At 45.8% G+C, this 57,671-nt stretch carries 36 protein-coding genes (2 of these 36 cut by a window edge); 20 read left to right on the top strand and 16 right to left on the bottom strand.

Features of this window, described 5'->3' with window-relative positions; genetic code table 11:
* The 6 genes from EXU57_RS19630 to EXU57_RS19655 form a co-directional block, all read left to right on the top strand.
* Nucleotides 1-2,583 carry the 3' portion of a SusC/RagA family TonB-linked outer membrane protein gene (locus EXU57_RS19630; RefSeq protein ID WP_133269959.1) on the top strand. 759 nt of this gene lie to the left of the window's left edge, so only the last 2,583 of its 3,342 coding nucleotides appear in the window; its start codon lies off the left edge, out of view; the stop codon is at nucleotides 2,581-2,583.
* A 30-nt stretch (nucleotides 2,584-2,613) separates the two neighbouring features.
* A complete protein-coding gene (locus tag EXU57_RS19635; protein ID WP_133269960.1) occupies nucleotides 2,614-3,993 on the top strand; it encodes a RagB/SusD family nutrient uptake outer membrane protein in 1,380 nt (459 codons plus the stop codon).
* Between the two features lie 128 nt (nucleotides 3,994-4,121).
* A complete protein-coding gene (locus tag EXU57_RS19640) occupies nucleotides 4,122-6,032 on the top strand; it encodes a TlpA disulfide reductase family protein (protein ID WP_133269961.1) in 1,911 nt (636 codons plus the stop codon).
* A gap of 873 nt (nucleotides 6,033-6,905) precedes the next feature.
* Nucleotides 6,906-8,234 carry a DEAD/DEAH box helicase gene (locus tag EXU57_RS19645; protein WP_133269962.1) on the top strand — a complete coding sequence of 443 codons (1,329 nt, stop codon included), beginning with the start codon at nucleotides 6,906-6,908 and terminating at the stop codon, nucleotides 8,232-8,234.
* A gap of 724 nt (nucleotides 8,235-8,958) precedes the next feature.
* The gene (locus EXU57_RS19650; protein WP_133269963.1) at nucleotides 8,959-9,180 is read left to right on the top strand and encodes a hypothetical protein; all 222 of its coding nucleotides are present in this window, start codon (nucleotides 8,959-8,961) and stop codon (nucleotides 9,178-9,180) included.
* A gap of 136 nt (nucleotides 9,181-9,316) precedes the next feature.
* The gene (locus EXU57_RS19655; protein ID WP_133269964.1) at nucleotides 9,317-10,120 is read left to right on the top strand and encodes an NIPSNAP family protein; all 804 of its coding nucleotides are present in this window, start codon (nucleotides 9,317-9,319) and stop codon (nucleotides 10,118-10,120) included.
* 236 nt (nucleotides 10,121-10,356) lie between these two features.
* On the opposite strand, the gene EXU57_RS19660 is transcribed toward EXU57_RS19655, so the two are convergent.
* The 4 genes from EXU57_RS19660 to EXU57_RS19675 form a co-directional block, all read right to left on the bottom strand.
* The gene (locus EXU57_RS19660) at nucleotides 10,357-12,000 is read right to left on the bottom strand and encodes a flavin monoamine oxidase family protein (RefSeq protein WP_133269965.1); all 1,644 of its coding nucleotides are present in this window, start codon (nucleotides 11,998-12,000) and stop codon (nucleotides 10,357-10,359) included.
* Between the two features lie 404 nt (nucleotides 12,001-12,404).
* Entirely contained in the window at nucleotides 12,405-15,302 is a 2,898-nt protein-coding gene (locus tag EXU57_RS19665; protein WP_133269966.1) for a DEAD/DEAH box helicase, read from the bottom strand.
* Between the two features lie 290 nt (nucleotides 15,303-15,592).
* The gene (locus EXU57_RS19670; RefSeq protein WP_133269967.1) at nucleotides 15,593-16,426 is read right to left on the bottom strand and encodes a DUF2911 domain-containing protein; all 834 of its coding nucleotides are present in this window, start codon (nucleotides 16,424-16,426) and stop codon (nucleotides 15,593-15,595) included.
* Between the two features lie 891 nt (nucleotides 16,427-17,317).
* A complete protein-coding gene (locus tag EXU57_RS19675) occupies nucleotides 17,318-18,850 on the bottom strand; it encodes a S8 family peptidase (protein WP_133269968.1) in 1,533 nt (510 codons plus the stop codon).
* Between the two features lie 395 nt (nucleotides 18,851-19,245).
* Here EXU57_RS19675 and EXU57_RS19680 point away from each other — a divergent pair, with 395 nt between their 5' ends.
* From EXU57_RS19680 to EXU57_RS19705, 6 genes are all read left to right on the top strand, one after another.
* Nucleotides 19,246-20,037 (top strand): hypothetical protein, encoded by a 792-nt coding sequence (locus EXU57_RS19680; RefSeq protein WP_133269969.1) that lies wholly within the window; start codon nucleotides 19,246-19,248, stop codon nucleotides 20,035-20,037.
* A 650-nt stretch (nucleotides 20,038-20,687) separates the two neighbouring features.
* Nucleotides 20,688-23,942, top strand: coding sequence for a SusC/RagA family TonB-linked outer membrane protein (locus EXU57_RS19685; RefSeq protein WP_207955543.1), 3,255 nt, complete (start codon nucleotides 20,688-20,690; stop codon nucleotides 23,940-23,942).
* Between the two features lie 76 nt (nucleotides 23,943-24,018).
* Nucleotides 24,019-25,572, top strand: coding sequence for a SusD/RagB family nutrient-binding outer membrane lipoprotein (locus EXU57_RS19690; RefSeq protein ID WP_243745665.1), 1,554 nt, complete (start codon nucleotides 24,019-24,021; stop codon nucleotides 25,570-25,572).
* A 146-nt stretch (nucleotides 25,573-25,718) separates the two neighbouring features.
* A complete protein-coding gene (locus tag EXU57_RS19695) occupies nucleotides 25,719-26,267 on the top strand; it encodes a hypothetical protein (protein ID WP_207955544.1) in 549 nt (182 codons plus the stop codon).
* A gap of 116 nt (nucleotides 26,268-26,383) precedes the next feature.
* Complete coding sequence (locus tag EXU57_RS19700) at nucleotides 26,384-29,626, top strand: WD40/YVTN/BNR-like repeat-containing protein (protein WP_207955545.1); 3,243 nt, start codon at nucleotides 26,384-26,386, stop codon at nucleotides 29,624-29,626.
* Between the two features lie 399 nt (nucleotides 29,627-30,025).
* A complete protein-coding gene (locus EXU57_RS19705) occupies nucleotides 30,026-32,791 on the top strand; it encodes a M14 metallopeptidase family protein (RefSeq protein ID WP_133269971.1) in 2,766 nt (921 codons plus the stop codon).
* A 515-nt stretch (nucleotides 32,792-33,306) separates the two neighbouring features.
* Here EXU57_RS19705 and EXU57_RS19710 read toward each other — a convergent pair.
* Nucleotides 33,307-34,677, bottom strand: a complete 1,371-nt coding sequence (locus EXU57_RS19710; protein ID WP_133269972.1) for a hypothetical protein — start codon at nucleotides 34,675-34,677, stop codon at nucleotides 33,307-33,309.
* Between the two features lie 298 nt (nucleotides 34,678-34,975).
* Between EXU57_RS19710 and EXU57_RS19715 the strand changes: the two genes are divergently transcribed.
* Nucleotides 34,976-36,136 (top strand): glycosyltransferase family 4 protein, encoded by a 1,161-nt coding sequence (locus EXU57_RS19715; RefSeq protein ID WP_165958210.1) that lies wholly within the window; start codon nucleotides 34,976-34,978, stop codon nucleotides 36,134-36,136.
* A gap of 5 nt (nucleotides 36,137-36,141) precedes the next feature.
* On the opposite strand, the gene EXU57_RS19720 is transcribed toward EXU57_RS19715, so the two are convergent.
* The 7 genes from EXU57_RS19720 to EXU57_RS19750 form a co-directional block, all read right to left on the bottom strand.
* Complete coding sequence (locus tag EXU57_RS19720) at nucleotides 36,142-37,149, bottom strand: glycosyltransferase family 4 protein (RefSeq protein ID WP_133269974.1); 1,008 nt, start codon at nucleotides 37,147-37,149, stop codon at nucleotides 36,142-36,144.
* Between the two features lie 105 nt (nucleotides 37,150-37,254).
* A complete protein-coding gene (locus tag EXU57_RS19725; protein WP_133269975.1) occupies nucleotides 37,255-38,190 on the bottom strand; it encodes a glycosyltransferase family 9 protein in 936 nt (311 codons plus the stop codon).
* A 119-nt stretch (nucleotides 38,191-38,309) separates the two neighbouring features.
* Nucleotides 38,310-39,305, bottom strand: a complete 996-nt coding sequence (locus tag EXU57_RS19730; protein ID WP_133269976.1) for an NAD-dependent epimerase/dehydratase family protein — start codon at nucleotides 39,303-39,305, stop codon at nucleotides 38,310-38,312.
* A gap of 471 nt (nucleotides 39,306-39,776) precedes the next feature.
* Nucleotides 39,777-40,796, bottom strand: a complete 1,020-nt coding sequence (locus EXU57_RS19735) for an MlaD family protein (protein WP_133269977.1) — start codon at nucleotides 40,794-40,796, stop codon at nucleotides 39,777-39,779.
* Nucleotides 40,797-41,573: an ABC transporter ATP-binding protein gene (locus tag EXU57_RS19740; protein WP_133270036.1), complete on the bottom strand. Its 777-nt coding sequence runs from the start codon at nucleotides 41,571-41,573 to the stop codon at nucleotides 40,797-40,799.
* Nucleotides 41,574-41,577: 4 nt separating this feature from the next.
* Nucleotides 41,578-42,369: an MlaE family ABC transporter permease gene (locus EXU57_RS19745; RefSeq protein ID WP_133269978.1), complete on the bottom strand. Its 792-nt coding sequence runs from the start codon at nucleotides 42,367-42,369 to the stop codon at nucleotides 41,578-41,580.
* A 335-nt stretch (nucleotides 42,370-42,704) separates the two neighbouring features.
* Entirely contained in the window at nucleotides 42,705-43,538 is an 834-nt protein-coding gene (locus EXU57_RS19750; RefSeq protein WP_133269979.1) for a CD225/dispanin family protein, read from the bottom strand.
* Between the two features lie 299 nt (nucleotides 43,539-43,837).
* Here EXU57_RS19750 and EXU57_RS19755 point away from each other — a divergent pair, with 299 nt between their 5' ends.
* The 3 genes from EXU57_RS19755 to EXU57_RS19765 all read left to right on the top strand — a co-directional run bounded on the left by EXU57_RS19755 (nucleotide 43,838) and on the right by EXU57_RS19765 (nucleotide 46,273).
* The gene (locus EXU57_RS19755) at nucleotides 43,838-44,404 is read left to right on the top strand and encodes an alpha-ketoglutarate-dependent dioxygenase AlkB (RefSeq protein WP_165958211.1); all 567 of its coding nucleotides are present in this window, start codon (nucleotides 43,838-43,840) and stop codon (nucleotides 44,402-44,404) included.
* Between the two features lie 293 nt (nucleotides 44,405-44,697).
* Entirely contained in the window at nucleotides 44,698-45,126 is a 429-nt protein-coding gene (locus EXU57_RS19760; protein ID WP_133269981.1) for a YsnF/AvaK domain-containing protein, read from the top strand.
* A 46-nt stretch (nucleotides 45,127-45,172) separates the two neighbouring features.
* Nucleotides 45,173-46,273: a YsnF/AvaK domain-containing protein gene (locus EXU57_RS19765; RefSeq protein WP_133269982.1), complete on the top strand. Its 1,101-nt coding sequence runs from the start codon at nucleotides 45,173-45,175 to the stop codon at nucleotides 46,271-46,273.
* A 690-nt stretch (nucleotides 46,274-46,963) separates the two neighbouring features.
* On the opposite strand, the gene EXU57_RS19770 is transcribed toward EXU57_RS19765, so the two are convergent.
* Complete coding sequence (locus EXU57_RS19770) at nucleotides 46,964-47,485, bottom strand: DUF4142 domain-containing protein (RefSeq protein ID WP_133269983.1); 522 nt, start codon at nucleotides 47,483-47,485, stop codon at nucleotides 46,964-46,966.
* A 908-nt stretch (nucleotides 47,486-48,393) separates the two neighbouring features.
* Here EXU57_RS19770 and EXU57_RS19775 point away from each other — a divergent pair.
* The 3 genes from EXU57_RS19775 to EXU57_RS19785 all read left to right on the top strand — a co-directional run bounded on the left by EXU57_RS19775 (nucleotide 48,394) and on the right by EXU57_RS19785 (nucleotide 51,706).
* Nucleotides 48,394-50,148, top strand: a complete 1,755-nt coding sequence (locus EXU57_RS19775) for a DUF4142 domain-containing protein (protein WP_133269984.1) — start codon at nucleotides 48,394-48,396, stop codon at nucleotides 50,146-50,148.
* A 163-nt stretch (nucleotides 50,149-50,311) separates the two neighbouring features.
* Nucleotides 50,312-51,247, top strand: coding sequence for an isoaspartyl peptidase/L-asparaginase family protein (locus tag EXU57_RS19780; protein ID WP_133269985.1), 936 nt, complete (start codon nucleotides 50,312-50,314; stop codon nucleotides 51,245-51,247).
* 69 nt (nucleotides 51,248-51,316) lie between these two features.
* Nucleotides 51,317-51,706 carry a hypothetical protein gene (locus tag EXU57_RS19785; protein WP_133269986.1) on the top strand — a complete coding sequence of 130 codons (390 nt, stop codon included), beginning with the start codon at nucleotides 51,317-51,319 and terminating at the stop codon, nucleotides 51,704-51,706.
* Nucleotides 51,707-52,121: 415 nt separating this feature from the next.
* Here the strand turns inward: EXU57_RS19785 and EXU57_RS19790 are convergent, their stop codons facing one another.
* The 3 genes from EXU57_RS19790 to EXU57_RS19800 all read right to left on the bottom strand — a co-directional run bounded on the left by EXU57_RS19790 (nucleotide 52,122) and on the right by EXU57_RS19800 (nucleotide 56,870).
* Nucleotides 52,122-54,302, bottom strand: a complete 2,181-nt coding sequence (locus EXU57_RS19790; protein WP_133269987.1) for an SDR family oxidoreductase — start codon at nucleotides 54,300-54,302, stop codon at nucleotides 52,122-52,124.
* A 692-nt stretch (nucleotides 54,303-54,994) separates the two neighbouring features.
* Entirely contained in the window at nucleotides 54,995-56,476 is a 1,482-nt protein-coding gene (locus EXU57_RS19795) for a hypothetical protein (RefSeq protein WP_133269988.1), read from the bottom strand.
* 160 nt (nucleotides 56,477-56,636) lie between these two features.
* Nucleotides 56,637-56,870, bottom strand: coding sequence for a hypothetical protein (locus EXU57_RS19800; RefSeq protein WP_133269989.1), 234 nt, complete (start codon nucleotides 56,868-56,870; stop codon nucleotides 56,637-56,639).
* A 436-nt stretch (nucleotides 56,871-57,306) separates the two neighbouring features.
* Here EXU57_RS19800 and EXU57_RS19805 point away from each other — a divergent pair, with 436 nt between their 5' ends.
* Nucleotides 57,307-57,671: the 5' portion of a GNAT family N-acetyltransferase gene (locus tag EXU57_RS19805; protein WP_133269990.1), read on the top strand. It continues 181 nt past the right edge of the window; only the first 365 of its 546 coding nucleotides appear in the window; it begins with the start codon at nucleotides 57,307-57,309; its stop codon lies off the right edge, out of view.

Below are 57,671 nucleotides of genomic sequence, written 5' to 3' on the forward strand. Positions count from 1 at the left end.
TTGCAGGGCCGGGCGTCGGGGCTTATGATTACTTCGTCGAACGGACTTCCGGGATCGAGTTTCCAGGTGCGGATACGTGGCGAAAACTCGATGAAGCAGGGCAACGATCCGTTGTACATTATTGATGGTGTCCCGTTTTTTTCCACACCCATAAACATGTTTTCCGGAGCAAATGGTACACAGAGCCCCTTAAATAGTTTGAACCCGAACGACATTGAAAGAATAGACATTCTAAAAGATGCAGATGCAACGGCGATCTACGGATCACGGGGTGCAAACGGAGTGATCATCATTACTACCAAAAAAGGTAAGTCGGGCGAGAGCCAGGTAAACGTAAATGTATACACCGGGGTAAGCCGTGTTTCCAATAAGCTTGACCTGCTTAACACAGCACAATACCTGCAAATCCGGAAAGATGCCTTTCAGAACGATGGGGTTGCACCTACAGCCACAACGGCTCCCGACCTGCTGGTTTGGGATCAAAATGCATATACCGACTGGCAGGACCTCTTAATTGGAAATACGGCTAATGTAACCGAAGCACAGGTATCGTTTTCGGGTGGAACCTCCCAGACCCGTTTTGTATTTAGCGGAACCTACCGCAGGGAGACAACCGTGTTGTTAGGTGATTTCTCGTACAAAAAAGGTGGGGTGCATTTAAACGTTGACCATAGTTCGAAAGATGGAAGGTTTGGTGTTTCCGGATCGATGAATTATACGACAGACGACAATAACTCGGTGCCTACTGATGTATCGCAGTACATCTATCTTCCACCGAACTATCCGCTCAACAATCCGGATGGAAGCCTGTACTGGTTTGGGTCGGTTCAAAACCCGGTAGCTTACCTCAACAGAACTTATGAGACCAATAACAACAACCTGATCGGTAACAGTGTAATCCGGTACAACCTGTTGAAGGGCTTATCGATCCGGGCAAATCTTGGCTTTACGCAAACCAATATGAAACAGGTGCAAACCCTGCCGGCATCGGGTTTTAACCCTGTTACCTTTACCGGCAGCTCGAGCCAGTATGCAAACTCATCGGTTAAGTCGTACATCGTTGAGCCGCAGGCAGAATATAATACCAAAGCCGGCCCCGGAAGGTTAAACATACTGGCTGGTTTAAGCTGGCAGCAAAATGTTTCAGATGGTCAATATGTGCAGGGTACGGGGTATTCAAGTGATGCCCTGCTCAAGGATATGCTTTCCGCAGCAACGTTGTCGGTTCGGGGGTTCGACTACCGGCAGTACAATTACCAGTCAGCGTTTGGCCGGGTAAACTATAACCTGAACCAAACGTATATTGTTAACCTGACTTTCCGGAGGGATGGATCTTCCCGGTTTGGGCCAGGCAAGCAATTTGGAAATTTTGGTGCTGTAGGCGGAGCCTGGTTGTTCTCCAACGAAAAGTTTGCAGTTGCGAACCTTGGTTTTTTAAGTTATGGAAAACTCAGGGCCAGCTATGGGACAACGGGCAACGACCAGATCGGGGACTACCAATACCTTGATACCTGGGGCTCGACAAGTTTCCCCTATGGTGGCTTAAGCGGTCTTAGTCCGACAAGGGTTTATAATCCCGATTACAGTTGGGAAATCAACAAAAAACTCGAAGGGGCACTTGAGCTCGGATTTTTGAAGGACCGTATCCTGTTCACTGCCGGTTATTACCGCAACCGCTCTTCAAATCAACTGATCGGTTATACCCTGTCGCCACAGTCGGGGTTCAGTTCGTACACGGCAAACCTTCCGGCAACGGTGGAAAACTCAGGTTGGGAATTTGACCTGAACACCACAAATATCAAGAACAAAAATTTTAGCTGGAACACCAGCCTGAACCTGACACTGCCATCAAACAAGTTATTGGAATATCCCGGGCTGGCAGGTTCTGCAGATGCGGCGAGTTACGAAGTTGGTCAGTCGACAAGGATGATAAAAGGCTTTAAGTTTACCGTGGTAAACCCCACGACCGGGGTGCCGGAGTTTCTTGATGTAAACAAAGACGGTGTAGTAAGTAGTCCCGGCGATTATGTGGTGCTCGGCAAAACTATGCCACAACTATTTGGTGGCTTGTCGAACCAGTTGACTTATAAAAACCTGAGGCTCGACATCTTTTTTCAGTTCGTTAAGCAGGAGTCCATTACTGTAGATTGGGGCCCATTGGTAGGTGTACCCGGATCGATGAATAACAAGGACCTTTCGGTATTGCGGCGCTGGGCCAAACCTGGTGATGTTACCGACATACCAAGGGCTTCAGCCACTACGGCTAACGTAGCCAATACGGCTTATCGCAATTTTTACCGGACTTCTGATGCGGCCTGGGGCGATGCCTCTTACATCAGGTTGAAAAATGTTGCACTTGTTTACGATTTGTCGGCATTAACGGGCAAATGGAAAATGAGGGGAAGCAGCATTTATATACAAGGTCAGAACCTGATAACGATCACCAACTACAAAGGGCTCGATCCGGAAATCAATGGTTTCGACAGGAGATTTGTTTTCCCCATCAATCCATTTGGTTCGGTTCGCGCGCAGGCGATACCCGTACTAAAGACCGTTACCATTGGCCTGAAACTAACGTTGTAATCAACATTCCGCAACAACAAAAACAAAGATATGAAGCGTTTCATCATTTATATTTTCATATTAACGGCGGTCACCCAACCTGGATGCAAAACATATGTAGAGGTTCCACCACCACAAAATCAACTGGTTTCACAACTCGTTTTTTCCGACGATAAAACGGCTACCGCCACGGTGACAGGATTGTACAGCACCCTGAATGGCTTCAATTCTTCCTTTGCCAATTTCATTGGGAATATCCTGCCCGCCGCTGCGGCAGACGAATTCTTTTATAGCCTGAGTTCCGCCGACCTCGACGAATTCCGGGACAATAACATCATCTCCGGTAATTCCTATATCAATAATGCATGGACCTCGGCTTACAGCTATATTTATCATGCAAATGCCATATTGGAGGGACTTGAGTCTGCAACCGGGGTAAGCGCACCGGTAAAGCAACAATTAAGAAGTGAAGCGAAGTTTATTCGCGCATTTTGTTATTTCTATCTGGTTAACTACTTCGGCGATGTTCCGCTCATTGTAGATACCGACTATAAGAAGAATACCGCATTAGCCCGCAACAAGGTGGACGAGGTATATGCGATGATTGTTTCAAGCCTGCTTGAGGCGCAGGCAGAGATCAGCGATGCCTACCCGGGTGCCGAACGTACCCGGGCAAACAAGGCTGTTGTTACCGCATTGCTTGCACGGGTGTACCTGTACACACAGCAATGGAGCAAAGCCGAGGCTGAAGCAACAAAGGTGATCAACGATAGCCGGTACCAGCTGTTAACCGATCTGAGCAGGATCTTTTTAAAGAACAGCAATGAAGCATTGTGGCAATTGCAGACCGTTAATACCTCTACGGCCGGTGTAAACACCTGGGAGGGCTTTAGCATTGTGCCGGCGGCAGCTGGTGGTGCATCGCTTTATCATGTTCATCCATCATTCTTAACCGCCTTTGAGCCAAATGACAAACGAAGAACAAACTGGATCACCTCTTATACAAATGCATCGGGAACTTTCTTCTATCCATTCAAATACAAGGTGCGCACAAAAACCCCGGTAGAAGAGTATTCAATGGTGTTGCGATTTGCCGAAATGTACCTGGTTCGGGCCGAAGCGAGGGCACAGCAGGATAACCTGGGAGGTGCAAAAGGCGATGTGGATGTGATACGTGCAAGGGCCGGAATACCGCTGCTGCCGGGCAACCTCTCCAAATCCGCAATGTTGCTCCAGATCGAGCAGGAACGCAGGGTAGAACTTTTTGCAGAGTGGGGTCACCGCTGGCATGACCTTAGAAGAACGGGTCGGGCGTTTGCGGTTTTAAGCCCGCTAAAGCCCTCGCTGCAACAAACCGATTTGTTGTACCCCATTCCTTTGAATGCCATTATCACCAATCCAAACCTAACCCAAAATCCGGGGTACAATTAACTGCAATAAGCAGTTATGTCGTACTAATATGATGACTTGGGATGCGTCTCCGGATCTGACATCGGCCTTCTAAACACCGTTATTGATCTCCTTTGGGGATAGTATAATACATTTTGCAAGCACTTATTATGAATTTACATAAACGCCTATCCGTATTGCTGTTTGCGCTCGTTTGCTACACGGCAAGCAGCCAGGAAAAATTGGTGATCGAACCTGCGTTACCGGAACGGGGGCAACAGGTAACCATCACCTACAATCCCAAAGCACCCGGCGCCACGATACCCGATACGGTTACCAGCTTAACCCTTGTATTTACGTATTCTAACCTCTATGAGCAGCCATGGAAATATGGGCTTCGGCGGGTTGATGATCGCTGGCAGGTATCCTTTATGGTTCCGCCATATGGCACCTATGCTACGTTTTACCTGCAAAGCGGAGACTACAAAGATCAGCCAGGTCCAAAAAAGCATTATGAACTTGCGGTTTATGAAAAAGGAAGGCGCGTTAAAAACGGCTACCTCTACGAAGGCTACAGCCTTTCTGCGCAAACGGGAAGGATACCTGATCTTGAAGCAAGAAAAGCTGCGCTATTTGCAAAAGAACTCGAGCAGTTCCCCGACAACTATGAGGCAAAATTGCGATTGCTCACCTACAAGATTGCTATAGCTCCCACCAATGAAAAAGAGCAATTGAGAAAACAGGCGAGGGAAATCATCGCCAAAAAGTTTATGGAGAACCCAGGCAATATGGGGCTCTTAAACAGCACAACTATGGGCTACCTCATCATTGGTGAAAACTCCCGTCTCGACTCCATTCGCAATGTGGTGGTGCAGAAGTTTCCGGAAACCCAGGCCGGCTATGAACTCCGAATCGCAGATATCAAAAAGGATGCGGATACCAATGTTATGGTGAGCAAGCTGCTTGCCATGCTTAAAAAGGAGAACCCTTCCAACGCCAATTTCCTCAAAGAGGCCCACGAAACACTTTTTGAATATTATGCTTCCAAGAAGCGGGCAGACAAAGCACTGTTTCACCTCGCCAAACTGGGCGAAGATAATACGCCCTATCGACCAAGGACGCTAAAGCAGCGGGCCGAAGTATTGGTAAATGCCGGGCTTGCGCCCGATACCGCCTGGCAACTGTTGCAAAGGGCGTATGCGCTTGCAGATACGTTTCCTGCAGGGCTGATCCGTTACTTCCCGGAGACCGGTCATTTACCTGCGTATGTTGACCCGGAAACACGTGCCCGCACAACAGCGACTGCCAGAGGAAACCTGCTTTCCCTAATGGCGCTTGTTAAGCTGTTGCAGAACAATACCAATGCGGCCGACAGCCTGGTGATTGCTGCCGCCAGGGCTTCATCCGACGTTGAAACAATGTTTAATACTGCCCGTTTTTACGAACAACGCGGGGTGCCCGAAAAGGCTTTCGCGGCATATAAAACCATCATGTACCAAAAGCCGGAGGATACCATTGCTTTAAGTAAAATGAAGCAGCGCTACCTGGATTCGAATACAGACGCGGCAGGCCTTCAAAAACACCTGGATGAGCTGAACGCCCACTGGAAAAAAGAAATGACTGCACAATTAAACAAGGAAATCATCAAGTTAAAAGCACCATCCTTCCTCGACGGCATTGTCGACCTGAAGGGCCAGCGGGTACCGGCTGAACTCATCAAAAATAAAATTGTCGTAATCGACTTTTGGGCAACCTGGTGTGTCCCCTGTATGCATGAAATGCCCTATGTACAAAATGCTTATGAGAAGTATAAAGATGACAAAAATGTCTTGTTTATGATCCTGAACAGTGGCTCTAATAACACCCTGGAAGATGCTGTCGGCTGGTGGGGAAATAAGAAATATACGTTCCCGGTATTCTATAATAAGGATCGTACGATAGGGGATAAGTTTGGCTTTAATGTTATCCCTGCCACTTACATTCTTGATACGGCGGGCGACATCCGGTTTAAGACGATCGGTTTCGAAGGGCCGGTTATACAGCGCAAGATTGAAGCCGCCATTGAATTGCTGAAGAAGTGAATTGGCGAATTAGGGGATTGCGGATTGGCGGATTGTTTTCTCACCGTGGAGCGTGTTGGGTGCGAGTTGATCAGTTGTGTAATGAGGTATTAAGGTATTGGGTATTGAGGTATTGGGGAAGTTAGTTGATATGTTGATAAGTTGATTAGTTGATAAGTTGATCAGGTGATAGGGGCATTTCAGAGCTTGCATTGTTTATGCAGTATACATCAACTTGTCGTGAGCGTTCTTTTTCATTTTACATTTTTCATTTTTCATTCTTTAGCCGCAGAGAACGGGAGAAGCAGAGATTTGCGCAGAGGGTGCGAGTTGATAGATTAGGTATTAAGGGATTGGGTATTGAGGAAGTCAGTTGATAGGTTGATTAGTTGATTAGTTGATAAGTTGGGTAGTGAGTTGATCAGGTGATAGGGGCATTTCAAAGCTTGCATTGTTTATGCAGTATACATCAACATGTCGTGAGCGTTCTTTTTCATTTTACATTTTTCATTTTGCATTTTACCGCAGAGAACGGGAGAAGCAGAGATTTGCGCAGAGGGTGCGAGTTGATGGATTAGGTATTGAGGTATTGAGGAAGTCAGTTGATAAGTTGGGTATTTAGGTATTAAGGTATTGGGTATTGAGGTATTGGTGGTGCGAGTCGATAAGTTGGGTATTTAGGTAATAAGGTATTGGGTATTGAGGAAGTTAATACATTGATGTAGTTGGTGGCCGGATCTTAGATCTTGCATTTACCCGTGCAGTACATATCAACTTGTCGTGAGCGTTCTTTTGCATTCTACATTTTTCATTTTGCATTATCCATTCTATCCATCCGCTAATCCGGAATCCGCTAATCCGCAATCCAATACCTTTGCCGTTTATTGCACTGATATGAACTTCAAGGATCTTAACCTGAACAAATACTTACTGAGCGCGCTGGCAGACCTTGGTTATACTACCCCAACCACTATCCAGGGGAAGGTGTTTTCAGTGGTGATGAGTGGTGCCGACGTTTGTGGCATCGCACAAACCGGTACGGGTAAAACACTGGCCTACTTACTTCCTTTGTTAAATATGTGGAAGTATTCGAAAGAAAAAAACCCGCAGATCCTGGTGATTGTACCAACCCGTGAACTTGTTGCACAGGTTGTTGAGGCAGTGAAAAAATTAAGCACCTACCTAAGTCTGGATGTCATCGGTGTATATGGTGGCACAAACATCAATACGCAAAAGCTCGAACTAGAAAACGGACTGGATGTGTTGGTTGCTACACCCGGGCGCTTGTACGACCTTGCTGTTGCCGGTGCTTTCAAGATAAAAGGGATTAAAAAGGTGGTGATCGATGAGGTGGATGAAATGCTCAACCTTGGCTTCCGGCCGCAGCTCCGCAATATACTCGACCTGCTTCCCCAGGCCAGGCAAAACCTCTTGTTTTCGGCAACACTGATCGAGGAAGTAGAAGAACTGATGAACGCTTATTTCGATAACCCGGTAAAGATTGAAGCTGCACCGGCTGGTACACCCGTCGAAAACATCGACCAGGTTGTTTACGAGGTTCCAAACTTCTATACCAAGGTGAACCTATTGAAGCTCCTCCTTGCTGAAGACGGTACCATGACGAAGGTGCTTGTTTTTGCAGCTACAAAAAAACTAGCAGACGACCTGTTTGAACAGCTCGAACCTTCCTACCCGGGTGCAGCCGGTGTCATCCATTCCAACAAAGAACAAAACCATCGTTTTAATACCGTAAAGCAGTTTAAAGAAGGAACGTATAAGTTCATCATTGCAACCGATGTTGTTGCGCGCGGTATCGACATTGCGGAGGTTACCCATGTCATCAACTTCGACGTTCCTCAAGTGCCGGAAAACTATATTCATCGCATTGGGAGAACCGGCCGTGCAGATAAAAAAGGTATTTCAATTACGTTCGTAACCGAAAAGGAACAGGAGCCACGTCAGGCAATTGAATCGTTGATGAACTTTAAGATACCAGTTACCCCGCTACCCGCAGATCTTGAAATTTCCTCCGAGCTGACAGAAGATGAGGTACCAAAGGTCTATATGAAAGAGATCCAGGTGAAGGTGCCGAAGAAAGAACAGCGGGGTGCTTCGTTTCATGAGCGTTCCGCGAAGAACAGTAAGACAAACAAGAAAGTTAGCCGTCGCGACCAGATGAAAAAGAAATATGGAAAGCCGATTACCCGGCGGGGGAAGAAGTAGGGAATTCGCGAATTGCGGATTGTCGAATGGCGGATTGAGGTATTGGGTAGTTGATAGGTTGATAAGTTGATGGGTTGATTGGTTGATAGTTGAGTTGTTAAATGGTTCGTAGTGGATCCAACTGGTTACTTGAGAACTACCGGGTTAATGTAGTGGAATGGGAATCATATCTTCAATCCAGTTCACAACTATCCTAACATAATCCATTCAGTTCAGTGCATCCCTGTTCCGGGATTCCTGCCGGGGATCAATCCCTGGTATCCATCTTATCCGCGTCATCCGTGTTCCATACTGTCCCAGGAGCCACGGGCCCAAATTGAATCCAATCGATCCATCCCATCCCTGTCACCCGCGTCCACTATCCTCCGGGAGCAGACAACGCCCGCATATCCCTATAATCCATCTCATCCCTGTCATCCGTGTTCCACTATTCTCCAGGAGCAGCCAACAACAGCATATCCAATTCATCCATCTCATCCGTGTTCCATACTGTCCCACGAGCCCGGGGCTCAGATGAATCCAATTGATCCATTTCGTCCGTGTTCCACTATCCTCCGGGAGCAGCCAACGCCCGCATATCCCTATAATCCATCCCATCCCTGTCATCCGTGTTCCACTATTCTCCAGGAGCAGCCAACGCCAGCATATCCAATTCATCCATCTCATCCCTGTCATCCGTGTTCCATACTATTCCATTGTGCTGGTTGTAGTATCTTTAGTCACTATGGCCAAGGACGAAGACTTTTACATCACCTATAAAGGCAAACAACTCCGGGTTTCACCGGTGAGCAACGAAGGCAACATCTATTTTGTGGTGCATTTACAACCACCGATAATCATAGCGGAAAGTATGGTCGGTGAGTCGTGGTTTTGGTATGAAGCGGGTAAGGGTGAAACACCCGAAGCTGCGGAGCTTGGTGCACTAATTGAAGATGCGGATGTTTAATCAGGATAACACACTTGTTGGCGCCGTGTCCTTGTGCTGGGGTTGAATTTACCTGTGTTTGGCACTACTAACAACATCTTTAGCGTAAGTGATTATACGCTGATTGTTTTCAATATATTTATCGCAAATAACAGTTATGAAAAGGCGGTTTTTTGTAAAGGCATCCATGTTGTCCGGCTTGTTGGCCCCTGTTTCATCAGTAGTGTCGAAGGCAGCTGAATTTGAAGCTGCCCCGGCAAAAGTTGCTCCTGAATATTACGAGTTTAGGGTTTACACGCTAAAGGATGCTACCCAGCAGAAGTTGGTTGAGGACTACTTTCAGCAGGCCGCGATCCCTGCATTAAATCGTATGGGGGTGAAAAATGTTGGTGTTTTTACCGAGCAAAAACCTGAAGGACAAACTAAGCTTTATGCGGTGATCCCATATGCTTCGGTAAAGGATTACGCAAAAGTTGTGGAGCAGTTGTCGGCCGACAAGAAGTACCAGCAGGCTGGGGCAAGTTACCTTGAGGCACCCTCAACTACACCCGCCTACGAGCGCATACAAAGTTCTTTTATGAAGGCGTTTGCCGGTATGCCCAGGCTCCAGGTCCCCGCAAATAAGCCGCGTATGTTCGAATTACGACGCTACGAAAGCTCGGGTGAGGCTGCAGGTAAAAAGAAGATTGATATGTTTGATAACCAGGGTGAGATCGCCATATTCAAAAGGGTAGGACTTACCCCGGTGTTTTTTGGGGAAACCATTATCGGCGAGTTTATGCCCAACCTGACTTACCTGCTCACCTTTGCTGATATGGAAGACCATGATAAAAGCTGGAAGGCATTTGGCGGCGATCCTGAATGGAAGCGGATCAGAGCAATTCCCGGCTATGAAGACGCGAAAATCGTCAGCCGTATCACCCGCACGTTTTTAGTGCCCACCAGCTTCTCGCAAATATGAGTAAAAAGTCAAAAGTAAAAAGTCGAAAGGGTAAGTGCGATAAATTAAAAATGTAAAATGTAAAATGAAAAAATAGGTTCCCGACAAGTTTGAAGTCTTTGCTCTTATAAATATTTACAGTACAGCTTTCAGCTTTTCAACCTATCTACTGATCAACCAATCAACTGATCTAGCTCAATACCTCAATACCATTCTTCAATCCGCAATTTGCCAATCCGTAATCCGCAAATTTCACCCTAAACAATAGCTTCCCGGCTCCGCACAGCTTTCAGAATGCCCTGAGCTGCCAGGCGACCGGTTTCGGCGGCGCCATTCATAAAGCCCTGGTAGTAACTGCTGCAATGTTCTCCGGCGAAGAAAAAGTTACCAACCGGCTTTGCTTCGGCACCGCGAATGGTGGTATAATGCCCGACCTTATAACAGGCATAACTTCCTTTTGTGAAAGGATGAGTTGGCCAGTGCATGCGTTTTACATTGCCATTGTGTGCACTTTTACATCCCGGCCACATTTCCTCAAGTTGATTGAGGTATTTGACTGCCTGGGACTCAGGGGTACCATCGCCCATTGCAAGACCAGGGTTTCCTCCACCATAAACCGTAAATCCACCTGCAGATCCCTGCTGACCCTGTGAGTTGTCCCACCCGGTCTGGATTGCTTTATTGGTGAACACGTATCCGCTTTGGCCATACTTACGCCAAACCCGCTTATTAAAGCCGAGCATCAGTTTTGAATTATGACCATAAGCCAGCGTATTGATTGCATTTAATTTCCAGGAGGGAAGTGCAACCGCTAGCTCAACCTCTCTCAACATACTAAATGGTAGGGTAGATACTATCATGTCGGCGTTGACAGAGGTGGTTCCGCTTCCGCAGTTGAAGTAAAGGGTATAGCCGGAGGCACCTTCTTTGATTTTTACCAACCGGTGTTCCAGTGATACATTTGCTTTCACTTCTTCGTACAGTGCATTGGTCAGCCTTTGGTTGCCGCCGACGATTTTAAAACGTTCATCGCTGCTGCCGAACAATTCAAATCCATTAGCCGTATTGGGTGAAAACAGGTATAAAAAGTTTATTGAAGATTGAACGTCCGCTTCAAGGCCATATTCTGTTACATAAGCAATTTCAATTCCTTTCCTGATAAAGCCAGTCATGCCGATCAAGTCCAGGTAAGCCTTTATACTCATCAGGTCAAACCTGAGGGTAGCAGCATTGTGGTCATCGTAGGTCATTACGTTAGGTAATGATTTTATGTCTGCTTTAATGCGTGCAGCATATGGCTGAAAGGCCCTGATCACTTCTGCTTCCGTATAAAACTTTCCATCGATCACAAAAGTATCGCGTTGAAATTCGAGTTCTTCCGCAGTCATCGTATCAATAAGCGGCAGGTTAAACTCATGGCAAAGTTTAAGCATGTCCTTGTGCTCGGTGTCGATAAACTCTCCGCCGAGTTCTGTGGTAAGACCAGGTGCCATCAGGTCTTTTTTTGAAAACATCCGGCCACCGGCCCTGTTTGAGCCTTCGAAGATAGTCGTGTTGTAACCAGACTTCTTCAATTGATAAGCACAGTTTAGCCCGGCCATACCTGCACCAATGATCACGATTTTGGGTTGAGATGGTTTTGCCGACCCTATTGATTGATCCGTTATTGAAGGGGTATCAGAAGGAGAAAAATCACTGAGTTTTTTACACGAGTTAAACACACCGGCACCACTGATTGCTACACCGGCCTTTACCATGTCGCCAATGAAGCGTCTCCTGGGCAATGCATTTGCCCTTTGTTGAGCAATTACTTCTTCAACGGGTGGACCGTCCTTGCTGTTTTGTAATGATAAGTGAAAGGCACGACGTAATGTGTTGAGCAGGGGAGACCGGCTTTGCATGGCAGTTTAGTTTGTTAGTTTTGATTTGAGGTATGGACCTGGTTATTGATGTTCGATAATAGACTTACTAAATAAACGTGGGCAAACGAGTAAGCCAAAAGGCTATGCTAAGCATAGTGTTTGTCAATACACACGCTTATTGCAACAGCTTCGTGATGATTGCTGGTTTGGTGAACACGTAAGGCTTCATTGTTTTGCTAAATACCGTTAGTATGCTTCGTTTATTGATCCAAAAATAGGTTTGAGTATTCCAGGCTGCAATCACATGTTCATGTGTTTTGCATACTAAGATTAGCAGGACTTACAGCAAACATGCACCGGCATAACTAATGGATTATAAAACAGCATGAGCTTGTGGAGATAGATGTGCTGACTAGGGCCAGTCCGGCGTTAGAACAAACAGCTTACGATAAAAGGGAAAGGAGTTCCGATTTGTTAAGCGCTTTCAATAGGCCTGCATCCGTTTGAACAAGGGTATCCGATAACTGACGCTTACCTTCCTGCAACTTCAAAATCTTTTCTTCAACCGTATCCGGGCAAACCAGTCGAACCGCAACAACACCGTTGTTTTGACCAATGCGGTGACTCCTGTCGATCGCCTGGTTCTCCACCGCCGGGTTCCACCAGGGGTCTACCAGGTAGATGTAATCAGCAGCAGTTAAATTCAGACCGGTGCCCCCTGCTTTCAGGCTGATCAGGAACACCCGTATCTGTGGATCTTGCTGGAATTTGTTGACCACTGCTTCCCGGTTTGTTGTACTGCCGGTGAGGTATTCATAGCCAATGTTTCTCGCGATTAATTCTTTTTTTATTAAATCGAGCATACGCACAAACTGCGAAAAGATAAGGATCTTATGCTCGGGGGCTTTATCTTCTACCTGTTGGATGAGCACATCAATTTTCGCAGATGCGTCGCCATAAAGCTTTTCGTCCTCGAGCAACAGCGGCGAATTACAAACTTGTCGCAACCGCGTTAGTCCCTTTAGAACATGCATGGTGCTCTTTGTGATTTCGTCGTTCGTGCTACTGGAGATAAAGTCGCGAAATTCCTTTTCGTAGTTGTTGTATACCTTTCGTTGTTCACTTCCCATTGGGCAATACAATACCATCTCGGTTCTTTCCGGCAACTCTGGTGCAACCTGCTTCTTCGTTCTTCTTAAGATGAACGGTGCTACTATCCGTTGCAGTTCCCTTGCCGTTTCACTTCGCTTAAACTTGTCAATTGGTATTGCATAGGTATCCCGAAAGTACGCCAGATTGCCAAGTAGACCGGGGCAGGCGAACGAGAGCTGGGCATAAAGATCAAACACGTTATTTTCAACAGGGGTACCCGTTATGGCGATCCTGTTTTTGGATTGCAGCAATCGTGCGGCCTGGTAGCGTTGCGAGTCGATGTTCTTGATATTTTGTGACTCATCGAGGAATACATAGTTGAAGACATACTGTTTTAGCCGGCTGATGTTGGAGACCATGGTTCCATAAGAAATTACCACCAGTTCGTACCCGTCGTAGGTGTCGGGCCCAATCTCAGTTATCGGTCCTGAAATGATTTTGACGGTGATTGAAGGAGCAAATTTCTGTACCTCGGCTTCCCAGTTAAACATAATCGATGTAGGCACAACAAGCAGGTTGGTATTATGGAGCGCCTTTTCTCTTTGCAGCAATATAAAGGCGATAATCTGTACCGATTTTCCAAGGCCCATGTCGTCCGCAAGGCATCCACCAAAGTTTAGGTCGTCCAAAAAGTTCAGCCAGTTGAGTCCGTGCTTCTGGTATTCCCGTAATGTTGCATGCAGTTCCGAAGGCGGGTCCACGGGTTGTATGGCGTCGAACTTTTCAACTACGGACCGGTAATGTTCAATTTCCCGTTTCACCTCGGCGTCGAGGAGTTCAGCCGGGTACAGATCTGCCACGGCGGCATAATTTATCTTAGGGGTTACCAGTTCATCTTCGAGGATGTCTGCATAGTTGAAATAGGTGGTAAACCGTTGTATCCATTCTTCGGGCAGAATGCCAAGTGTTCCATCATCAAGATGAACAAACTTGTTTTTGTTCCTGATTGATTGCTGCAGTTGTTTAAGGCCTGCTTTCTTTCCCCCGAATACAACAGAGAGGTTTGTGTTAAACCAATTTGTACCACTGGTCACGCGAATGGTAATCTTTGCTTTATGCTGGTTCAGCTTGTTGCCTTTCAGCCGGTTGAAACCAAGAACCCGGATGTTATGACGATCCCATTCTTCAAAGACGTCGAGGAACCAACCTTCGTCAAGAAATTGTTTCTTGTGTAAGTAGAAGTAAGGCAGATCATTATCGAGCTGTTCTTCAAAGTCGCTGTGTTGGCGAATCAATAAAGCAATAAATAGATCTTCGGACAACTTATCGCGTTCAAGCATAAACGTATTGCCATTGCTGTCGGTTGCATAGACATTTCTTTTCGTAAAAACAGGAACGTCAGCCTTGCCGTAACGCATTACAGGGTCGATCAACACGTAGTTGTCCAATTCCGAAAGGTAAATAAACTTTTGCGCGGCACCAGGGTAACCTGCTTCGCTGATTTGTGCGTCGGTGCCTTTGTCGATAAATGAGTAGTATACACTGATCCGGTCTTCCAGTTTAGATAAGGTCTGTTCCCTGAAGGCAGCGTATTTGGGCGCACTCACTTTGATAGTGGTTTTGTGTTGGCGAAATACCTGCACGATGGGCAGCACATGAAAGTCGTTGATGACGTGCAACGAATTGCCGACTAATAGCAGGTAGTCGTAGCTTACTTCTACTTCAAAATGGTTGTAACAATGACCGTCAATTTTGAACTGTAAAGAAAGTTCGTAATCGTCCTTATGCTTGTCTACAAAGAGTAATATCTCGGTTATGGGGCTCCCTGGTTTTGCCGGTACAAGCGAACCGCTGGAAACGTTGGCGGATCGCTCCACATCATGACTGAAGAAGTGGAGTTGAAGCGGGTTAAGCAGTACCGAATGAAGAGCATCTATGTCGGGAGCAGACCTGCTTGTGGTTGCATTGTTTTGAAAACGTGCAACACCGGCATAAAACTTAAGCTCATCAGGCGCACTTGTTTTCCAAATGAGGTCAAGCGGGTTGATCAAGGTTAACGGATCTTTTACTTTACCGCTTTTGGTTGTCGGTGCCTTGTACAACTCAATACAAAGTTGTTTGTAAAACCGGTGTTGCCTGAGCACCACGATCAGCACTTCGTTGCCGTTGCCCCGGTTTGTTGCAGGGATAAAAGGTTGGGTAGACAATGCCTGCTCCTTTAAAAACAGGAGTGGGTCATTAGCTGTCATATGCTGCTTTGTATTGAATGAAAGGGAGGTTTAGCTCCATTGCCGGTGTTGCTTATACAAAGACCAGTAATTAAAGCTTATTGCGGCTTCCAGTGAATCCGGCATTCGACTCGTAACTAGTTGAAACGGAAAAACGTTTTCACTGCCAAAAAGCGTTGAGTCCGCAACGGGATCGTTCACTGATCTTATCGCACCACCGGCATTGCCCTACACCACTCCCCAATTCACAATGGCCGGAAAGTGGTGTAAGGGGCAGGCGGTTTATTGGTGTTAGCTTGTCAATGTTCTCTTTATTTCAGGTCGGCGAGGAATTTTTCGTTCAGCGAAATGTAGTTGTTGTTTTTTGCTTCTCTTGCGAGTTCGAGTGAACGGCTGGCCGCTTTACGCGCTTCCGTTTTGTCGCCGGTTTTTGCAAGTGCCTTAGCTTTTTGATGATAACTCGCAAAGTTTTTTGGATTTTGTTCAATTGCCTTGTCAAACCAGGTAATTGCCTGTTTCAGATCCTTGCCATTATCAACATAGTACATGGCGGCATTAAAGTATGGCCTGGAGTCCTTGTTGAGCAGGTTATCAATTTGTGCCATTATTCTTTTGTCGGTATCCGTAGAAATCGGCAGGCTAACCATTGTGTTGCCCCAAAGCACTTGAAGATCGGTGCTGCCTGGCGTAATATTGGCAAACTGAATGGTAAATGTTTCCACTTTGTCGTTCAGTTTTGTTGGTTTTGCCATTACACGCACCACGTCACTTTCTTTCTTATAAGCTTCCGGACTGGTTACATCAAGTTGTTTGGTGATGATCATCGTCCATTCGTTTTGAGTTGGTATACTCAACAGCCCGTATTTCCCTGCAGGGATTTTGGTGCCGCCAATGGTTACTTCCTCACCAAAGGTTAATGTGGTAGCATTGTTCGCACCTGTACGCCAGACAGCACCATATGGTGCTACTTCAAAACCTACTGTTCTTCCTTTTAGGCCGGGGCGTGAATAGGATAACTCAATTGCAGATAAGCCGAAATTTTGCTTTACCGTTTGTGTAGGGCTCGGTTGAGCCGTTGTAATGGGCTGGGCATTTGCGCCAATAACAAGAAAAAGTGCTGCAAAACAGCAGAAAAGTGATTTCATATAGTGGATGAGAATTTAGGTGCTAAAGTTAGGGGATTACGGACTGCGGATTGGAGATAAACCGCAGAGAATGGGAGAGGCGGAGTTTGCGCAGAGGTAGAAAGAGAATGGCGGATTGCGGATTAGCGGATTTGCGGATTGGGGGGAGTTGATTGTTGACAGGTTGATCAGTTGATCAGTTGATTGGTTGAAAAGTTGATAGGTTGATTGGTTGAAAAGTTGATTGGTTGATTAGTTGAAAAGTTGATTGGTTGATTAGTTGAAAAGTTGATTGGTTGATCAGTTGATCAGTTGACAGGTTGACTCCTGAGTTTATATAACTAGAGCACGACATTCCAAGTTGACCGGGAACTCTTTTTAAATTTTTCATTTGTCATTCTGCATTGTTCACACCCTGAGAACGGGAGGAGCAGAGATTGGCAATTGGGTATACAGGTATTAAGGGAGGGTTGATCAGTTGACAGGTTGATCAGTTGATCAGTTGACCGGTTGACTTCGGAGTTTATACAAGTAGAGCACGAAACTCCAAGTTGACCGGGAACTCTTTTTGAATTTTGCATTTTGCATTTTCTCTCCGCAGAGAACAAGAGAGGCGGAGGTGGCGCTGAAGAAGTTAAGAAGTTGATCAGTGCACGGCGAAACTATTAATTCAGCGCGCTAGACCTTCGGTGGGTCTGAATCCCTTTTTCACATTACATTTCTCGTTTGCATTTTAAACTCCGTTTTATTCAGCTGCATAAACCGGTACAAGTACAAGGGAGTGACACAACGATGCCGAATAAAGATCCTCCCGTTTGCGCCCAAAAAATAATCTGCTTAACTAAATAAAGTCAACATTCACATTTACCTCGCGCAGTAGTTCATCATTCATATTTCATCGTTCATCGTTAATCAGTTCGTTGCCGCGTCTGCATTTAGTTTGCCCCAGCCAAAGCTGCTGCTTTTATAAGGGTAGCCACTCGCAGAAACTGTAAGCTTGTTGAGCACCTGGTCGCGGCTGTACGAAGGAAAGCGGCTCCACACCAACGCAGCAATACCTGCCGCAGTTGCCGTAGCAACAGAAGATCCGCCTACCGTGGTGGGCACGTTTCCGCTAACAGCGGTTGACAGACCGTGCAATCCTGTGGACTGTTTTTCCATAACGACCACAAAATCGATCTGGCTTCCTTTATGACAGTCGTCGCAGGCTGTTGAAATAGCTTTGTCCTGGATGCCTGTGACCGCTTGCACCTGGGTTAAAGTGGCCGGGAATATGACACCTACGAGCCATGATGTGATGTTGTAAGAGGTTCCACCCGCGCAGAACATCAGCTTTCCCTTACCATAAGCATATTGGATGGCATCCCTGATCTGGCTGCTGCTGGTAAGCCTTCCGAGGCTCATGCTGATAATCTTTACGCTGCTGTTGTTTGCGCCCCATACATAGGCATCACTTACCCCTTTAACCTCGCTGCTGCCATCGATGAACACATCGTTTACCGCCCGGCAAACCACCAGGCTCGCGTTATAGGCAACACCGCAGGCATTCCCGTTGGTACACCGCGGGGCTGTAGCAACCCCCGACATGGTAGTGCCATGACCGCATCCGTCGATGGTGCTGGTTTCGTAAGGCAAGGTCACAATTTTTTCGACCGTACGATTGGTAGATTGCCCCTGGTTGAATCCTGTGCCCAGGTTTTCCTGGTCAGGGCTTACGCCCGTATCGATTACCATGATCTTTACCCCGGCTCCGGTTGACTTTAACCAGGCGTTTTGAATATTGTGGTAGGCATAGTTCCACGAGGCTTTTGCATTGGGCAGGATCGTGGTATAATCACTTCCGCTTACCAGGCCGGTGTTTGCAACGTATCCTCCGCAACCACTTCCGCCACCCGACAGAGACCTTGCCGCAGGGACCCGCTGCTCAAAAGTGGCAATGGGGTCGTAACCCATTGGTTCGGCATAACGCACCAGGCTGCTACCGCGCAATAACTGCAGGCTTTTCAGGGATGATACTTTTACGTTTACAACCGGAATGTTATATTCTTTCCATGCTTCCAGGGCTTCTTTTTGCAGGTAAAGGCGGTGTCGTTTCTCCTCCTGGTAAATGAGGTCAAGTACCTGGTCCCTGGCATTCACCCATGCAGCCGCATTGATGTTGATGGTGTGCACCCTGCTTTCAACGGCTGTTTCTCCCAGCGGCTGATAGCCAACAGAGAGTAAGCTGTCGCTGTTTTGAAGTGCGCTCCAAACCATCTCATCGCTGGCGTCTTTCCAATCGAAAGTGCCTTTTTGAACAAGTTGCTGCCGGATGAATTCATTGATCTGTTGCTTACTCATGGGCGATTGCGGTGACTCAGTCACCGGCGAATAAGGCTGATCTGATTTCTTATGGCAGGCAATAAGGATTAGCACCATTGCGCACAAAAAGTAGCGTTTTTTCATATGGATCGTTTTGAGAAAATATCCTTCAATTTAAGCTATCGCCAAGAAACCAGGAATTTTTGATGGACATATTTTCAAGCGTGCAACAGGTTAGTCGGGGTTAAACAGCATATAACAAATAAGGCAGATGACAGGGGCGGGAACCGGAACCTGGTAAACCTGCCAATGACCCAGGCCCTTCACAAACTTTGGCGGTTTAAAGAGCCAATTGGCTTTTAAACCAGGTTTGCGATAAAATTTCGCGAGACGTTTAATCCAAACATTTTTTATATTGTGATACCATATGAGCATATCGCCTCTGCAATACTTCTAAACCGGTAAGGTGGAAGCCTTTTCCAAAAGCGCGCTTGCCTTTCTAACACTACTCGGCTCGTTCATTATCCTTTTAATTGCTCATGAAATACTTAACAATTTTTCTCCTGCTATTCGCAAATATTAACCTATATGCTCAACAGCTTAATGGGATATGGCAGGGTAAATTAACTCAGGAACCTGGCGGCTGTTTTCCTGAATATTATATCGAGTTACAAATTAAGACAACCAAAGACGGGATTAGCGGGGTATCGTACGATTATTATAATACCAGTAATTACGTTAAATTAAATTTTAGTGGTACCATTTCAGGAAATGAAAAGAAGATGCTTATCACAGAAAATAAGGTAATTATTGAAAAAATACCGGAAGAATGTGTTCCATGTCTTAAAACATACGATCTCACGTACAACAGAAATAACGGTGAAGAAAGTTTATCCGGTAAGTGGGTTGGGAGAGATATGGGTTCAATAACGGGCTGCCCACCAGGATTAATCCTTTTGAAGAAAGTGAATAAATCTGCTTTCTCAAACAATTACCGGGAAGCCGTGCTGGCCAAAGTATTTATATTAGACAGCCCAACTGCAAAAATTGATTTTTACGACAATGGTGTAATTGATGGTGACTCCATCTCCGTGTATCTCGACAACCAGGTTGTTGTATCGCGGAAGGCCCTGTCGCTCACACCTGTCAGCATCGGGTTTACACTTACGCCCGGAAAAGAATATGAGATGATTGTATTTGCTGAAAGCATGGGCTTTATAACACCCAATACAGCACTGGTGGTTATTACATCCGGTGGTAAACGCCATGAAATCATCATTGCCGCAGACGACCAAACGAATGCTGCGCTTAGATTTATTTACCGTAAATAGATATAATATATATAGCGGCTTGTCTGTGAAAGTTTAGGTTACCTGTCCTTTCTATTTCGAATCTTTACTTTATCCATCATATTGGTTTTGTCGAAAGATGTATATTTGGAAGCCATCCTTCGTGCTTAATTCTGTCCGTAAATTTAATTAGCTGGTAAATAGCCTGGTGCTGGTTGCAGCGAATCAGCACGATTGAATTATTTATATAGGCTTACAATTACGCGGTTAACCAACCGCATTGCGGATGACATAAAAACAATTCTGTTTTTTCAAATACGGCAAGCCTCGCCAATAGATTAAGTTGTGCTGTCAATTAAATGTACATTGTACAAAGGCGTAATTATCAGTTATTTTCCTTTAATTATCACATGAGGAAATAATTTAGTTCACTAAATGTTTTTTTATTTTAGTTTTATTTAACTAATTTTAGAAATATAACACGGATATCAGAAATGATTATACGTGATTTTCCTTCCCTGCTTGCCATCTTCTACTTTTTGTTTGCCAGCTAATTTTCTATCGTCACGGACCTACTTGGTATTTCCGTGAGGACGCTATCATTTGCACTAAATAATCAGATTAACTCCAGCTCTCCTCCTGCTTAGTTGCAGGTGGCAGTAATTATTTTCTAAATAGCTAAATATCTCCCCATGATGCGATTCTATCTCGTAATTATTATTATTTTATCTACCCGGTTTATTGCTGTTTCGCAAACACGTATCATTTCTGGCCAGGTTACCTCGCAACAGGATGGATCTTTTTTACCAGGAGTTAGCATTGTAGTTAAAGGACTATCTAAAGGCACCACTACCGACAAACAAGGCAGGTATAAATTAGCTGTAGCAGATAATGCCATGGTGCTCGTTTTTTCAAATATTGGTTATGGCTCACAAGAAGTGCCGATTGCAACCACTCCGGTTATGGATATCAAACTGGCGGAAAGCTCCACAACGCTTAGCAATGTTATAGTTACTGCCGCAGGTATCAAAAGACAGAAGAATAAACTGGGTTACGCAGTCACCACACTTAATGCCGACGAGCTAGCGCAAAAGTCTGAACCCGATCCTATTCGTTCGCTCAGCGGCAAGGTAGCCGGGGTTAATATCCAGGGATCAGGCGGGGTTGCCGGAGGTGGAACCAACATCACCATACGAGGCAATTCCTCTCTTGGAAACAACAACCAGCCATTGTTTGTAGTGGACGGGGTACCGTTTGACAATTCAAGTTTTGCAAATGCAGGTGCTGCTTCAGTAGGTGGTGCAGGCGTTACTAACAGGGCCTTCGATATCGATCCGAATAACGTACAAAGTATGACCGTTTTAAAAGGCGCTGCAGCAGCTGCCTTGTATGGCTCAAGAGCAGCAAACGGTGCCATTATCATTACTACCAAGTCGGGCAAAAAACAAAGCAGGAAAGGAACTGAAATTACCTATAGCACATCTTATTCTTTTGAGAACGTATCGGGTTTACCGGAGTATCAAACCAGGTACGGGCAGGGCACAAACAACGACTACCGTCATGGGGTGTATGCTTCATGGGGGCAACCATTTCCGGGCGTAAAGAGTATACTCCCTAGCAGGGAAACGATACCGCATCAATTAACCCGGCAGTTTAGTGCTGCCGTATTCCCGCAGTTATACGAAGCCGATGGTATCACCCCTATACAGGTGCCTTATCGTTCCTATGCCGAAGAAAATACAAAGAACTTCTTTAGAACGGGTAGTGTGCTTGAAAACGCCATTTCGATTTCTTCGGGAAGTGAAAAGGGCAACTTTACCGCAGGCATTTCCAGGACAGATAACAATGGCGTAGTACCGGGCAATTCCATCAGCCGTACTTCCATTAATGTTGGTGGAAACATTAAACTGGAAAACAAGTTCTATGCAAGCGGCTCCATCAACTATGTCATGACGAACCAAAAATCACCGCCAATTGGTGGCACCACAGGCTCCATTATGAGTGCCCTGATGTATGCTCCTACCAGTTACGACCTCACCAATAATCCATACGAAAGCCCGATCGACGGCAGTAACGTGTATGACTACACCGGGCTCGACAATCCATACTGGTCGGTAAAACATAGTCCCACTACGAGCGACGTGGATCGCTATTATGGCAACTTTGTAATTGGCTTTGATCCTTTACCGTGGCTGAATATTCAAAACACGGCCGGCTTTAACGCATACACCGACCGCCGTTTAAGTGTAAGGGGAAAAGGCGGCTCGGCATACCCGAACGGAAGTATTACGAGCGACGATATCTACCGGCAGGAGCTGGATAATACTGTACTCGCCACCATCAGCAGGTCGATCAACAGCGACATATCAGTACGCGCCATTGTTGGTAACAACATCAACCAGCGCCTCACCAGCCGCAAAGTTTTTTATGGCGATAACATCATCGTTGCCGGCCTGAATAGCATCAATAATACCAGCTCTATTACCCCTGTTTCGCTACAAAATAACCGGAACATCCTAAAGCAACGGTTCTACGCGTTCTTTACCGACATCACCCTGGAGTATAAAAATTACCTCACCTTAAACCTTGTGGGCCGTAATGATATCTCTTCAACTCTGCCGCCGGATAACAGGAGCTATTTATATGGTGGTGCAAACGCTTCGTTCATCTTTACGCAGGCATTCGACATGCCTAAAACCTGGCTTTCTTTTGGTAAGGTTCGCGCGGGTTATACCCAGGTAGGTAATGAAGCAACAGCATACCAAACCCTGAATGTTTTTCCTGTGAATGCCACCCTTGGTGCAGGCACTGGTGCAGGTGCTGTTGGTACACCATTTATTCCGGCAGGTGGTACCTCTACCAACATCGTCACCCAGTCTGACCTGCTGGCCAATGCCACCCTGAAACCAGAGTTTATTACTGAGCTTGAACTAGGTACAGAGTTGCAGTTTTTGAATGGACGTCTTGGTCTTGATGTTACTTACTACAATAAAAAAAGTACCTCGCAAATCTTCCAGGTTAGTGCAGCCCCGTCTACTGGTTTTAGAACCCAGATACTTAATCTTGGTATGGCAACAAATAAGGGCATAGAAGTAGGCTTAACTGCTAATCCGATCAGGAGCAGACAGGGTTTTAACTGGAAGATCAATGCCAACTTCACGCGCAACCGGAACGTAATTAACGACCTCGGCGGATACCAGAGCTTTTCGTATGGCGGAGCAAATGGAACCAGCAGCATTCATGTGGTTGGCCAGCCCTACGGCCTCATCCTGGGTACGGCTTATGCCCGCGACGAAGAAGGCAACATCCTGATTGATCCAAATACCGGGAAGCCACTCACATCCGGATCACTCTTACCTATTGGTAATCCAAACCCCGACTTTGTTCTTGGTCTCACCAATACATTCAGCTACCGCAACCTTTCGCTGAATATACTCTTTGACTGGAAGCAAGGTGGTGATCTTTTCTCAAGCACCGTTGGCAACATGATCTCGCGTGGGGTTACAAGAGATACGGAGGACCGCGAGTTTATCATAGTAGCACCGGGTATCCTTGGTGATATAAATACGCTTACTCCGTTGTTGGATGCACGGGGAAATAAAATGCAGAATAACGTGGGAATGACATATGAAGATCATTTCTTCTCAGGTGGTATGGGGCCTGGTGGGGTTAACGAAGGTTCAGTATTGGATGCTACCGTCCTCCGCTTGCGCGAAATATCACTTGCTTACGACCTTCCCAAGAGCCTGCTACAAAAAACACCATTTGGAGCAGCAACCATTTCATTAAGCGGAAGGAACCTGTGGTACAATGCACCCCACTTTCCAAAGTATACCAACTTCGATCCCGAAGTCAGCTCGCTCGGTGTGGGCAACTCACAGGGCTACGACAACCTTGCCGTTCCAACCACCAGGCGTTTTGGTGTAAACCTGCGGTTTAGTTTTTAACCTCCTGCACTAACACTTTTAACTCCCTACAATTATGCTATATAAAAACATAAAGCTTTTAACCCTTTTTAGTTGCATGCTATTGTTGACGGCATCATGCAAAAAGTTTATCGACATCAACGATGATCCCAATAACCTGACTACGGCGCAGTTGAGTTTGTTGTTGCCTTCAACGGAGATATCTATGGTCGGCAATATGTACCAGCTCAACAGCGGAGCCGCAACCATCGTACAGCATACCATCTTTTCTTCGGGGTTAAGTCGCTACCAACAAACAGGCACCAGCTTCGACGATTCGTGGGATGGCTTTTATACCCAAACCTTTATCGACATCGAAAGCCTGATTAAACAAGGTACTAGCCAACAGCAATGGGGATACGTTGCTATCGCCAAACTGGAGAAGGCTTATCTGTATAGTTTGATGGTTGATATGTGGGGTAGTGTGCCTTATAACAGTGCAAGTATGGGTGCTGAAAACAGGAGCCCCGTTTTCGAAGAAGGCGCAGCCATCTACGACAGACTTTTTGTACTGATAGATGAAGCAATTGCTGATGCCGGTAAAGTTGCAGGTACGGGCCTAACACCGGCCAGTGCCGATGTGATCTATGGGGGCAGTAAAGATTTATGGATCAAAATGGCAAATGCTTTGAAGCTTAAACTTTTCAACCAGGTACGACTGGTTGATCCTGCAAAATCAGCGGCAGGCATTAAGGCATTATTAACGGCTAACCTTATTAATGCAAATAGTGCCGACTTTACCTTCAGGTTTGGCTCATCGCAAAATCCCAACAACCGCCATCCCTGGCACCGTTCGGAATACCAGGCCGGTAAAACATTTTATGTCAGCCAGTCTTTTTCCGACATGTTGTTCGCTAACGACGATCCAAGATTACGGTATTTCATCTATCGTCAACATGCAACGGCAGGTTTAAACAATGCCGTAAATAGCAATGGCTATTATGGCCGTAATCCCGGCGATGGCACGTCGGTTCCTGCCGACCAAACCAGGCGGTCAACCTTTGGCATTTATCCGGCCGGTGGTTTGTACGACAATGCACCCATTAACAACCTGTCTCCAGCGAATATTTTTCTCAACAATACGGGAGCAACCGGTGGTTTAAAAGTGGTGACCGTTACCGACGGTACCGGAGCCGGTATCATGCCGCTAATCACAAATGCCATGGTTCAGTTTATGCGTGCCGAAGCCGCACTGACCCTCAACACCGGTGATAATGCAAGGCAGCGTTTTATTGATGCTATTACAGCAAATCTCAACAGTATCAGTGCCTATGCAACAGCAAACGGCGGTATTCCTATGCCCGCAACTACCATCAGTGGTTTTGTTGCCAAACTGACGCAGCAATACGATGGGGCAGCAGATGACGCAAAAAGGCTTGAGCTGGTAATGACGCAGAAATACATTGCTACATATGGCAATGGTATGGAAGCCTATAACGATTTCAGAAGAACCGGTTTGCCACAGATGCGTGAGCTCCTGTCGCCTCTTAATTCCTTCCCGATGCGGCTGTACTATTCACAATCCGAATTAAGTACCAATTCCACGGTAATTGCAAATGCAAGCCAGGTGCAAACCGTACAACAAACCACCCCTGTATTCTGGGATAAATAAACCTTTAAGCACAACTTGATTACTGAGGTCAGGGATCACTCAACAAATAATTACAAACATCAATCACTTCTTATGAATCGTTTTTTGCTCTTCGTCACCGCCCTGTTAACAGTGGTACTAAACTCCTGCTCCGAAAAGGAGTACGAATGGGAAACTATACGTATACCGCCGTTCCTATCGTGGAGGTAAATACCGCAAAATCTGCACTGCCAACTTACGCAGCGGCAAAAACATCTTTCTTCAATCTGAAAGATCCCAATGTAGCCAATCAGCAATTCGAGTTTACGTTGAACTGGGAGGGTTTCGGGAGAAGAACGGTGACATCAATCGACGTATATGTGAGCTTCAACAAAAAAGAAGCGAGTGCGCCAGCATACCCGATTGTTATCAGTACCCCCGGCAATGAATATCCCAACATCTTTCAGTTCCCGTTGCCCAGCATTGTGCGCTCTACCGACAAGTTCTACGAAACGGCTACAACCTTTCCCAAAAAATATACATTTACAGCCGCACAGTTAGCAGCTCTTGTCGGGGTAAGTTTGAATGGGATCGAAGTAAATGATTATATCTTATTCAAGTTTATGGTAACGCTTGAAGATGGGCATAAAATCGCAACATTTTTCAACAACGTTTGCGATGAGTCGAGAGGAGAACCCGGTGATTGCAGGGTAGGGGTACGCTTCAAAAATCAATAATCCTGCTTAAACTACCATCAACTCTATAACATGCTTCCATAATCATTTATCTGAAATCTATGAAGATGAACAATACCGATATGAACAACAACAAACACTCAATTTATAAAGCGCACATGAGAAAAATCCTACGCCTTGCTTTATGCTTCACCGGAATGCTTCACCTTGTTTACTCACCGGCCGGTCCCTTATATGCACAGGACTCCAATGGGCCGGCGGCAGATAAAAAGGTGAGCACTTCCGCAGGTGCACCGCCCGCTGCGAATGCGAATGCATCCGTTCTAAAATCCATGCAGTGGCGACTGATTGGTCCATACAGGGGAGGCCGTTCCGTTGCCGTAGCAGGTCACCCAACTGAAAAGAATACTTTTTACATGGGTACAACCGGTGGTGGTGTATGGAAAACAACCGACGGCGGTAAAGCCTGGCAGAATGTTTCCGATGGGTTCTTTAAAACGGGATCCGTTGGTGCAGTTGCCGTTTCCACATCCAATCCCGAGGTGATTTATGTAGGCATGGGCGAGCATACCCTTCGCGGAAATACCTCGCACGGCGATGGTGTTTACAAGTCGACAAATGGTGGTAAAACATGGGACTATACGGGGCTCAAAAACACCTATCATATCGGTTCTGTAATAGTCCATCCAAGGAACCCCGACATCGTTTACGTTGCAGCGATTGGCCATGCATTTGGTGCAAACGAGGATCGTGGTGTATTCCGTACCAAAGATGGCGGTAAAACGTGGAAAAAGGTTCTGTACAAGAGTCCTGATGTGGGTGCCATTGATATGAGTATGGATCCAACAAATCCCGATGTATTGTATGCCTCTACATTCGAGTTCCGCAGGTTCGAGTGGGGTGTTCGCAGTTCAGGACCCGGTGCCGGCATCCATAAGTCGATGGATGGTGGCGAAACGTGGACCGACATTACGCTTAACCCGGGGCTTCCAACCGGTAAAAACCGCGGTAGAATAGGTCTTGCTGTATCGCCCGCAAAACCCGATCGTGTTTGGGCGATCATCGAAGCAGAAAACAACCAGACAGGCATCTACCGTACCGACGATTCGGGTGCACACTGGCAATTGGTTAGCCAGTTTGCCGAAGTACATCAACGCCCCTGGTATTACCATAGTCTTACCGCCGATCCCAAAGACAGCTCTACGCTTTGGGTAATGAATATTGGTTTTTGGAAGTCGACCGATGGTGGTAAGAAGTTTACCAGTGTGGCAACACCACACGGCGACAATCATCAACTATGGATCGATCCTGCCGATAACACAAGGATGATCGAAGCCAACGACGGAGGTGCCACCGTAACCTTTGATGGCGGCAAATCGTGGTCATCGATTTATAACCAGCCCACAGCTCAAATGTATCATGTGATCGCCGACAATAAGTTCCCTTACCGGGTGTATGGCTCACAGCAGGATAACTCCACCATTTCCGTTCCAATGCGTTCCGATAATGGAGCAATATATCCTGATGACCTGTATTCCATTGGTGGTGGTGAGTCCGGTTACATAGCGTTTGATAAAAATAATCCTAAACTCATCTTCGCTGCAAACCATCACTGGATCACAAAGCTCAATATGGAGTCTAACCAGATCTCCGATGTGTCTGTTGTTCCGGAGGATAATTATGGCTACGGTTCGGCCGACATCAAGTACCGTTTTCAATGGACCTTTCCCATCATTGTATCGCCGCACAACAGCAACGTGCTTTATGCTACATCCTCGTACGTGCATCGTTCACTCGACCAGGGCAACAGCTGGGAGGTGATCAGTCCGAACCTCACACGATCCGAACCACGTACGCTTGAAAAAACACCTACCCGCGATAACCCGGAGATTGGCCCTGACTGGGGACCGGTGGTAAGGGACAATACCGGGGTTGAATGGTACGGAACCATCTTTGCATTTGCCGAGTCGCCAATAAAGGCCGGTGTGCTTTGGTCGGGTTCCGACGATGGTTTTATCCAGTTGTCGCTCGACAACGGTAAAACATGGAAAAACGTTTCACCCAAAGGTATTCCTGAGTTTTCGCGTATGAGTATTATTGATGCTTCGAGCCACGATCCCGCGACTGCGTATGTTGCCGCTATTCGTTATAAGCAAGACGACTTTCATCCATACATCTACAAAACAAGCGACTATGGTAAAACCTGGAAGAAGATCACCAACGGTATTCCTGAAGATGAGTTTACCCGCGTAGTTCGTGAAGACCCTAAAACTAAAGGTTTGTTATATGCCGGTACAGAAAAAGGAATTTATGTATCGTTCAACGATGGTGAAAACTGGGAGTCGTTACAAATGAATCTGCCCGTTGTACCCATTCACGACCTTGCGATACAGGATAACAGCCTTGTTGCAGCAACCCATGGCCGTTCGTTCTGGGTGCTCGATAACCTGTCTACATTAGGGCAAATGAATGGGGATGTACAAAATGCCCCCGTGTTCTTATTCAAACCCGCACCTACCGTCAGGTACCGCGGAGGCGGCAAGCGGTCGGTGATTGGTTTTGAAGGTGCGGCACCACAGAACGTAGGTCAGAACCCGGCGTCGGGTGTTACCGTGCAATACTATCTAAAAGAGAAACCGAGGGGAGAGGTTTCCATGGAGTTTTTGGATGCATCGGGTAAAGTGATAAAGTCGTACAAAACCAAACCCGACACTACAGCAAGTATCTCCGATTCGGCTGTAAAGGCAAGAGAGGTGGAAATGCGTGTGCCCTTGAGGCGGGGCGCCCGTCGCGATCTTTTCCTTACCGCACAACAGGGTGGAAATAAGTTTGTATGGGACGACATGCGTTACCAGGATCCCGAGGCACTGGAGGGTGTGGTTACACACGGTGCTGCAAGAGGGCCACTTATCATACCCGGTAAATACAAGGTTCGCCTCACCGTTGATGGCAAAACCATCACCGAGGACTTCGAGGTGGTGAAAGATCCGCGCATCCCGATGACCGCCGCTGAGTTCAAAGAACAATATGAACTGTTGTTGAAAATAGGCGATAAGGTGACTGCCCTTCGCACAGCAGTAAAAGACATTCGTAAGATGAGGTTACAGCTGGATAGCACCAAAGCCGATAAAGCTACAGATGCTTTACGCGAAAGGTTGTTGCGCATCGAAGACGAACTGATACAGGTTAAGGCAAAGGCAAACCAGGACCTTACTAACTATCCGGTTAAGCTGGATACCAAGCTCATATCGCTTGCGAACTTTGTTGAGTCGGGCGATGTAAAACCTGCAATGCAGCATAAGCAAAAGTTCGTTGAACTTTCCGAAAAACTCACCATGCAATTACAAAAGCTGGATGAGGTAAAAAAGGTGATGCCTGCAAGACCCAAACGTGGCTTCTGATTACTGCAGCCTGGGCTGCCAATGCCCTGATCACATTAGCAATGATTCTACCAATTTAGTTTTTAATTTGGGCGTTCCCCCCAACTTGGGTTGGGGGTCGGGCTTTTCACTGCAAGTCCTCGTGGCCACGCCTTAAAGCGTGGCCACTCCGGGCTTTCCGTTTCAATCCCTAACGCAACGTTTGTGCACAACATTACCTCGCGATATTTCAGACGCGTTTACGTAGAACCATTGTTCTCCATAGAACCGGTTCGTTAAGCTTCTTTGTAAACGTAGCTGCGCAGTGTTATGTCGCACAAGAGTGCGACGCAACGATGCTACATTGGAAATACTATCGCCTGGCCCAAAAAGTTACTAAGCCGTGACGGCAATATTCTCTAATCTAAAATTACCAGGTCAATGATCCGACTGTTATGTTTTGTGGTTCTCCTTGTTGTTGTGCAGCTGTCATCTTCTATCCGGGCACAGGATATTCCTTCTCCTAAATCGCATTTTGGTTTCGACATCGGCGACGATTATAAACTTGCGACCTATACACAAACAGAGGCTTATTTCAAAAAACTTGCTGAAGCATCCGATCGCATCAAACTGGTCGAGATTGGCAAAACCGAAGAAGGGCGCCATCAATATATGTTGATCGTATCTGCACCCGAAACGTTGAAGAACCTCGATCATTTTAAAAGCATTTCACAAAAGCTTGCGCATGCCGATCAACTTACCGATGCACAGGCCGGGGATCTTGCCGCAGAAGGTAAGGCCGTGGTATGGATCGATGGCGGTTTGCACGCAACGGAGGTTGTGGGTATACACCAGCTCATCGAAACCATTTACCAGGTGGTTAGCCGCAACGACCGTGAGACTGGGAACATTCTTAAAAATACCATCATCCTTTTTACTCACGCTAATCCCGATGGCCAGGAGCTGGTATCGAACTGGTACATGAGTCAACCCGACGTTAAAAAACGAAACACCAATATTCCACGGCTTTACCAGAAGTATATCGGACACGATAATAACCGCGACTTCTTTATGATGAACATGAAGGAAACCCAAAACATCACTCGCCAGCAATATGTAGAGTGGATCCCGCAGATCGTTTACAACCATCACCAAACAGGTCCCCCCGGGTCCGTTGTTGCAGGTCCTCCATACCGCGATCCATTTAACTATGCATTCGATCCCCTTATCATCACGAGTTTAGATGAGGTGGGCGCGGCTATGAATAACCGGTTGAACAGGGAAGGGAAACCAGGCTATACGCAACGAGCAGGTTCGGTGTTTTCTACCTGGTGGAACGGTGGCCTTCGCACGACCCCTTACTTCCACAACATGATCGGCCTGCTTACCGAGATCATTGGCAATCCAACCCCGTCAAAGATCCCGCTTGTGCCCGGCCGGTTAATTCCCAATGGTGCAACGCCCAACCCAATCAAGCCGCAGGACTGGCATTTCAGGCAATCGATCGACTACTCGGTTTCATTGAACTATGCTGTGCTAAACTATGCGGTAAACAATCGTGAGAACCTGCTTTATGGTATTTATAAAATGGGAAAAAATGCAATCGAAAAGGGAAGTAAAGACCACTGGTCATTTTCTCCAAAATACATCGATTCTATCGCCGGTGCTTTCAGGAAAGATCCGAAGAACAGCAAGGCTGGTGAAGGCACCGTTGCGGCAAGGTTAAGCCTGATGGACACCATTCCTGCAAGGTATTACGACAGTGTTTATAGCGATCGTACATTCCGCGACCCCAGGGCATATATCCTATCATCTGCACAACCTGATTTTCCAACCGCAACCCAGTTTATCAATGCACTCATCAGGTCGGGGGTGCAGGTACATACTGCCACCAGCGCGTTTAATGTCGCTGGCAAAATTTATCCTACGGGTTCATACGTGGTGAAAACAGCACAGGCGTTTCGTCCGCACATTCTCGACATGTTTGAGCCGCAGGATCATCCGAACGACTTTTTGTATCCCGGTGGCCCGCCCGTTCGCCCTTATGACGCAGCCGGGTGGACGCTCGCCTATACCATGGGTGTACAATTCGACCGGGTGCTTGATGGTTTTGATGCACCTCTCCAAGCAATCGCTTACGGCGAGCTTCAAACACCACAGGGCAGGGTAGATGCTGGATCAGGCGCAGCGGGTTACCTGCTCGATTCGCGGGTGAACCGGGCATTTGTTGTAGTTAACGATCTGCTGGCAGGCGGGGCACCTGTATATCGCCTTGCTGCTGCTGAGGGTAAGATGAAAGCCGGGGATTTCTTTGTTCCTGCCGGCGGAAAAGCTGCGGCACTGCTTCAGAAATCGGCTGCAGGTTCTGGCATCAGCGTTACAGCTGTTTCAAAACGGCCTGCAGTTCAACTCAAAAAAGTGTCGCCATTGCGGATAGCGCTTTGGGATGTTTATGGCGGTTCGATGCCATCGGGTTGGGTGCGGTGGCTGATGGAGCAGTACCACTTTGCTGCACAAGTTGTTTATGCGCCGGAAATCAACACTGCAAATCTGGCCGCTAAATACGATGTTATTGTTTTTGTTACAGGTGCTATACCCCCATTAGGCAGGGGAGAACCAGGAAGAGGCAACTACAACCGCATGCCCAATCCGCAGGAAGTGCCGGAGGAATTTCGCCCGCACCTGGGACGATTAAATGCGGATACCACTATTCCGCAGTTGCAGAAATTTTTAACTGCGGGCGGAAGGATCGTCACCATAGGCAGCAGTACAAACCTGGCTTACCATCTAAAGCTTCCTGTTCGCCATGCACTCACCGAAGTAGTTGCAGGTGAAGAACGCACCCTGCCGGGGGAGAAATATTATATTCCCGGAAGCATTTTACGGGCAAGTATCGATAGCGTGCAGATGCCAGCCTGGGGAATGGCTTCAGCAGGCGACATATATTTCGACGCGAGTCCTGTATTTAAGGTGGCGCCGGAGAGCATTGCCAATGGCAGTATTAAACCGCTGATGTGGTTCAGCAGCAACAAGCCGCTGCGGAGTGGCTGGGCCTGGGGACAAACGTATTTGCAGGATGGCATAGCGGCATTCTCCGCGAAAGTGGGTAAGGGAACCCTGTATGCATTTAGTCCGGAGATTACCTTTCGCGGCCAGACACATGGAACATTCAAGCTGTTGTTTAACCAGCTGTATGGATTGGAGTGAGGTGAGTCAAAAGTCAAAATGCAAAATGTAAAATTAAAAATGCAAAACTTGTCCTGTGAAACTCGCGGTTTGTGCGAAAATGTTTTCGGATGACTGATTGATCAGTTGATCAGTTGATAAGTTTAGTGGTAGAGAAGGTGATTGGTTGAGAGGTTGACAAGTTGAGAAGTTGACTGGTTGAAATGTTGATAGGTTGATCAGTTGAGAGGTTGAATAGTTGATAAGTTGACTAATTGATAAGCTGACTGGTTGAGAAGTTGACTAGTTAAAAAGTTGACTAGTTGAGATGTTGATTACTTAACCATTAGCTGTGAAGGAACCATTTTTAATTTTGCATTCTCGAGTCCCCCTTTGGCGCAGGAACGCTTTTTAATTGTACATTTTAAATTTTTTAATTTGGATCGCAACCCTCCTTCCCCGCAGTAACCCTTTTTTAATTTTACATTTTTAATTTTGCATTTGTTCGAGTACCTCAACCCGCGCAGGAATCCTTTTTAATTTTTAATTGCGACTATTCACCCTATCGCCGGATCCCTGTCTGAAACCCTGGTGGAGATAAATCTGATGATCAGGTACATAAAGAATGCATTCTTGACTACGCCATTAATTAAACTCAGGAAGTCCGCCTCACTGCCGACAAGGATCTCGAAAAAGATCGGGAACAATACCAGTATCAATGGGTTTTCGAGTGAGAGGGTAAGCACCTTTCGCATAAACCAACCAATGGCGGTACCATATAGGAACATAAAGAATACGGCACCAAGTTTACCAAAATTTACATAGGACTCCCCCAGCAAGCCGATATTCATACTTGTACCTTCAACTAAAACAATGTTGGTAAACGTTTCTATCTTCTGCCTGCCACCAGCTTCCTCTTTTTCGGGGTTCAGGACCCTAGGAATAAAGGCGTCGCGCACCGAAGTAAGAATAGTTAAGCCATTGTAAAACGGCACCGACTCGGGCACCTTTTCCATTGCGGCACTAACCAGCCACGCCTGGTTCAACCGGTGAAGTATGGGCAGGTAATACTCTACTGACATCGGATCCTGCTCCTGCAGGATGCGCTGAAACGAGTTATAAAATGCTCCTGAATTACCGTCTTCATTTCCCAGCCATATCACATTTCTATAATCGGTTTTGATGTTTTGCAGTAATGCAAGTGCCCATATACCAACAATACCGATAATGGAGAATAGCAGGTAATTAAACTTTCTTGTTGAGAGTATTTTTTGCGTTAAGAAGATGAGGCTTGTGTACAGTATGAAATAAGTAAAGCTACCGAACATACCGCTTCGCATGACTCCATATAGGTTAAGCGCAAGCCCTGCTACAAAATAGATGTTGGTTATTGAACGGTAGTAAAGTGCCAGACCGATCAATGCACAGGAAAAAAAGTTGGTTAGGGTATAGGTGACATAGCTAAGTGCACTGATGTTAAACGATTGGATAACGGTACCGATAGCACCCAGGATAAATATATAAAACAGGCTTTCTTTTTTGATGATCTCCCGGAAGTTGGTGAGGAAGTTTAGCCAGGGTTCGGGCGGTATCTTCACAACAGTGTACCCCAGCAATAGTGCCTGGCAGGTTAAAAAAGAAAATGGGATATATTCCTCAAGACTTACCCTTGTATAAAAGTCGTCTCCAACCTTTAACTCATCCCCCTTCAAAACATTGAGCAGGGTTAGCGCAACCGTATTTTGAACCAGGTACATCAGGGCAATCAATTCTCCGAATGGAACGGTTTGTTTTAAACAGTTCACAAAATTGATGATGGATAGAGCAGTAAATAAGATGATCAGTCCCGTCCATACACCGAGGTCGACGTTGCTCACATACAGGATCAGTGATAGAATAAAAAGTGAACCCAAAATAGGTTTCATCATTTTTTACTTTAAATTTAGTCTCTCTAACAATTGATCTCTTTCGGTAAGAATATTGTGATGGAGCAACCTGTTTGGATGTAATGGTTGGCTCGAATGGAAGTTTGATGTCGGTATAAATTTATGGAAATTCATTCAACTTGAACATTGCATTTGCGAAATGCCTGGCAGGTTCATGTTGAGCTACTGTTTCCGGATCATAGGAATGTTAATCCAATATTTAGCAATTGTCACCCGGTACATAAGGCAATGTTGGACACTTGTTTTTTCCACGCTATATAAGGCTGTAACCACTCCCGTAATGCCCTTAACTGAATCGAAAAAAGTGCTGATTTGTACTGCACATTTTGCCCCGGCGTATACGGCCGGGGGAATAGTAAGATCGCTTGAAAACCTGGTGCGGTACCTTGAGACCGACGTGCAGTATTTTGTGCTTGCCGGTGATACCCACCTCGACCCAAATGAACCACTAACCGGGATCAGCAGGGATGAGTGGATGACCTTTACTCCCAACTGCCGGATCATGTACGTGTCTGCAGCCAAAAGGGATTATGCTTCGGTAAAAGCATTGATGCATTCGTTACAGGCAGATGTTGTTTACATCAATGGCCTGTACTCGCTGGCATTTGGTATGTACCCGATTTATATTGGAAAGGCGATGTCGCCTAAACCCCTCATCATATTAGCGCCGTGGGGTGCACTTCATGTAGGTAACCTTGCAATGAAACCTTTTAAGAAAAAGGTGTTTTTAAAACTGTTCAGGTTGGCCGGGCTGGATAGGGCAGTTCGCTGGCATGTGATGGACAATAGTGAATTCGACGATGTTGTACGCGTATTTGGAAAGCGAAACGACATCATGGTTGCCAATGCTATTCCGGATATGGTTACCCGCTCTTTAGTACCCGGGCAAAAAACGGTCAATCACCTGAAGCTCATTTCAGTGTCATTGGTAACGCCAAATAAAGGGCATATGCGGGTGTTAAACGCGTTGAAAGAACTGGATAGTACCCTTTCCGTTGAACTCGACATCTATGGCCCGGTAAAGGATGAAGTATTTTGGGAAAGTTGTAAACAGTTTATTGCAACATTGCCACCTTCGATTAAAGTACTGTACCATGGTTTTATTCAGCCAACAGAAATTTTTGCTGCATTGTCACGGGCTCACTTCTTTATATTGCTCAGCCAGGGTGAAAACTTTTGCCAGGCAATTTTTGAGTCTTTCAACGTGGGCAGACCAGTTATCACGAGCGACCAAACACCATGGCGCAAATTAGATGAACAAAAAGCTGGCTGGGACCTGAGCCTTAATGATCCCAAATCCATTGTGGATGCAATAACAACCGCTTGTAAAATGCCACAAGAGGTTTATGATATGTATTGCCATAACGCCCAGAAGGTAGCCCTGGATTATATTGCTACCGCCGACTTTCCAACCCAGTACAACCGCTTGTATGCGCGTTAAACGTTTTAGGTAACATTATTTGCTATAGTCTTATATAAGGCAACATACTGTTCGATGGTTTTGGCCATCGAAAATCGCTGCACGTTTATAAAGCCAAGTTCCACCAATTTTTCGCGGTATCCCGGATCTTCTAAAACCTTTACGATGCCCGCCCGGATTGATGCAACGTCATATGGATCTACCAGGCAGGCGCCTTCGCCAGCTACATCCGGTAAACACGACACTTTGCTCGTAACCAGCGGACGTCCTATGGATTGTGCTTCAAGTATGGGGTTGCCAAAACCTTCGTAGGTTGATACAAATGCAAGGAGGTCGCAATCCTGGTATTGCCGGATTACTTCTTCATTGGTGAGGTTGTAATGATTTATATAATCCAGCCCGTGTTTTTGCAAGAGTGCTTTATCAACAGCTGTTAAGTTGCCAATGACCACCAGCCGGCAGTAAACCCCCTCAAGCGCCTCGATTAATCGAGGAAGGTTTTTGTTTGGTGCCGTTCCAAGATGCAGGACCGTAGGCTTTTCCACGATTTGCTTTGCGGGGCTTGGTTCAAACCCGACCGGAATGGCATGATGGATAATGTGGATTTTATCGGGGTTTACCTTTACATATTTCAACACTTCTTCTTTGGTTGCTTGCGTGGGCACTGTTATGTAACGCGAACGCGCTATAGGTAGTCTTAACCAAAACATGCGCAATACCATCCGGGCAATTGCACCCTTATTATTCATGAAACCACAATCATGTATGGTGAGAATTGTTTTCCGTTTTTTCAGCAGTAATGCGATATAATGCACATCCCCGGTGATATGATTAACATCGCCTTGCCTGAATGCTGCCTCAAGCGTGTTGTATATTCTTGGCCATAGCCCGTTGCTGACACGCCCGCAAACTGCTGCTTCATCGTGAATGAAGTGGGGCATGTTGTGTTGTACCCTTTTAAAATAAGCTTCGATGCTAAAGTTTTTCAGCGTTCTCGGCTTTTGATAGTAGTAAACTACTTTAATTCGGTTCACCGTTGGTATCTGGGTTTATTCGGTAAGGCGGTGCGTTCATGGTTGATGGCATTACCAGTTTGTAATCCCCTTAATGGATGATAGTGTTTGACTAAGGATGCTGACCTATACCAGGGACGGACTATAGCCTGCATTATGTTTGATCAGCGGGTTTACGGGAATACTCCGGATGGCATTGATAATGTCTTCAACTGAAATCGCGTCTACGGCTTTTGCACAATATTCCGTACGGTAGTAAGCTTCATGAAGGTATGGCGAGACAACTTTGGCAAGCCTTCCATAGTCGTAAATCTCGGCGGGGCTTGTGCAGGAAAAAATTCCCACTACCGGTTTCTTCAGCGCAAGAGCAATGTGCAGGCATAACGTATCCCCGCAGATAATCATGGATGCACCTGCAATATCATCGATGTATTCGCTAAGACTTGCCTTGTTTTCAAATGAGATGCTTTGATAACCCATGTGGTCGAGCCTGGCTGTAAGTGCGCTATAACCGTTCCATCGCTTGGTTGGCCATCGGTTTCCTGATCTCGTCTCCATTCCTATCCTCCCTGGCGCACTTTCGTCGCTGCACGACTCACGTACCAGGTATTCTTCCCCGTTAAATTCATAGCCCAACATCCGAAAGAGTATCGCCTGGTACGAATGGTTGTTGTGCCATTTCAACTCGTTTGCCCGTGTCTTGCCATACCTTGATATCAGTCCCATATCAAACCATTCCCTTGCAGAGTCGGTATAACTAATTTTGCCATCATCCATAAAACAACCCACTCTTGTTCTACAGGTTAGCTGGCTCGCGAGTTGAGCACAAATCAGGTCTTCGTCAAGTGATATCACCAACTCGAAATCCTGGCTAAAAACGTTCATTGAATAGATGTTCTCCATCGCTAACACCCTCAGGTTAGGCAGTGATGTTGGCAGGAGAGCCATGTTGTATGCGGAAGTGACCCACGTGATGTTATCCTTTACAAAAAGGTGCAACAGGACTGTTGTTCGCACAACATCACCCGAAGCGCCTGTTTTAATAATCAGAATGTCTGCCATGCTGTTGCCAGGGTAATGCTAAAAACGTTGTAGATGTTGTTGTCGACTTTGGTGAGGTCGTTTTTGCCGGAAATTATTGCTCCGGATTGAAAAACATCGGACGATCGTTCACCAAAAGATCAGTTGATGGCGGCCTGGCTTTCCATCAGTTTATTTTGTTGGCTCACCTGGTATTCAATAATCTTGTCAATCGTTTGATGCCAGTGGATTGCTGGTTTCCAACCGGTCATTGTTTGAAGTTTTGTTAGCAACGGGCGGCGGAAGTGTATATCTCTGCCTTCGGTACGCTGGTACGGTACAGGAACAAAAACGATAGGGGATGAGGAACCTGTCGCGTGCTTAATGTATTCCGCCAGCTGAAGGATTGTTATGTTTTCGTCGCCACCGATGTTGAATACGTTGCCATAGGCTTCCGGGATGTCGAGCAATTGCAGCACAACGTTAACCATGTCATCTACATCTGCAAAACTTCTTGTTTGGCTGCCATCGCCATAGATGGTGATTGCCTTACCGGATAGTGCCTGCTTGATAAAGGTTGGGGTAACCATACCGTGTGCATCCGACTGCCTTGTGCCAATTACGTTAAAAAAACGCGCAGTAATTACTGGTAAGCCATATCGGTTGAAGTAGTTGTTGCAATAGTGTTCGGAGGTTAGTTTGCCAACAACATAGGCAGCTCGTCCACAATGGGTGGATGGGATAATTACATGATCAGTTTCAGCAGAAAACGGATGATCGGTATTGCCATAGACTTCAGAGGTGCTTGCAAAAAAGACCTTGCAGTTGTACTTTAACGCAACATCTAAGACGATCCTTGTAGTTGCTGAATTATTTTCCAGGGTTTCCAGTGGGTCATCCATGACCTTGTTCACACCAACCGTTGCAGCCAGGTGAATAATGACATCATTTTTCGAAATAACCTTACTCCAGTGGGTAATGGACCTGACATCCTTTTCAATAACACTGAAGTTTTTGCCGGCGAGGAGATGATCGACATTATTGATGTTTCCGGTAACGAGGTTATCAATTGCCACCACCTGTTTTCCACCAGACACAAGTTTTTGGCAAAGGTGGGACCCAATGAAGCCTGCGCCACCTGTAACAATATATTTCATGTAGTATTAGTAATTCCAATCAATATAATACATAAATAGTTACTGGTTAACAGATAATTGCCTTTTTAAGAGATTTTAATTTGGAGATTTCCTGTCAATACATGTGGGCTTGCTGATCAGCAAATGCCTGCCCGGATGATTAATTACACTTGGGTATGTAAACTCTTGCAACAGACAGGTAGATCTGTCTGTAGTAATATCGCGCGATCTTGTTTTACATTTTTAAGTATCAAGCTGAGATACTCCCCGGTGGAACTGCGGTACAAGGTGCGACGCCCCCGTCCGAATGGCTTCAGCCGGGCGGATGTCCGACTGGCGCAGCCGGGGGTGCAACGATGTCCCATGACATTTCCATGCTAGGTTCAAAAGGAGCTTCTAAATTGAACATCACAACTCGGGATGCTGTACACGGGTGAGTATTCGGGGCTTTATAGTTACCTGCGCTCCCGTCGATTATTCCAGGAAATATTTTTATTCAGCAGGTGCAATTATCAATGTGTCTCTTTGTGCCTTCGCGTCGCGTTTGGCTTTCTTCCGGAAAAAACCACGTAGCAAAAAATTATGCTGCAGGGCTTCCAGGTTTTCATCAAGCTTTTGGGTACCCGAATTCAGGTTGTTTAGAATCACCCTGATGTCTTTTGCCGCTGCTTCATCTTTAAGCAGCATACCCACCGGCGACTTACTGTTGTTTACACCGGTATTAATGTCGGAGCTGGTTTGCTTAAGGTTCACGACAACGTCGTTTGCTGTTTTGGAAATTTCATCCAATTCCCTGGCGGTAGATCTGAGTTGGGAGAAAATTATGGTATCGTTTACCAATTGATTTGCGAACGACTGTTTATTATTAAGCTGGGCGGTATAATTTGCTATTGATGTAGTAAGTCGCTCGGTATTTGCGGATGCCCGGCGGAGGGTTGCCATCACTGTGGAGAGTTGGGTTGCCAGCTGATCGTCAGACAACAGTTTGCCGATTGTGCCTTCGCCATTGTTGAGCCGTTTACTTACTGCTTTAAGATCGGTTGTAATATCCAGCAGGTTCCGGTTATTTGCCTGGAAGGTACCCATCATCTCTTCGGTGCCTAGTGTTTTTTCAACAGCAAGAATATCGCCATCGTCTACTGCCCCCGCCTGCGGAGTACCGCCGATAATCTCAATGATTTTACTGCCGATAAAACTTTCGGAGCTGATTTTAGCGCGGGCATTTTTCCGGATGTATTCCACCGATTTTTCTTCGATGGTTAAATCAACTTCCACCTGGGATGTGCCGGTAAAAGAAATACGTTTTACGGTACCAATTTTTACACCCGAAAACCAGACGTTGTTTCCTTTGAGCAAGCCCTGTACATCGTCGAAAACGGCACGTACGGTTATCGAATTTCTAAACGTCTTTTTCTGACCGCCAAGCGTAAGAATGGTGACAATCAATATGGCAATACCAAGGAAAATAAATATACCAACGATGGCTGCCCTTTTGGTTTGTGCGGCTTTCATTTATTGAATAAAATTATAGTTGTAAAAATGTTGGATCCGTTCATCGTCCGATGATTCAAACACTTCATCGAAGCTGCCTTGTTTAACAAACTTACCATCCAGCAACATCGCAACCCGGTCGCCTGTAGTTTTTGCACACGTCAGGTCGTGGGTGATGATGATGGAACTGGTTTTATATTGCTCCTTAACCTTGTTGATCAGGTTATTGATTTCTATACAGGTTATAGGATCGAGACCTGCCGTTGGTTCGTCGTACAACATGATCTCGGGTTGGAGTATAAGGGTGCGAGCAATACCGATCCGTTTTCTTTGGCCCCCCGATAATTCCGAAGGCATCTGACTTATTGTTTCACTGAGCCCGACCGCGTTTAATACGGTTTGAACGGCGTTATCAATCTCTTTACGACTAAGGTGTTTCGAATTTCTTACCAGCGGGAATTCCAGGTTTTCGCCGACGGTCATGCTATCATAAAGGGCGCTGTTTTGAAAGGAGAAACCGATCTTAAGGCGCAGTTCCTGCAATTGTTTTCCGCTTAAACGCTCCACCTCGTATCCCAGCACATTTACGCTTCCCCGGTCTTGTTTTAATAAACCGGTGATGATCTTAATCAATACTGATTTGCCCGTGCCCGACCTTCCGAGGACGACTACGTTTTCACCTTTATTAACATGAAGATCAACACCCTTTAACACATGTTTGCTCCCGAACGACTTGTACAGGTCTTTGATTGATATCACCTGGTCACGGTCAACACTGGCGGGCTGTTTTAGTTCCATCATTTTAGCCCCTTATGTTATTGGTTATTTGAACAATGAGCATTTCCTCCATAAATATCAGGAACATCGAAAGCACCACGGATGCGTTGGCTGCGCGACCGACGCCTTCTGTTCCCTGGGTGGCGTGAAATCCTTTATAACAGCCGATAATTCCGATGGTAAATCCAAATACAATGGCCTTTACCAGTGATGAAAAGATATCGAGGAAGGTGATATTGGTGAACGCCTGTTGAAAAAATGAAACAAAGCTGGTTTGTTCATTTTGGTTTACGTTTAAGAAAGCCCCAAGCATTCCTACCATACCCGTATAACACATCAAAATGGGAATGGTAATCGTGGTTGCAATTACCCGGCTAACCACCAAAAATTTAAACGGGTTAACGGCGGAAACTTCCATGGCGTCAATCTGCTCGGTGACCTTCATCGATCCTAGTTCCGCGCCAATGTTTGATCCTACTTTTCCTGCCGCGATCAGGGCAGTTACAAGTGGTGCCAGTGCCCTGATGATCGCAATGGCCACTAGTGAGGGCAACCAGGAAGTGGCGCCAAATTCGGCCAGTGAAGGCCGGGATTGTTTGGTAAATACAAAGCCCGTAACAAACCCGGTGAGGGTGATAAGTGATAAGGAACGGTAACCCACCTCGTAACATTGCTTAACAATCTCCTTAAACTCAAATGGTGGTGTAACAGCTTCTTTAAAAAACCGCAGAATAAACATGCCGGCCCGATAAACCCCGGAAAAGAAATCATCAATTCCCTTAGAAATAAAGTAACCTTCCCGCTGGTTTAGACTCATGTTTTAAAGCTGTTTAACGGCAATGCGCTGGATATGCCCAAAGGAGGGCTAATTGCAGGCAGCTCGTGGGTATACTACATGAATACTTAAAAAACTGCGCCACTAAGCTACAGTTCTGAAGGAAGGGAACGGCTTTAAACTATTTTTAGAAGGGGGCAACAACGATTTAAGCGGCTGATTGTTAGGCGAGATGTCGTACCGTTGACCTTCTTCTAATGATCTTGAACCTCGCGTATTCGTTCAGTAACTATAACCAGCAGATTACGACACCGTGAAGCTAAATGAGGGAACAGTGATTGTCATAAGGTGGCTTCACCTTAGCATGTCGACTAAACTCAATATCCGGAGAAGTCGCCTAACACCAGCACCAGTAGAAAATAGAGGCCATAAACAACAATGCCTGAAACTACCGCTATTTTTGTCCACTTAGCGGCGTCCTGCGATGCTTTAAGTGCCCCATTGTAGTCGCCTGCAGCATACAGGTTATTTACTTTCGCTGCGTTGATTATCCCGACAATCCCAAATGGCAGGCAACAAAACAGTGTTGAAAGGATCGACTCAGTTAACCAGTTTTTTGGGCTTGCATGAACCTGGTTTATGGGCGGCGTCGGGTTTTGTGGCTGTGGTGGAACCTGGGTGGTGGTTGACCCCACAACAGGCTGAGCGGGTATTGGAGGAGTGTTAGCGCTAGCCGCCGAACGTTCGCTACCTGTATAGGATTGGCCTTTTTTCAGGCTTTTTACCAGTTCTTCCACATCAAATTTCCAGCGCTTATTACTTACCTCGTACGCTTGTCGCCTGATTAAACCTTTCAAGTCGGCTGGTAGGTCGGCAGCTTCGGGAAGTTCAGCGTTGTCTACTAACACTGGAATTACACGTATGTTGCGTTTTAGTGCTTCGGCTATTTCCAACCGTATAAAATCATCGGGATTGTCAATCCGGCGTTTACCCTCGGCGTTGCTGGCGAGCCATTCCGGACCAATCAGCGCCAGTAAGACATCACACTTCTTTAGTGATTCTGATATCACTTCTGTAAAATCGAGCCCGGGTTGAATAGTATCGATGTCGATGAATATTTCTTCATCGGAAAAGTGTTGTTTTAACGAGTCAACAAGTCTTCCTGCTTCGCCGGCAGTATCGTGCCGGCGGTAGCTGATAAAAATGTTCATGTCGGAACGGCGGTTTTGGTTGATTGAAGAGTAATATACAAATATCCCCAGGCATTTCAATCATCCGTTTGGTTCTTATTCGGCCCTTTAGCCTGATTTACAAGGCTTCGCGAACTACCCGATCCCATAGCGCGTGCTGATAATTGTGGATCGTTTCGGGCACCGGGAACCCTGAATCAACGGGTAAGCAGCCTGGTTGTGGTACCGGCACTAAACGCCGGCAACAAAATCTTACAGTATGGCGACTGGTGGTTTGAACAATGCCCGCTATCTGGTACACTTTTATACGAGTTTTTTCTATGCAAACCTTGTTTCCGGTTGCCCCGGTAGTACCGGAGGGCTTCTTATACCTCCCCGATTTTCTTAATGATGCCGAGGAAGAGCAATTATGCAGGGTTATATCCCGGCTCAACCTACACACGTTTAACTTTCAGGGTTACGAAGCGAGACGTAAAGTGGCAAGTTTTGGTTACGACTGGAACTTTGATACCCGGCATTTGACAAGGGGAAAAGAGATACCATTGGAATTTTCGGATCTCATCGAAAAAGTAGCCGAGCGATTTAGCTTAGCAACAAAGGAAATAGGCGAACTGCTGGTGACTGATTACCCACCGGGAGCTGTAATCAACTGGCACCGCGACGCACCTCCATTCGACAAAGTGGTGGGTATCTCCCTTCTTTCCGACTGCCTGTTCAGGTTCCGTCCAAACGATAAAACAAAACAAACACGTAAAGCCACGATCTCGCTACCTGTTGAGCGACGATCTGTTTACCTTATGAGTGGACCTTCGCGAACCGCCTGGCAACATTCAATCGCACCGGTACAACACCTGCGTTACTCCATTACGTTAAGAACATTATTATGACTCGTTTGACAACATTGGTTTTCGTACACATCGGGTTTTGAATAACGGTTAAGAAAACTAAACAGGCCTTGCAGGCAACATGGAAATATGCATGTAAAATAATGGTTAACAATATTCAAAAGGAAGCGTCTTTTCTGCTCATAATCATTGGCAATTGGGAAATTAACTACTACTGTTTATAATTTTCTACATCCTAACGTTACTTATTACAATGCTTTTTGCAACCTTCTGTTTTTCAATGAATTAGTTAGCTGGCACAGTATTCATTCTGTACGACATATAACATTTGTGGTATGGCAACAGATAATGGGGTTAATTTAAGCAGACAACATCCGGACGAAGAAAAGCGAGTTACCATTCCGATAATTGAGGAGCACTTGCAGGTCGAGAAGAAAGTGGTCGAGACCGGAAAGGTCAACATCTCGAAAACTGTTCATGAAGAAACAGATCAGTATAATATCCCGTTAACAGAACAACACGTTTCAGTTGAGCGTATCGCGAAAAACGAATATTTAGATGTGATGCCTGAGGCCGTAAGGTATGAGGGCGACGTTATGATTATTCCTGTTTTGAAAGAAGTTGCAGTGATTGAAAAAAAGATCCTATTGGTTGAGGAATTAAGGGTTACCAGGGTGCAAAGTCAAAGAAACGAAACCCATGAGGTAACATTGCGAAAGGAAGAAATTGAGGTAAAAAGAACTGAAATTAATAAACCACTTTAGTTTTTCGAATTATCATTATTTATAAAAAATCAAAAAAGCAACCATTATGGCACAAACAGTAATCGGTTTGTTCGACAGTTCTGCAGAGGCGCAGCAAGCTGTACAGAACCTTACCAGCAGAGGTATTTCAAGGGAGAACATCGATGTTTCGTCATCAGGTTCTACAGGTACCACAAGCACAACGAATACAGACGATGACGACCATCAGGAGAGTGGAATATCAAGGTTTTTTAAAAATCTTTTCGGAAATGACGATGACTCTGACCGCTACGCACACGTTGCAAAAAGAAGCGGATGTATCGTAACGGTTCATGCGCAAACATCTGAGCAGGCAGAAGAAGCGGCTGATATTCTTGATGATGCAGGAGCAGTGAATGTTGATGAGCGTGCAGCTTCATATGGTTATTCAGGACGAAATTCAGGCAGTACTTCCGATATGAGTGGATCAACAGGTTCAGGTTTATCCGGCGCAGGATTAGCAGGAGCAGGTCTTGCAGGATCTACCGGCCTTACCGGTTCATCATCAGGTAGCACTTCTACAGGAAGTCTGGATACAACAGGTGCTTACGATACCACCAATGATTATAGCACTGAAGGAACGACAAGAGGATCTGCAGATAACCTCGGTAGCACAGGTTTAACAGGTAGCGACAATACCTATTCTGGTACAAGTGATTTCACTACCTCTGGCTCATCGGACCTTAATGATAGCCGTTCTGATCGTTCAGATTTTTCAGATACAAATGAAAGCAGGAAGATACCTATCATCGAGGAAAATTTACAGGTAGGTAAGCGCGAGGTGCTGACTGGCGGTGTGCGTTTGAGAAGCAGGATTGTTGAGCGCCCCGTTGAAGAGTCACTCCGGCTTCGTGAAGAGAATGTTCGTGTTGAAAGAACAGCTGTTGATCGCGCAGCGACCTCCGCTGACTTGAATAACTTCGAAGGAACTGAAATTGAAATGACTGAAAGAGCTGAAGTTCCCGTTGTATCAAAAGAAGCACGTGTTGTTGAAGAAATAAGTTTGGATAAAGATGTAGAAGAAAGAACCGAGACTATTTCAGATACTGTGCGGAGAACAGAGGTTGATGTAGAAGATATCGAAAGAGATGATCTTTCAGGAAACAGGACTAAGGGTTCCGATTTATAAAAACACGGTATCCAGGTTTAAAATGCAGCAATCTTAAATAGTTGCTGCTTTTTTTTGCCCATACCTCATCAAATCGACAGGAGGAAAATCGATATTCAATGAACTCTTACTCATCAGGTGTTTTGGTAATTAGCATAATCTAATAAGTTGACAGGTTATTAATTAAATAATGGCTTAATTTTTCTCTTTATCACTTTTTTATTAAAAGCCCGGTAAATTAATTATCACAGCAGCAAGATGAATTAAGTCGCCAGTACTCGCCAATTGAGAAATTTATATCTTATATATAATTGATAATGCAAGGGGCGCATTGCCGGAGTATAGCTATCAGATTTTCCGTTGACTCTTTTGGGGCAATAATGTAGTTAACTGATACCTGAATTTACCAATTATCTAATAATTTCACCGATGTAATCTAAAGGGTATCGGCACGAATACAATACGTACATTTTGATATATTCATTTATGATTAAAAAAATAATGTTGTGCCTATAACCGGTCAATCACAGGATTTAGTATAGCTGCGGAATAGATCAATCGTCAACTAATATTTGGTCGTGATTATCCTAATTACCGCTTCTTGGTTGTCTGGTATGCCGAATCCTAACACCGGAACACAACAAAAAAGGCGCATTAGAAATACGCCTTTTGAATAGTCATTAAAAAATCAAAGTAAAACCCACAACTCGTTTATCTTCTAAAAAGATTTGTTGCTATACTATCTGCGCGTGAACGGTGCATTTCAATATGCGGGCGATAAGTATTTGCATATCCCAAAATGTCGCGGTGTTGACCATTGCTTTGCTCATTTTGGAAAAAGGTGATTGTTGCAATGTGATCGGCTACCTGGCTATGCATGTAAACTGAGTCGAATGCCCGGCCCGATAAGCTATTTAACTGTAGTGCGAGCGCAACGTGGGCTGGATCGAGCGTGTCGCGAACGGGATTGCCAACACTATTACCCCGGTTTTTCAAATCGTTTTGGGCTGTAGTATGTTCAGCAACCATCGACATAGCAAAAGCCTTAACAATCGGGCTTGTTGCTTTTGTGCTTGCCATGGTACCGGCGCCAATTTCAGCGGTATTGCTCAAACTTGCCTGCACCATAAACTGCCTGTCGGTATCATTCAGATCTTTGTCGTCTTTACTACACGATACAAGGGCTAACCCCGCGAGTACTGACCCGGTGTAAATCATTTTTTTCAACATCATAGTGTTTGTTTTATGTTTTTTTGATAGCCGCAATGCAACAACTATTAATACGTTTGCTCCCGATTTGGTTTTTGGAAAGTCCTTTATAATTTTTCCGGTTGCGATAACTGTTGCAAAATAGTACCCGGTTTAGCTAATAGGGTATCATATGATTTCCAGGTAAATTAAACTGTTGAAAATCAGAATTATAAAATTATTCGTTGGAAATGCGGCGATCACCTTGGTTGTTTGTACTAGTGTGAGGGTGTACCTAGTTGTAGAACTGCGTGCACATAAAAAAATGGAGGTTTAAAGTTTTTGTTTCTGTAGCGGTGAATTGTTTAACAATCGGATTTTTATTGATGACAACCCGTTTGTCATTCGAAGCATTAGTATTTGAATGTAGTTGCTCAAGGATGAAGTATTCGTTGAACCGAGCGTGGCAACGGCTGTTAAATAGCCTAATAAATGCCGGCTACAAAAATAATCCGGATCTATTATTAGCGAGATATGATGCATTCGCCATTTTACAAGGTGAACTGCACGTTAGTAGGGCGTTGTCGCTCATTTGACCGAAGAAAAGACTTTTGTTGCTCGCCCTTGTTATGCTTTGGTCGTTAAGCGATCATGATCGTCCATAGGTTCTTCAAGATATTTCGATGGGACCAATTGAATATCTAAACTGTGGAAATATATAATCTCTTTACGTAATGCAACCGGTTTCTTCCCCAGTGAGCTAAATTGGCTTTGTCGCTAAACTTAAGTTGTGAAGTCTAAATCTTTTTACTACATCGTTGTTCTTTAAGCCATTAAGTACATATCAGGGTTGTTGGTATCTAAACATTGTCATCGGTTTCAAAAGGCTGCAAATGGAATGATAATTTCTAGCAATTACATAGCGAAATTATTAATGCTAAAATTTTAAGAATATGAAAATGTTAAAAGGAAGCTTGCCTGAGTTGCTGGCTGCAATGGTCATCACGGCTTGTACGTGTACAACAACCAGTGCACAGACAACCGGCACTCAAAGGGGCACAACGGGGACTGGCTCATCAACCTCCGGAACTACCGGCACTGCATCATCAGACACTGCTTTTATCGGTAAAAGTATCCGCGACAATATGAATGAAATTCAGATGTCCCAGATGGCAATCGATAAAGGTTCAAGTGCGGGTGTAAAACAAGCTGCCCAGCAAATGGTGGCTGATCATACGCAGATGTTGAATGATCTGAGAAAAGCTGGAAGAGCGCAAAACATGACTGGTCTCGACGACATGGGAATGGGGTCGATGGGTTCCGGTTCTATGGGAACTGGCTCGATGGGTTCAGGAACCGGCACGATGGGTTCCGGTAACACTAGCTCCGGTTCGGGATCAACAGGAACCGGCATGATGGGTTCCGGTAACACCGGCTCCGGCTCAGGCACTACGGGTTCAGGAGCTGGTACAATGGGCTCTGGTAGCACAGGTTCCGGCTCAGGGTCAACAGGCTCAGGTAGTGGTAGCACCGGTTCAGGCACAACAGGCTCTGGTACTTTAGGTTCTGGATCTACTGGTTCAGGTAGCACTGGTTCGGGTACTGGTACAAGTGGAAGAACAGGATCGACTAACAGGGGATCAGGTACTACAGGATCAGGTTCTGGTAGTACTGGTTCAGGCACCGGCACAATGGGTTCTGGTAGCACAGGTTCAGGCTCCGGATCAACCGGTTCAGGAACAGGCAGCATGGGAACAGGCAGCATGGGATCAGGTAGCACAGGTTCTGGTTCTGGATCAACCGGTTCAGGAACAGGCAGTATGGGTTCAGGTAGCACCGGAACAGGTTCCGGCACTACAGGTTCCGGTACAATCGGTTCAGGAACTACAGGCAGCGGAAACACAGGTTCAGGCAGCACAGGTTCTGGTATGGGCACAGGAACAATGAGATCAGGTAGCACAGGTTCAGGCTCCGGATCAACCGGTTCAGGAGCAGGCAGTATGGGTTCAGGTAGCACCGGAACAGGTTCCGGCACTACAGGTTCCGGTACAATCGGTTCCGGCACTACAGGTTCCGGTACAATCGGTTCCGGCACTACAGGTTCCGGTACAATCGGTTCCGGCACTACAGGTTCCGGTACAATCGGTTCAGGAACTACAGGCAGCGGAAACACAGGTTCAGGCAGCACAGGTTCTGGTATGGGCACAGGAACAATGGGATCAGGTAGCACAGGCACAGGATCAGGCACCACAGGTGCAGGTACAATAGGATCTGGTGGAACTGGTTCCGGTGCAATGGGATCTGGCAGCACTGGTAATATGGGCTCAGGTAATATGGGTTCAGGTAATATGGGTTCAGGTAATATGGGTTCAGGTAATATGGGCTCAGGTAATATGGGATCAGGCTCAACAAGTAGTATCGGCATGGGTTCAGGTATGAGCACAGATCCCACAATGTCAGCACTTCGTAATGCAACAGGTGCAGCATTCGATCGCATGTGGGTTTCTCAGATGCTTGCTATGCACGAGACAAAACTTGCACAGCTAACTGCCGCGCAAAGAACGCTTAGAAGTCCTGAGCTGAGAGCGCTAGTAACAAATGCGCTTCCCAAAATCAGGATGCATAGGGATATGTTGGCAAAATTGAATACAGGTAGTCGTTCAGGTTCTGGCGCTACCGGCACAGGTACCGGAAGTCAGAATCAATAACCTTCTTATAGGGGTAAGGAAACAGGAAAAAGGAAAGCGGTGTTTGCCGCTTTTCCTTTTTTATCCAAATTGACTTCGAGAACGCCTGATAATTACTCACGTATATTCCAACCACGTATAAGGAGCTGGAAAAAGCAGTCACATAAATCCGACAGAAGAATAGATGAAAAAGATTGTCATTGCCGTACATGGTGGAGCGGGGCCTGACTCGGCGCTCATTCGCGAGAATATCGAAGCTTACCAGAGCGGGTTAGAAGACGCATTATCGGCAGGGCACAGTATCCTTAAAAAGGGAGGATCATCGGTAGATGCGGTAGAAGCCGCCATTAATATGCTTGAGAATAACCCGCTTTTTAATGCCGGCCGGGGTTCTGTTTTAAATGAACACGCGCAAGTAGAAATGGATGCATCGATAATGAATGGGTTGGACCTGAATTGCGGAGCGGTTTCAGTTGTTCAACAGGTTAAAAACCCTGTAACCCTTGCGCGGGCCATAATGGAAAAAAGCAGCCATATTTACCTGGGCAATTCAGGCGCACTCGCATTTGCGAGGCAACAGGGTCTCGAACTTCGCCCAGATGCGTATTTCATTACGGAATACAATTACAACCAATACGAAGAAGAGGCGCAACATCAAACCGCTAATCCTGGTGATGCCGGAGAGCGGCAAGCAAGGCGCAAGGATCATGGTACTGTGGGGGCCGTTGCACTTGACGAATATGGTAACCTGGCAGCAGCAACATCAACCGGCGGACTGGAAAATAAAACCTCCGGCCGGATAGCAGATAGCTCTATGATTGGCGTGGGTACTTATGCAGATAATAAGGTATGCGCAGTATCCTGTACCGGCGATGGAGAATACCTTATGCAACATGTAGCCGGATTTCATTTACATGCAATTATGGAGTACAAAGGCATGCCCATTGTTGATGCCTGTAACTACTTAATCCATGATCGCTGTAAGGCGGTTGAAGGAGATATGGGGTTGATTGCAATTGATCCCAGCGGCACCGTGGCATTTGCTTTTAACTCAGAACGTATGCATCGGGGATGGCGTATAAATGACGAGCCAAGTGAAGTGTCTATCTATCCCGAATAGCGTAAATAACTTCGTACACATACAGGCTTTGGCAGCTATTAACAATTAAACATTTTAAAACCACTATTTATGCGAATTATTCCAACGAGAGTTCATGGCATGCTCGACTATCTTGTCGGCGTGATACTAATGTCGGCCCCCTGGTTGTTGGGATTTGCCCACGACGGCGGAGCGAAAACCTGGATACCTTTTGCTTTAGGATTAGGCGCGCTCGCTTACAGCATTTTTACTGATTATGAATTAGGCCTGGTTAGAAAACTTCCAATGGCCACCCACTTGATGCTTGACCTTGCGAGCGGTATTCTTCTTGCAATTTCGCCATGGTTATTTGGCTTTGCCGACGAGGTTTATCTGCCACATCTGCTCTTTGGTATCTTTGAGATAGGAGCAGCAATAATGACAAAAACAGTTCCTGCAGAAAAGTCTGCTTCATTTCCGGGAGCGGCGACCTCAAGGTAGGTTTATCAGGCTGTTGTTATAGGGTTAAGCTCGTTTACAGTAGATATTTGTAGAGGATGCATAGAAAAAGGCAAGCGCACCAATCAGGTGAGCTTGCCTTTTTTTATGGAGCAATCACATGGGCGTAAGGCTGAGCAAATTTTGAACGATGGTTTTACAATAGTAGCCTTTGTTACGATAAGAGAGTGGGCCTGGCTGATCCGGCAACGTGCAATTCAATTTCCAAAATGACCATACCCTTATCCAGCCCGTTCACTTTATTACTTTATCGCTTCAATTCTGGACTACTTACTAACGCTGCAGGGAATTCCTACGTTTGGGCGAAAAAAATGCTACCCGCTTCGCATTCGGAAAGTCTTTGTTCAGATTTACCGCCCGGCAAATTGGTTTAACAACAGCGAGTAAGCCACATTGTTTATATCGTTACCAATTCTTGTTCGTGAAAGAAACGATCCAAAGCATTTTCGAGGTTTGGTAAAGTAAAACCCTTTTCACTCTTTAGCACACTATACTGTGGTCGTGGTGCTACGAAACCCATTTCTTTCAAGCTGATAGGATTGAGCCTTGCGGTACTATAGCCGCTCCGTTTTGCAACCTCTTCTGCAAGTACTGCCCATGATAGCTCTCCATTATTGGAGATGTTCCAAATTCCATGTTCCTCATCCAACAGAAGATCAAGCGCAACATTAACCAGGTCGGGTGTATAAGTTGGAGATACAATAACGTCGTTAACGACTTTAAACGGAAGACTTTTTTGAAACGAATAGAGGGCGTCTGCAACAAAATTCATGGAATCCCATGGACCAAAATAGGTGCTGGTTCTAATAACAAGGGCATCAGGATTTTCGGCCAGCACTGCCTTTTCAGCTGCTGCCTTACTCTGTCCGAAAATGCTTAGTGGAGAAACCGTGTCGCTTTCTACGTAAGGGTCATTCTTCTTTCCGTCGAATACAAGATCAGATGAAAATGTAACAAATTTGACATCGTACCTGCTGCATTGCTTTGCAAGTTCGCGCGGAGCTATACTGTTTACCATGAAACAGTTTTCAGCATCACTTTCCGCTTCATCAACCCGAACAAATCCCGCTGTATTGATAATTGCCCAGGGATTGTATTGCAGGATCAAATCTTCAATAGCAGCCGGAGCAGTAATCCTGAAATCCTGCCTGCCCATCAGATGATAGTGAATACCCCTCAGATCGCAGATCCGGGCAAAAGCTTTGCCCAGGGAACCTGATTTGCCGGTGATAATAATCGGCCGGGTGGTCCTCGTTTCTATATGTTGCGGATGCGACTGCGCAGAGCGGTACTCAATCCTGCATGGCCGTTGCCACCAGCCTTTTTCGGCTAGTACGGGGTGAGCGTATGTTTTGCCCTGCGAGAGTGTAGTTATTAGTTTCGATAATGCCGTGGGTCGCGGCGAAGCTGCACGGAGATCAAACACCCCCGACTCATAATATCCGTTTTGACGGGTCAACAGGCTTACCCAATCAAATGATCCCAACAGGGCCCAAGCGGTTATTGCCCGGATCTCAACGCCTTCTTGCTTTAACCTGTTTGCCGTTTCCCACATATTATGAAACCACCTTAGTTGTTCCTCGCGGCTGCAATGAAGGTGTACCTCGGTGACAGCTAAAGCGAGGTGATACCTTTCCCATGCTTCCTTGAGCAATTCATAAGGACCGGACATGCATTCCTGTTCAACACGAACGGCTTCAACGTCGGCATACTGCTGCTCGATATTTCCTCCCCAGGTATGTGGTGGATAGTTGCTGGTTTGTTCGTCGATATAACGCTCGGACGTGAGGTAATGATTAAAGCCAAGGATGTCGGGAGGACAGGGATTTTGAGTAAAGAAAGCTAATTCTTCAGTGCCTATTCCGGCGTCAAGTATGTATTTGTAGAGCGGGTGCGAAATATTTACTGCACCGCAAACAAGATCGATCGAGAGCCATCGGCGAAGATTCTCAAAATCGGCCTGGTACTTCAGCTTCGGGGTGCTATGCGTCTTGCCCAGGTCCTCGGTAAAAACGAGCTTAGCATGGGGATTTATTTTGCGTATGGCTTGCATTGCCAGTATGGTGCCTTTGCATTCTGCAATCAAAACCCTTAGAAAAGAACTATCATCGTTACCGTGTGGGAACCAATGGCCGTATAACCCGCAAAATCTTGCTGTTGTAAGCGGCTCATTAACGGGGGTGTAATACTCCAGCCACGGAAACTTGCGGGCAACCTGTTCAGCATATAGGGCTAAACCTTCAGAAAAAGTGTCGTTATGAAAGCTGGTGTGGGCCGGTCCACTGCCATGGTGAACCAGACCTGCAATTGGAGTCAGGTTAACCTTCCGGAGTTCGTTCAGCTTTCTTTCGGTTTCAAACCAGTCAATTTCCCGGTTTGGTTCCGGTGCATGTTTCTCCCAAAGCACAGGATAACGCATTGCGGAAATCCCGAGTGCGGCGAAACGCTGAATGTCATCTTCGCGGGTATAGTGACCTGAAAGCAGCGTCTGATCCATATAGCGATCACCGACCCGGTTAATCGAACACTCAATTCCTCCCCATATCTCAACACGGTTATTCAGTAGAATTTTATCCATTGTACACTATTTCTAAAGCCTTTAACCTGGCTTTGTTATCCTGCCGTCCGGTAAGTTGATATGGTTAACTATCCTTGGAAGTTCCGGCGATTGTAGCATGAAAAGGCAGTCTTCAATTTGATATTAGATGATGTGATTTCATCCGGTAATTCCTCTATTTAGCAATGTGCTCAAATAAGAAGGATGATAACCTATTTCAATTATATGATATATTTAAATGCGTGCCACTGTTGTTGTGGCATATCTGCTAAAAAGCTATATTCATTGGTGGAGAAAATCATCATTTTTGCTCAAAATGAGGAATATCTACAACGACTAGGTCACTTCATCAGGTTGTCCTGTGAGGTATTAGCCGCGACATGGAGTTTAAATCACGAATAAACTATACTAATAAAAAAATCAAACCGTCTATAGTAAATTTTGCGTTAGGCCTGTTTAGCCAAGCAGGTGTTTTGAAAGGCGGTGAATTTCTTAAAAACAAAAACGCCGCGTTTTCACGCAGCGTTTTCTTATTAACCGGTAAAAAAGAAACTTAGTTTCATAGTTAAACTCCTATAGGCATGTTCCAATTTGGAAGCTGACTACGGAATGCGAACATGAAAACCGTTTAATGACTAAATCCGAACCTCTAAGCTGGTTTGCTCTGTTTAGTCAGCATGGGTTTGGTGTTTTAACTGCTTAAAGAAGCCCGCTTAAAACCGCATGATTGCAGCCACCTGGCTTTCTGAAGGCATCTGTTCTTTTTCAAGCAGGTATACTTCCCCTCCATTTGCCAAGGTTTTAACCACAGCATGATCGAGGAGGTCCTCACCATCTTCGTCAGGGGTATCGTGAAATAATAATTCGTTTGCCATTTCATCAAATGTGCCCCATATGTGTTCGCCTTTACATACAAACAGGTGAGAAACCTGGGAATAGTAGGCAGCAGGAATAACATCCGCAGCGATCGACGAGGTTAATCCATTTGCTGAATTGTTTCCGTAAGTCTCCAGCGCCCTATTCAGTTTTTGGTCGAAGAAGGGTTTCAACAGCGCTTTAGCTTCCTCGTACAGTGCTTTTGTTTCCTGCCGGTCGCGATTACCGGTAAGTGCCTCAGGCCATACATTATGGTAATCACATGCACTTTTATAAATTGGGATCTCGTATTCCACACCTGCAAGTACAAGAGGCGCATTCTCTTTATTCAGAACCTCATCCCATAGCATGTCGTCGACGGCTTCAAAATAAACAAGAATGTTATCCTTGTCTTCCGGGTTTCCTCCACCTACACCGTGATAGGCACCTTCCTGCGATTGGCGGGGTGCGCGGGCACCGGAGCTCCCTGATCTAAACGTAGTTGCATCTGAGTCAGAGAGGCGTTTAACTTCCTGTATGCTTTGCGGGAGTTCAACTGGCACGATCTGCATTCCATACGCGTCGCCCTTGAACAGTTTGGCACATTGCTTACTTATTACAAGCAGGTAAAAATATTCCTTACTCATCATCAGCGGAACGAGTGGTGTCACAAAAAACGTCGGTTCTATAACCAGTTCCTCAGAAGGTACAACCGGCATTTTGATAAACTTAAAGTAGTCTTTTGCGATAAACACGGCCAGGCCAGGAGACAAACTCGTCCAAAACTGCTCGTTTCGTACCAGTTCATATCCAGGTTCAAGTAGTGGCTCTATAAACGTTTGATCATAACCTTTGTCTTTGAGCCTACGGGCAATTTCCTGTAACTGGTTTTTAAAGTTGGTTACATCAAAATGTTCATTCACTTCAACACCTGCAGGATGAGCACCTAAAAACAAGGAAATACAGCAGTCATTGTTGTAATTCGCCAGCTCCGTAAAACGTTCTTTGGTAAGTACACCAGGCAGTTCTTCTACCTCAGTTTGTGTACGATCCTCATCAAATGTCTGGTTGTTACTTTTGTTGCTTTCCACCTTATTCTCTTTTCCTTTATAAGTGTCTTCACCTTTCGAGGTGTTTCGGTTCGGGTGTCTCACCGGAACACTGGGGTCGAGTGTATCTTCACCGATCGTATACTTATCGGTTATTTCGAGGTATTCGTCCATTTTCTCCGGCGGTGTAGCCTGTATGCCCAATCCCTCTTCTTTGTTAATACCGGAAGGTTTGCCCTTGCCGGGGTGAAACACACCATTGTCGTCTTTTCCCATAGTTTGTTTAGCCATAATGATCTTTTTTAATGTTACAATCGTGAACAACGATAAGCGCATCTGCCTTGCGGAAATGGACAGCCGCAAAAACCCTATTTGCACCTGCTTAGAATTTTTCCTGCAAGTTGGCCGGCCGGGTATTGCTATACCCGGTGACACGTTTAATAATGAATAATCAGCTATTTGATCCGGTTTTGGTCTCCTCGCCTTTAATGGTATTGCGGTTGGGATGTGCAGGGGGTACAGAAGGTTGTAATTCATCCGGTCCCGTTGTATATTCATCAGATTTCTGGAGGTATTCATCCATTTTGTCGGGATCAGTACCAACCAGTCCCAAACCTTCCGATTTATTCGCGCCTGAAGGCTTGCCTTTTCCGGGGTGGAATGATCCGTTTTCGTCTTTGCCCATTATGAATAACGTTTAAGTATTTGATACAATTAATATACCACCAGCCTGCTTGTGGAACCATGGCTGGAAGAGTGGAAGAACCCCTTCATCTATTATTTACCGTCAGAAAGAATTGATAATTCTCTTGCATCGGCAGATACGTTTCCCTTTTTGATTTGAACCGGAGCCAGGTTTACTGTACTGGACCAGTTCATGTTCGCAGATATCTCAGGACACATCTAAACGCGTATCAGCCGGTGTGCCAACTTTGTCAGCTTAGAATTTATAGCTAAATTCAGCGTTATTCATTCGGGTCATCGTTTTTACCTGGGCACCTTGATTATGGTGTCAGGCCCTTGCCGGGAAGAAACTGAGCTGGTAGTTGCGGACCAGCCTGGTATAGCTTGTACATCCGGAACCTGGTTTAACCGTTAAAGAAATCAAACAACAGTAAGACATGGGCGCACCAAGACATTTATCGGTCAGAGAAATTAAAGAGACCGATATCGATACGATCAGCAGTTATTGGTTAGAGTCTGAAGGCCAGTTTTTGCACAGCCTGGGAGTTGATCTTGATAAAATTCCTTCAAGGGAGGAATGGAGAATTATGCTGACCGAACAACTTGAACAGCCTTACCACCTAAAACAATCTTATTGCCTGATTTGGCTGTTGGACCAGGTACCGGTGGGTCACTCAAACGTAAATAAAATTGTTTTTGGTGAACAAGCTTATATGCATCTACACTTATGGACCGATCCGGTCCGACGCATGGGCCTTGGTACAAACTTCATCAAAATGAGCCTGCCGTATTTTTTCAAAAA

The sequence above is a fragment of the Segetibacter sp. 3557_3 genome (assembly GCF_004354985.1).
Taxonomy (GTDB): domain Bacteria; phylum Bacteroidota; class Bacteroidia; order Chitinophagales; family Chitinophagaceae; genus Segetibacter.

What these genes read in the sequence shown, in the direction of transcription:
- EXU57_RS19650 (WP_133269963.1), top strand. Translation starts at nt 8,959, where the DNA reads ATGGCCAAGGACGAAGACTTTTACATCACCTATAAAGGCAAACAACTC.
- EXU57_RS19675 (WP_133269968.1), bottom strand. Translation starts at nt 18,850, where the DNA reads ATGAAAAAACGCTACTTTTTGTGCGCAATGGTGCTAATCCTTATTGCC.
- EXU57_RS19725 (WP_133269975.1), bottom strand. Translation starts at nt 38,190, where the DNA reads ATGGCAGACATTCTGATTATTAAAACAGGCGCTTCGGGTGATGTTGTG.
- EXU57_RS19680 (WP_133269969.1), top strand. Translation starts at nt 19,246, where the DNA reads ATGAAATACTTAACAATTTTTCTCCTGCTATTCGCAAATATTAACCTA.
- EXU57_RS19695 (WP_207955544.1), top strand. Translation starts at nt 25,719, where the DNA reads ATGGGAAACTATACGTATACCGCCGTTCCTATCGTGGAGGTAAATACC.
- EXU57_RS19745 (WP_133269978.1), bottom strand. Translation starts at nt 42,369, where the DNA reads ATGAGTCTAAACCAGCGGGAAGGTTACTTTATTTCTAAGGGAATTGAT.
- EXU57_RS19735 (WP_133269977.1), bottom strand. Translation starts at nt 40,796, where the DNA reads ATGAAAGCCGCACAAACCAAAAGGGCAGCCATCGTTGGTATATTTATT.
- EXU57_RS19785 (WP_133269986.1), top strand. Translation starts at nt 51,317, where the DNA reads ATGCGAATTATTCCAACGAGAGTTCATGGCATGCTCGACTATCTTGTC.
- EXU57_RS19750 (WP_133269979.1), bottom strand. Translation starts at nt 43,538, where the DNA reads ATGAACATTTTTATCAGCTACCGCCGGCACGATACTGCCGGCGAAGCA.
- EXU57_RS19740 (WP_133270036.1), bottom strand. Translation starts at nt 41,573, where the DNA reads ATGGAACTAAAACAGCCCGCCAGTGTTGACCGTGACCAGGTGATATCA.
- EXU57_RS19685 (WP_207955543.1), top strand. Translation starts at nt 20,688, where the DNA reads ATGATGCGATTCTATCTCGTAATTATTATTATTTTATCTACCCGGTTT.
- EXU57_RS19790 (WP_133269987.1), bottom strand. Translation starts at nt 54,302, where the DNA reads ATGGATAAAATTCTACTGAATAACCGTGTTGAGATATGGGGAGGAATT.
- EXU57_RS19795 (WP_133269988.1), bottom strand. Translation starts at nt 56,476, where the DNA reads ATGGCTAAACAAACTATGGGAAAAGACGACAATGGTGTGTTTCACCCC.
- EXU57_RS19760 (WP_133269981.1), top strand. Translation starts at nt 44,698, where the DNA reads ATGGCAACAGATAATGGGGTTAATTTAAGCAGACAACATCCGGACGAA.
- EXU57_RS19770 (WP_133269983.1), bottom strand. Translation starts at nt 47,485, where the DNA reads ATGATGTTGAAAAAAATGATTTACACCGGGTCAGTACTCGCGGGGTTA.
- EXU57_RS19665 (WP_133269966.1), bottom strand. Translation starts at nt 15,302, where the DNA reads ATGACAGCTAATGACCCACTCCTGTTTTTAAAGGAGCAGGCATTGTCT.
- EXU57_RS19755 (WP_165958211.1), top strand. Translation starts at nt 43,838, where the DNA reads ATGCAAACCTTGTTTCCGGTTGCCCCGGTAGTACCGGAGGGCTTCTTA.
- EXU57_RS19655 (WP_133269964.1), top strand. Translation starts at nt 9,317, where the DNA reads ATGAAAAGGCGGTTTTTTGTAAAGGCATCCATGTTGTCCGGCTTGTTG.
- EXU57_RS19800 (WP_133269989.1), bottom strand. Translation starts at nt 56,870, where the DNA reads ATGGGCAAAGACGAAAACGGATCATTCCACCCCGGAAAAGGCAAGCCT.
- EXU57_RS19690 (WP_243745665.1), top strand. Translation starts at nt 24,019, where the DNA reads ATGCTATTGTTGACGGCATCATGCAAAAAGTTTATCGACATCAACGAT.
- EXU57_RS19645 (WP_133269962.1), top strand. Translation starts at nt 6,906, where the DNA reads ATGAACTTCAAGGATCTTAACCTGAACAAATACTTACTGAGCGCGCTG.
- EXU57_RS19635 (WP_133269960.1), top strand. Translation starts at nt 2,614, where the DNA reads ATGAAGCGTTTCATCATTTATATTTTCATATTAACGGCGGTCACCCAA.
- EXU57_RS19700 (WP_207955545.1), top strand. Translation starts at nt 26,384, where the DNA reads ATGAGAAAAATCCTACGCCTTGCTTTATGCTTCACCGGAATGCTTCAC.
- EXU57_RS19640 (WP_133269961.1), top strand. Translation starts at nt 4,122, where the DNA reads ATGAATTTACATAAACGCCTATCCGTATTGCTGTTTGCGCTCGTTTGC.
- EXU57_RS19715 (WP_165958210.1), top strand. Translation starts at nt 34,976, where the DNA reads ATGCCCTTAACTGAATCGAAAAAAGTGCTGATTTGTACTGCACATTTT.
- EXU57_RS19730 (WP_133269976.1), bottom strand. Translation starts at nt 39,305, where the DNA reads ATGAAATATATTGTTACAGGTGGCGCAGGCTTCATTGGGTCCCACCTT.
- EXU57_RS19705 (WP_133269971.1), top strand. Translation starts at nt 30,026, where the DNA reads ATGATCCGACTGTTATGTTTTGTGGTTCTCCTTGTTGTTGTGCAGCTG.
- EXU57_RS19765 (WP_133269982.1), top strand. Translation starts at nt 45,173, where the DNA reads ATGGCACAAACAGTAATCGGTTTGTTCGACAGTTCTGCAGAGGCGCAG.
- EXU57_RS19775 (WP_133269984.1), top strand. Translation starts at nt 48,394, where the DNA reads ATGAAAATGTTAAAAGGAAGCTTGCCTGAGTTGCTGGCTGCAATGGTC.
- EXU57_RS19710 (WP_133269972.1), bottom strand. Translation starts at nt 34,677, where the DNA reads ATGATGAAACCTATTTTGGGTTCACTTTTTATTCTATCACTGATCCTG.
- EXU57_RS19670 (WP_133269967.1), bottom strand. Translation starts at nt 16,426, where the DNA reads ATGAAATCACTTTTCTGCTGTTTTGCAGCACTTTTTCTTGTTATTGGC.
- EXU57_RS19660 (WP_133269965.1), bottom strand. Translation starts at nt 12,000, where the DNA reads ATGCAAAGCCGGTCTCCCCTGCTCAACACATTACGTCGTGCCTTTCAC.
- EXU57_RS19780 (WP_133269985.1), top strand. Translation starts at nt 50,312, where the DNA reads ATGAAAAAGATTGTCATTGCCGTACATGGTGGAGCGGGGCCTGACTCG.